Origin of the sequence: Arthrobacter sp. UYEF36, assembly GCF_040547025.1 — a bacterium.
Lineage (GTDB): Bacteria > Actinomycetota > Actinomycetes > Actinomycetales > Micrococcaceae > Arthrobacter.
Map to the genome: position 1 here is coordinate 1 of NZ_JBEPOX010000004.1, position 56,521 is coordinate 56,521.

50 protein-coding genes (1 of these 50 cut by a window edge) are annotated in these 56,521 nt (G+C 65.3%); 15 read left to right on the forward strand and 35 right to left on the reverse strand.

The annotated features are described in order from the left end of the window. Positions 1-182 precede the first annotated feature (182 nt). Complete coding sequence (locus ABIB29_RS07835; protein ID WP_354171598.1) at positions 183-1,469, reverse strand: MFS transporter; 1,287 nt, start codon at positions 1,467-1,469, stop codon at positions 183-185. A gap of 22 nt (positions 1,470-1,491) precedes the next feature. Continuing rightward, positions 1,492-2,730, reverse strand: coding sequence for a M20 metallopeptidase family protein (locus tag ABIB29_RS07840; RefSeq protein ID WP_354171600.1), 1,239 nt, complete (start codon positions 2,728-2,730; stop codon positions 1,492-1,494). Positions 2,731-2,867: 137 nt separating this feature from the next. Between ABIB29_RS07840 and ABIB29_RS07845 the strand changes: the two genes are divergently transcribed. Then, positions 2,868-3,902, forward strand: a complete 1,035-nt coding sequence (locus tag ABIB29_RS07845; protein WP_354171602.1) for an Lrp/AsnC family transcriptional regulator — start codon at positions 2,868-2,870, stop codon at positions 3,900-3,902. A 40-nt stretch (positions 3,903-3,942) separates the two neighbouring features. On the opposite strand, the gene ABIB29_RS07850 is transcribed toward ABIB29_RS07845, so the two are convergent. The 8 genes from ABIB29_RS07850 to glyA form a co-directional block, all read right to left on the reverse strand. Continuing rightward, positions 3,943-4,080 carry a hypothetical protein gene (locus tag ABIB29_RS07850; RefSeq protein ID WP_354171604.1) on the reverse strand — a complete coding sequence of 46 codons (138 nt, stop codon included), beginning with the start codon at positions 4,078-4,080 and terminating at the stop codon, positions 3,943-3,945. A gap of 243 nt (positions 4,081-4,323) precedes the next feature. Beyond that, positions 4,324-5,220, reverse strand: a complete 897-nt coding sequence (gene purU / locus ABIB29_RS07855) for a formyltetrahydrofolate deformylase (RefSeq protein ID WP_354171606.1) — start codon at positions 5,218-5,220, stop codon at positions 4,324-4,326. A gap of 3 nt (positions 5,221-5,223) precedes the next feature. Further along, on the reverse strand, positions 5,224-6,597 hold the full coding sequence (locus ABIB29_RS07860) for an L-serine ammonia-lyase (RefSeq protein ID WP_354171608.1): 1,374 nt from the start codon (positions 6,595-6,597) through the stop codon (positions 5,224-5,226). Then, the gene (locus ABIB29_RS07865) at positions 6,597-7,232 is read right to left on the reverse strand and encodes a sarcosine oxidase subunit gamma (RefSeq protein WP_354171610.1); all 636 of its coding nucleotides are present in this window, start codon (positions 7,230-7,232) and stop codon (positions 6,597-6,599) included. The genes ABIB29_RS07860 and ABIB29_RS07865 overlap by 1 nt, the downstream gene beginning before the upstream one ends. Further along, the gene (locus tag ABIB29_RS07870) at positions 7,225-10,182 is read right to left on the reverse strand and encodes a sarcosine oxidase subunit alpha family protein (protein WP_354171612.1); all 2,958 of its coding nucleotides are present in this window, start codon (positions 10,180-10,182) and stop codon (positions 7,225-7,227) included. Before ABIB29_RS07870 ends, ABIB29_RS07865 begins: the two co-directional genes overlap by 8 nt. Then, positions 10,179-10,523: a sarcosine oxidase subunit delta gene (locus tag ABIB29_RS07875; RefSeq protein ID WP_354171614.1), complete on the reverse strand. Its 345-nt coding sequence runs from the start codon at positions 10,521-10,523 to the stop codon at positions 10,179-10,181. Before ABIB29_RS07875 ends, ABIB29_RS07870 begins: the two co-directional genes overlap by 4 nt. 14 nt (positions 10,524-10,537) lie before the next feature. Beyond that, the gene (locus ABIB29_RS07880; RefSeq protein ID WP_354171616.1) at positions 10,538-11,758 is read right to left on the reverse strand and encodes a sarcosine oxidase subunit beta family protein; all 1,221 of its coding nucleotides are present in this window, start codon (positions 11,756-11,758) and stop codon (positions 10,538-10,540) included. After that, positions 11,755-13,095: a serine hydroxymethyltransferase gene (gene glyA / locus ABIB29_RS07885; protein WP_354171618.1), complete on the reverse strand. Its 1,341-nt coding sequence runs from the start codon at positions 13,093-13,095 to the stop codon at positions 11,755-11,757. The genes ABIB29_RS07880 and glyA overlap by 4 nt, the downstream gene beginning before the upstream one ends. A gap of 251 nt (positions 13,096-13,346) precedes the next feature. On the opposite strand from glyA, the gene ABIB29_RS07890 reads away from it, so the two are divergent. The 3 genes from ABIB29_RS07890 (at position 13,347) to ABIB29_RS07900 (ending at position 16,957) form a co-directional block, all read left to right on the forward strand. After that, positions 13,347-14,744 (forward strand): MFS transporter, encoded by a 1,398-nt coding sequence (locus ABIB29_RS07890; RefSeq protein ID WP_354171619.1) that lies wholly within the window; start codon positions 13,347-13,349, stop codon positions 14,742-14,744. Positions 14,745-14,800: 56 nt separating this feature from the next. After that, positions 14,801-16,057: an aminopeptidase P family protein gene (locus ABIB29_RS07895; protein ID WP_354171621.1), complete on the forward strand. Its 1,257-nt coding sequence runs from the start codon at positions 14,801-14,803 to the stop codon at positions 16,055-16,057. A gap of 69 nt (positions 16,058-16,126) precedes the next feature. Then, positions 16,127-16,957, forward strand: coding sequence for an IclR family transcriptional regulator (locus ABIB29_RS07900; protein ID WP_502915577.1), 831 nt, complete (start codon positions 16,127-16,129; stop codon positions 16,955-16,957). Between the two features lie 22 nt (positions 16,958-16,979). Here the strand turns inward: ABIB29_RS07900 and ABIB29_RS07905 are convergent, their stop codons facing one another. Continuing rightward, complete coding sequence (locus ABIB29_RS07905) at positions 16,980-18,539, reverse strand: PucR family transcriptional regulator (protein WP_354171625.1); 1,560 nt, start codon at positions 18,537-18,539, stop codon at positions 16,980-16,982. Positions 18,540-18,646: 107 nt separating this feature from the next. Between ABIB29_RS07905 and ABIB29_RS07910 the strand changes: the two genes are divergently transcribed. Continuing rightward, on the forward strand, positions 18,647-20,182 hold the full coding sequence (locus ABIB29_RS07910) for a purine-cytosine permease family protein (protein WP_354171627.1): 1,536 nt from the start codon (positions 18,647-18,649) through the stop codon (positions 20,180-20,182). A 16-nt stretch (positions 20,183-20,198) separates the two neighbouring features. Further along, a complete protein-coding gene (locus ABIB29_RS07915) occupies positions 20,199-21,002 on the forward strand; it encodes a creatininase (protein WP_354171629.1) in 804 nt (267 codons plus the stop codon). A 315-nt stretch (positions 21,003-21,317) separates the two neighbouring features. On the opposite strand, the gene ABIB29_RS07920 is transcribed toward ABIB29_RS07915, so the two are convergent. Together ABIB29_RS07920 and ABIB29_RS07925 are read right to left on the reverse strand one after the other, a co-directional pair. After that, positions 21,318-22,136 carry a CPBP family glutamic-type intramembrane protease gene (locus tag ABIB29_RS07920; RefSeq protein WP_354171631.1) on the reverse strand — a complete coding sequence of 273 codons (819 nt, stop codon included), beginning with the start codon at positions 22,134-22,136 and terminating at the stop codon, positions 21,318-21,320. Further along, entirely contained in the window at positions 22,133-22,645 is a 513-nt protein-coding gene (locus ABIB29_RS07925; protein WP_354171633.1) for an MFS transporter, read from the reverse strand. Before ABIB29_RS07925 ends, ABIB29_RS07920 begins: the two co-directional genes overlap by 4 nt. Before the next feature lie 45 nt (positions 22,646-22,690). Between ABIB29_RS07925 and ABIB29_RS07930 the strand changes: the two genes are divergently transcribed. Both ABIB29_RS07930 and ABIB29_RS07935 read left to right on the forward strand, forming a co-directional pair. After that, on the forward strand, positions 22,691-22,981 hold the full coding sequence (locus tag ABIB29_RS07930) for a hypothetical protein (RefSeq protein WP_354171635.1): 291 nt from the start codon (positions 22,691-22,693) through the stop codon (positions 22,979-22,981). Between the two features lie 5 nt (positions 22,982-22,986). Beyond that, positions 22,987-23,199, forward strand: coding sequence for a DUF4913 domain-containing protein (locus tag ABIB29_RS07935; protein WP_354171637.1), 213 nt, complete (start codon positions 22,987-22,989; stop codon positions 23,197-23,199). A gap of 385 nt (positions 23,200-23,584) precedes the next feature. Here the strand turns inward: ABIB29_RS07935 and ABIB29_RS07940 are convergent, their stop codons facing one another. The 15 genes from ABIB29_RS07940 to ABIB29_RS08010 all read right to left on the reverse strand — a co-directional run bounded on the left by ABIB29_RS07940 (position 23,585) and on the right by ABIB29_RS08010 (position 41,369). Continuing rightward, a complete protein-coding gene (locus tag ABIB29_RS07940; RefSeq protein ID WP_354171638.1) occupies positions 23,585-23,737 on the reverse strand; it encodes a hypothetical protein in 153 nt (50 codons plus the stop codon). Between the two features lie 103 nt (positions 23,738-23,840). Then, positions 23,841-25,265 (reverse strand): glycoside hydrolase family 32 protein, encoded by a 1,425-nt coding sequence (locus tag ABIB29_RS07945; protein WP_354171640.1) that lies wholly within the window; start codon positions 25,263-25,265, stop codon positions 23,841-23,843. Positions 25,266-25,505: 240 nt separating this feature from the next. Then, complete coding sequence (locus ABIB29_RS07950; protein WP_354171642.1) at positions 25,506-27,062, reverse strand: glycoside hydrolase family 32 protein; 1,557 nt, start codon at positions 27,060-27,062, stop codon at positions 25,506-25,508. Further along, positions 27,059-28,156: an ATP-binding cassette domain-containing protein gene (locus tag ABIB29_RS07955; protein ID WP_354171644.1), complete on the reverse strand. Its 1,098-nt coding sequence runs from the start codon at positions 28,154-28,156 to the stop codon at positions 27,059-27,061. Before ABIB29_RS07955 ends, ABIB29_RS07950 begins: the two co-directional genes overlap by 4 nt. Then, positions 28,153-29,115, reverse strand: a complete 963-nt coding sequence (locus ABIB29_RS07960) for an ABC transporter ATP-binding protein (protein ID WP_354171646.1) — start codon at positions 29,113-29,115, stop codon at positions 28,153-28,155. Before ABIB29_RS07960 ends, ABIB29_RS07955 begins: the two co-directional genes overlap by 4 nt. Beyond that, on the reverse strand, positions 29,112-30,038 hold the full coding sequence (locus ABIB29_RS07965; RefSeq protein WP_354171648.1) for an ABC transporter permease: 927 nt from the start codon (positions 30,036-30,038) through the stop codon (positions 29,112-29,114). Before ABIB29_RS07965 ends, ABIB29_RS07960 begins: the two co-directional genes overlap by 4 nt. 10 nt (positions 30,039-30,048) lie before the next feature. After that, positions 30,049-31,026, reverse strand: coding sequence for an ABC transporter permease (locus ABIB29_RS07970; protein WP_354171650.1), 978 nt, complete (start codon positions 31,024-31,026; stop codon positions 30,049-30,051). A gap of 94 nt (positions 31,027-31,120) precedes the next feature. Next, positions 31,121-32,797 carry an ABC transporter substrate-binding protein gene (locus ABIB29_RS07975; protein ID WP_354171651.1) on the reverse strand — a complete coding sequence of 559 codons (1,677 nt, stop codon included), beginning with the start codon at positions 32,795-32,797 and terminating at the stop codon, positions 31,121-31,123. Positions 32,798-32,875: 78 nt separating this feature from the next. After that, positions 32,876-33,946, reverse strand: coding sequence for a LacI family DNA-binding transcriptional regulator (locus ABIB29_RS07980; protein ID WP_354171653.1), 1,071 nt, complete (start codon positions 33,944-33,946; stop codon positions 32,876-32,878). Between the two features lie 324 nt (positions 33,947-34,270). Then, positions 34,271-35,215, reverse strand: a complete 945-nt coding sequence (locus tag ABIB29_RS07985; protein ID WP_354171654.1) for a carbohydrate kinase family protein — start codon at positions 35,213-35,215, stop codon at positions 34,271-34,273. Between the two features lie 28 nt (positions 35,216-35,243). Continuing rightward, positions 35,244-36,761 (reverse strand): glycoside hydrolase family 32 protein, encoded by a 1,518-nt coding sequence (locus tag ABIB29_RS07990; protein WP_354171656.1) that lies wholly within the window; start codon positions 36,759-36,761, stop codon positions 35,244-35,246. Positions 36,762-36,786: 25 nt separating this feature from the next. After that, positions 36,787-37,698, reverse strand: coding sequence for a carbohydrate ABC transporter permease (locus ABIB29_RS07995; protein WP_354171657.1), 912 nt, complete (start codon positions 37,696-37,698; stop codon positions 36,787-36,789). Between the two features lie 8 nt (positions 37,699-37,706). Then, positions 37,707-38,636, reverse strand: a complete 930-nt coding sequence (locus ABIB29_RS08000; protein WP_354171659.1) for a carbohydrate ABC transporter permease — start codon at positions 38,634-38,636, stop codon at positions 37,707-37,709. Next, positions 38,633-40,093, reverse strand: coding sequence for an extracellular solute-binding protein (locus ABIB29_RS08005; protein ID WP_354171661.1), 1,461 nt, complete (start codon positions 40,091-40,093; stop codon positions 38,633-38,635). Before ABIB29_RS08005 ends, ABIB29_RS08000 begins: the two co-directional genes overlap by 4 nt. A gap of 232 nt (positions 40,094-40,325) precedes the next feature. Then, the gene (locus ABIB29_RS08010) at positions 40,326-41,369 is read right to left on the reverse strand and encodes a LacI family DNA-binding transcriptional regulator (RefSeq protein WP_354171662.1); all 1,044 of its coding nucleotides are present in this window, start codon (positions 41,367-41,369) and stop codon (positions 40,326-40,328) included. 907 nt (positions 41,370-42,276) lie between these two features. Here ABIB29_RS08010 and ABIB29_RS08015 point away from each other — a divergent pair. Continuing rightward, positions 42,277-42,522, forward strand: a complete 246-nt coding sequence (locus ABIB29_RS08015; protein WP_354171663.1) for a type II toxin-antitoxin system RelE family toxin — start codon at positions 42,277-42,279, stop codon at positions 42,520-42,522. Positions 42,523-42,854: 332 nt separating this feature from the next. Here the strand turns inward: ABIB29_RS08015 and ABIB29_RS08020 are convergent, their stop codons facing one another. From ABIB29_RS08020 to ABIB29_RS08045, 6 genes are all read right to left on the reverse strand, one after another. Then, a complete protein-coding gene (locus ABIB29_RS08020) occupies positions 42,855-43,088 on the reverse strand; it encodes a DUF6480 family protein (RefSeq protein ID WP_354171665.1) in 234 nt (77 codons plus the stop codon). 40 nt (positions 43,089-43,128) lie between these two features. Continuing rightward, positions 43,129-44,304, reverse strand: coding sequence for a zinc-dependent alcohol dehydrogenase (locus ABIB29_RS08025; protein WP_354171667.1), 1,176 nt, complete (start codon positions 44,302-44,304; stop codon positions 43,129-43,131). Positions 44,305-44,540: 236 nt separating this feature from the next. Beyond that, positions 44,541-45,299, reverse strand: a complete 759-nt coding sequence (locus ABIB29_RS08030) for a maleylpyruvate isomerase family mycothiol-dependent enzyme (protein WP_354171669.1) — start codon at positions 45,297-45,299, stop codon at positions 44,541-44,543. Next, on the reverse strand, positions 45,299-46,120 hold the full coding sequence (locus ABIB29_RS08035) for a fumarylacetoacetate hydrolase family protein (RefSeq protein ID WP_354171671.1): 822 nt from the start codon (positions 46,118-46,120) through the stop codon (positions 45,299-45,301). The genes ABIB29_RS08030 and ABIB29_RS08035 overlap by 1 nt, the downstream gene beginning before the upstream one ends. Continuing rightward, a complete protein-coding gene (locus ABIB29_RS08040) occupies positions 46,120-47,250 on the reverse strand; it encodes a cupin domain-containing protein (RefSeq protein ID WP_354171673.1) in 1,131 nt (376 codons plus the stop codon). Before ABIB29_RS08040 ends, ABIB29_RS08035 begins: the two co-directional genes overlap by 1 nt. 94 nt (positions 47,251-47,344) lie before the next feature. After that, positions 47,345-48,166, reverse strand: coding sequence for an IclR family transcriptional regulator (locus ABIB29_RS08045; RefSeq protein ID WP_354171675.1), 822 nt, complete (start codon positions 48,164-48,166; stop codon positions 47,345-47,347). A 49-nt stretch (positions 48,167-48,215) separates the two neighbouring features. On the opposite strand from ABIB29_RS08045, the gene ABIB29_RS08050 reads away from it, so the two are divergent. Continuing rightward, a complete protein-coding gene (locus ABIB29_RS08050; RefSeq protein WP_354171676.1) occupies positions 48,216-49,574 on the forward strand; it encodes an MFS transporter in 1,359 nt (452 codons plus the stop codon). Further along, a complete protein-coding gene (locus tag ABIB29_RS08055; RefSeq protein WP_354171678.1) occupies positions 49,567-50,823 on the forward strand; it encodes an FAD-dependent oxidoreductase in 1,257 nt (418 codons plus the stop codon). The genes ABIB29_RS08050 and ABIB29_RS08055 overlap by 8 nt, the downstream gene beginning before the upstream one ends. Positions 50,824-50,939: 116 nt before the next feature. Here the strand turns inward: ABIB29_RS08055 and ABIB29_RS08060 are convergent, their stop codons facing one another. Continuing rightward, positions 50,940-52,190, reverse strand: a complete 1,251-nt coding sequence (locus ABIB29_RS08060; protein WP_354171680.1) for an N-acetylglucosamine-6-phosphate deacetylase — start codon at positions 52,188-52,190, stop codon at positions 50,940-50,942. 176 nt (positions 52,191-52,366) lie between these two features. Here ABIB29_RS08060 and ABIB29_RS08065 point away from each other — a divergent pair, with 176 nt between their 5' ends. The 4 genes from ABIB29_RS08065 to ABIB29_RS08080 form a co-directional block, all read left to right on the forward strand. Continuing rightward, positions 52,367-53,161, forward strand: a complete 795-nt coding sequence (locus tag ABIB29_RS08065; RefSeq protein WP_354171682.1) for an IclR family transcriptional regulator — start codon at positions 52,367-52,369, stop codon at positions 53,159-53,161. 220 nt (positions 53,162-53,381) lie between these two features. Continuing rightward, a complete protein-coding gene (locus tag ABIB29_RS08070) occupies positions 53,382-54,659 on the forward strand; it encodes a cytochrome P450 (RefSeq protein WP_354171684.1) in 1,278 nt (425 codons plus the stop codon). Positions 54,660-54,664: 5 nt separating this feature from the next. Further along, positions 54,665-55,747 carry a PEP/pyruvate-binding domain-containing protein gene (locus tag ABIB29_RS08075; RefSeq protein ID WP_354171685.1) on the forward strand — a complete coding sequence of 361 codons (1,083 nt, stop codon included), beginning with the start codon at positions 54,665-54,667 and terminating at the stop codon, positions 55,745-55,747. Positions 55,748-55,811: 64 nt separating this feature from the next. Beyond that, positions 55,812-56,521 carry the beginning of a PEP-utilizing enzyme gene (locus ABIB29_RS08080; protein ID WP_354171687.1) on the forward strand. Its footprint extends 1,159 nt past the window's final position, so only the first 710 of its 1,869 coding nucleotides appear in the window; its start codon is at positions 55,812-55,814; the stop codon falls past the right edge of the window.

Genomic DNA, 56,521 nt, shown 5'->3' on the forward strand with positions numbered 1-56,521 from the left:
CACCTTCTCGGGGTTTTTTTTTTTTTCTGTCTTGTAAAACACTTTCTGGGGCCTGTGTTCTTGTTTTTTTTTCACCCCCCGGGCGCGGGGCCCCCCCCCCGGGGGGGCCCCCCCGGACTCGGGAGGCGATGTTGAAGCATACCGCCGCATGTGGCGGGGACCCATACCCCGGGGAACCCCGTCTAGTGCGTCAGATCCTTGCCCTTGGTCTCCGGGATGGTGAAGACAAACAGCGCGCTGACGATCAGCAGGACCACGGCGTACACGTTGAACACGTTGGACAGGCCGATGGTGCCCAGCCAGGTCTGCAGGTATGGGGCGGTCCCGCCGAATACCGCCACGCAGATGGAATACGGCACGCCGACGCCGATGGTCCGGATGCTCGTGGGAAACAGTTCCGCATAGACGGCCGGAACGATCGCGGCGCTGGCGGCGATGAAGATCAGCATCACGGACATGCCGACGGCCAGCTGCCAGGCCGAATCCTTCAGCAGCCAGGTCATGGGGAAGTGCATAACGGCACTCCCGATAGCTCCGGCCCAGAGCACCTTCTTGCGGCCGATTCGGTCGGACAGTTTGCCCCAGAAAGGCAGGGCAGCGATGAATACGATGTTGGCGACGACGCTGGCCCAGAGGGTTTCACCGCGGTCGATCTTCAAAACGGTCGCGGCGTAGCTCGGCGCCACAACGCCCCAGATGTAATAGATCACGGTGAGACCCACCGTCAGCCCGACGACCTGGAGGGCCTGCTTGCGGTGCGTCACGATCTGCGGCCAGATCGGCGCGCGCTTCTCGGAGGCGGTCTCGCCTTCGAAGGCCTCGGTCTCGTGCAGTTTGGAGCGCATGATCAAGGCGTACAAACCCAGGACGGCACCGACCAGGAACGGAACGCGCCAGCCCCAGGCGTTCATGGCCTCGGTGCTCAAGGTCATGTTCAGGATGGCGCCCAGCAGGGTGCCGGCCAGGATTCCCGCCGTGCCCGAGGTGTAGATCAGCGTGGCCCACAGCCCGCGCTTCTCTTTCGGGGCCACTTCGGAGAGATACGTCTGCGACGACGGCAGCTCGCCACCGTGGGCCAGGCCCTGGATCAGCCGGGCGACCAGGAGCGTCAGCGACGCCCAGACTCCGACGGTGGCGAAGGACGGCGCGACGCCGATCATGAGGCTGCCCAGCGACGCGAGGCCGACGGCGAGGGTCATTGACGTCTTGCGGCCGATGCGGTCGCCGATCCAGCCGAAGAGAAATCCGCCGACCGGCCGTGCAACGAAGCCAACGGCGAAGATCGCCAGCGTGGCCAGCACCGCCGAGGCGGGATCCGCTTTGCTGAACAGCTGGCTGGCGATGAAGGGCGTGAATGTGGCGTAGATCGCCCAGTCGTACCATTCGACGGCGTTTCCGATGCCGGTACCGAGGAGGGTCTTCCGGGTGGCCGCCCGGCTGGCGCGCTGCGGGTCAACGATGGTGGTCATAATTTTCTCCGGAGAAGTAGGTCTAGGAAGCGAGGGACGTGGGAGTGACCGCGGCGAGGGTCGCGATGCGGGCAATGGCAAGCTCGGCGTAGAGCGCTGCGCCGTCGGCGAGGACGCCGTCGTCGAACGTGGCGTAGGGGGAGTGGTTGAAAGCGGTGGACGTGTGGTCCGCTTCCGGCGCGACGGCGCTGAGACCGATGAAGGTGCCCGGCACCTCCGCCATCACCCGGGAGAAGTCCTCGGATCCGCTGAGGGGGGTGGCCCAGCGGGTCAACCGGGACTCCCCGAACAGGCTCTGGATGATTTTTTCGGCGGTGAGGGTCTCGTTCTCGTCCGTGATGCTCAGCGGGTATTCGGCGCGGTATTCGACGTCCACCTCCAGACCGTGGGCGTGGGCGATGCCCTTCAGGAGCATGGGGACGGCGGACATCATCCGTTCGCGGGAGGCGTGGGAGAACGTCCGGACGGTAGCTTCGATGCGCGCCGATTCGGGGATGACATTTTTTGTGGTGCCTGCGTGCAGGACGCCGACGGTCAGAACTACCGGGTCGAACATGTTGAACTGCCGGGTGATCATGACCTGCAGCGCGGTAACCATCTCGGCGGCCGCGGTGACGGGGTCCTTGGCCGCGTGCGGGGCGGAGCCGTGGCCGCCGGCGCCCAGGACCGTGATGAACAGCCCGTCCGAGGCACTCAGCATCACGCCCGGCTTGGTGGCGAACTGGCCGTACGGCTCCAGGGAGGAGAAGACGTGCATGCCGTAGGCGGCGTCCGCGCGCCGGCCGGCCGCGTCCAGGACCCCCTCGCGGATCATGTGCCCGGCGCCGTCGTAGCCCTCTTCGCCCGGCTGGAACATCAGGACGACGTCGCCGGCCAGTTGCTCGCGGCGTTCGGCCAGCAGGGTGGCCGCCCCGGCCAGCATCGAAGTGTGGAGATCGTGCCCGCAGGCGTGCATGGCGCCGTCGACCCTGGAGGAGTAGCCGACGCCGGTGCGCTCCTGGACGGGGAGGCCGTCCATGTCCGCGCGCAGCAGGACAACAGGTTTGTCGGCCGAAACGTGCGGTGCGCCGCCGCGCAGGACCGCGGTGACCGACGTCGTGGTCTCGCCGAGCGTGATTTCGTACGGCAGGCCGTCGAGGGCTTTGAGAACTTTCTCCTGGGTGCGGGGGAGGGCCAGGCCGATCTCCGGCTCCTGGTGCAGCTCGTGGCGCAGCCGGGTGATCTGGCTGTGCAGTTCCCTCGCATCGGCGGTGACCGACATATGTTTCCTCTTCCCGAACGTTTGGTAAGTGCTAGGACCAATTGTGGAGTGACTGGAGTCACACGGGATAAAATGTCTGGAAACGTGCAGAACTATGATGGCTAATACAGGAATAGTTCATTTCAGGAGGGCATTCGGTGGAGATCAGTGAGGAAGACCTTCAGCTGATCAACGCGCTGCAGATTGCGCCGCGGATCAGCTGGTCGGACGCCGCCGGCATCCTGGGCGCCCACGCGACCACCCTGGCTGCCCGCTGGGAACGGCTCAAGGCCTCCGGTGTGGCCTGGACTACGGCCCATCTGATGGGCGATCCGAAGCAGATGTGCCTGGCGCTCGTGGAGGTGGACTGCGAAATGAAGCTCCGCGACGACGTCACAGCCGCGCTGGCGGCCATCCCGGAAGTGGTCACAGTGGAGGAAGCCGCCAGCAACCGTGACCTCATGCTGACGGTCATCACGCCCACCCTGGCCCACTTCAGCGACCAGGTGATGCCGCAATTCAGGAAGATTCCGGGCCTCACCAAGTACCAGACGTCGCTGTGCACGCGGCTGCACTCCGGCGGTTACGCGTGGCGGCTGAACGTCCTGGACAAGTCGCAGAAAGCGGCGCTCCAGGCGCTGGCCGGGCCCGAGGCCTCCGGCCCGACGCCGGCCGGAAACCAGGGTGCGCCACTGCCGCAGAGCCACCTGGACCTGATCCCGTTCCTGGCCAGGGACGGGCGGGCGGCGGCTGCGGACATCGCCCGCGCCCTGGGACGCAGCCCGGCCACAGTCCAGAGGCAGCTGAACCGGGTGCTGGCCAGCCAGGTGCTCTCGTTCCGGTGCGAAATCGCGCAGAAACATTCGGGCTATCCCGTGTCCTGCCAGTGGTTCGCCAACGTTCCGCCCGGCCAGCATGAGGCCGCCGCTGCCGAGCTGCGTACCTTCCGCAACATCCGGCTCAGTGCCTCCACCACCGGCCGCACCAACTTTGTGATCCTGATGTGGCTGCATTCCCTGGCGGACGTTCTGAACGCCGAGCAGGCACTCCAGCTGCGGATCCCCGGAATCGAGCTTGTGGAAAGCGTGGTGGTGCTGACCGCCGCCAAGCGGGTCGGCTGGATGCTGAACCCGGATTCAACTGCGACCGGCGCCGTCGTTGTGCCCGCGGCCGAGCTGGCGCCCACGGCGTGAGGGCCGGATCGCGCTCCTGCCCGTGGAAGGCGTCTGGGGCCTAGTTCTTCTTCCAGTGCTTCGGCCACTTCACGTTCAACAGCAGCAGCCCCAGCAGGAGCGAGTCAATGGTCATGATGGCGGCCATGAGGTAGGCCCAGCCGATCATCATGGATTGCTCACCGCCGATCGGCCGCACGAAGTGTGGGGGTGCATCCGAATGCCCATGACGATCTCCTGACCTGGTATCCCCCCAGACACTCGATAGTCGTCCCAGTGTGCCACGGCGGCGCCCCGGAGGGAACGGCATGGGCAGATGAGGACCCGCTGCGCTCCTGCCCAGTTACTTTCTTGCGACACGGCCAGCGCCCGGCGTGTCCTGGGGAAAACGCCGGGCTCCTGCGCTGCGTCGGCCAGTAACTGGGCTGGAACGCGGCGGGAACTACCGCAGCACGACTGTCCTGTTGCCCTGCAGGATCACGCGGCCTTCGCAGTGCCAGCGCACGGCGTTGCTGAGCGCCTTGCATTCGGTGTCGCGCCCGGCCGCGACCAGGTCTTCCGGCCCGTAGGTGTGGTCCACCTCCACCACCTGCTGGGAAATGATGGGACCCTCATCCAGCTCCGCGTTGACGTAATGCGCGGTGGCTCCCACAGTCTTCACGCCGCGGGCGTACGCCTGGTGGTACGGTTTGGCACCCTTGAAGCTGGGCAGGAACGAGTGGTGGATGTTGATGGCCCGGCCGTCCAGCTTGCGCGTAAGTCCGTCGCTGAGGACCTGCATGTAGCGGGCCAGGACCACCAGTTCGACGTCGAACTCGTCAATGAGCTCCAGCAGCCGGCCCTCCGCCTCGGGCTTGGTGGCGGCGGTGACGGGCACGTGGAAGAACGGGATGCCGTGCCATTCGACGAGCGTCTGGTGGTCCGTGTGGTTGGACACCACCGCCACCACCTCGATGGGGAGTTCGCCGATCCTGGCGCGGAACAGCAGGTCGTTGAGGCAGTGCCCGAACTTGGACACCATGATCAGCACGCGGCGCTTGGAACCGTGCGGCTCCAGACGCCAGCCCATCCCGAAGCGCTCCGCCACCGGGGCGAAAGCCGCCCGCAGGGTGTCCGCGGTGGCCGCATCGCCGTCGGACGCGAAGTGCACGCGCATGAAGAAGTGCTTTTCGGAGCGTTCGCCGAACTGCTGGTTGTCGATGATGTCACAGCCGTGTTCCAGCAGGAAGCCGGAGACGGCGTGGACGATGCCCGGGGACTCCCGGCAGTCGAGCGTCAGGACATGCTCCACTGTGGTGGCCGGCTGGGGAAGGGCAGTTTCAGCTTCGATGGCAGTCATGGCTCAGCACTCGACCACATTGACGGCGAGGCCTCCGCGGGAGGTCTCCTTGTATTTGGTTTTCATGTCCGCTCCTGTCTCACGCATGGTTTTGATGGCTTTATCCAGCGCCACCTTGTGGCTGCCGTCGCCGTGCAGCGCCAACCGCGCGGCGTTGATGGCCTTCACGCTGGCGATCGCGTTCCGTTCGATGCAGGGAATCTGCACCAGGCCGCCGACGGGGTCGCAGGTCAGCCCCAGGTTGTGTTCGATCCCCACCTCGGCGGCGTTCTCCACCTGTTCGGGGGTACCGCCCAGCACCTCGCACAGCCCGGCGGCCGCCATGGAGCAGGCAGAACCCACCTCACCCTGGCAGCCCACTTCCGCGCCGGAGATGGAGGCGTTGATCTTGAACAGGATTCCGACGGCGGCGGCGGCCAGCAGGAAGCGGACCACGCCGTCGTCGTCGGCTCCCGGAACAAACTTGACGTAGTAGTGCAGCACCGCGGGCACAATGCCGGCCGCGCCGTTGGTCGGGGCGGTAACAATGCGCCCGCCGGCGGCGTTCTCCTCGTTGACCGCGAGGGCGAAGAGGTTCACCCACTCCATGGCCCGGAGCGGATCGGTGACGCCGGTGTCCGCCGTCAGGGTGTGGAAGAGCGACGGCGCCCGGCGCCTGACGTTCAACCCGCCGGGAAGGATTCCTTCCGCGGCGCAGCCGTTGTCCACGCACTGGCGCATGACCGCCCAGAGTGCCAGCAGCTTCTCCCGCAGTTCCGCTTCGCTGCGCCAGATGAGTTCGTTGGCGAGCATCACGTCGGAGATGGACATGCCCTCCCGCTTACAGATGTCCAGGAGCTCGTCGGCCGTCGTGAAGGGGTAGGGCAGCACGGTGTCGTCCGGCACCACCTGGTCGCCGGCTTCGGCATCGCCGTCAACCACGAAGCCACCCCCAATGGAATAGAAGCTCCGCTCGCTGAGGACGGCACCGGCGTGGTCCAGCGCCCGGAAAGTCATGCCGTTGGGGTGGGCCGGCAGGGACTTGCGGCGGTGCAGCACCACGTCCTCGTCCCAGTTGAAGTCCACCCGGTGGTCCCCGCCGATCCGAAGTTCGGCATCCAATGCAGCGGCCGCGACCTGGTCATCGGCGGTTCCCGTGTCCACCGTGTCCGGGTCCTGGCCCTGGAGGCCCAGGACCACGGCCTTGTCCGAACCGTGGCCCCGCCCGGTGGCGCCGAGGGAGCCGAATAGTTCGGCCTGCACCCTGGTGGTGGCGCTCAGCTTCCCGTCGCTTTTCAGTGCGTCGGCGAACCGTTTGGCCGCCCGCATCGGGCCGACCGTGTGGGAGGAGGACGGCCCGATGCCAACAGAGAACAGATCCAGGACGCTGAGCGCCATTAGGGGACCTCGGGGGACGCGTATTCGCGCATGGCATCGAGGAGCCAGCGGCCGAGGAACTCCGCAAAGGATGCCCGTGGGAAGATCCGGTATTCCTCCTCTGCGGTCTTCCACAGGACGGCGGGGATGCCGCCGATTTCCGTGGACAGCGCAGTTCCGGTCTTGAAAACGCGGGGGTGCAAGTCCAGGGAGCAGCCCTTCTCCAGGACGGCCCGTGCCCGCGGACCGGAGAGTTCGAACGTGGTGCGGTTGGCGGAGAGATCCACCACTTGGCCGGCGCCGTCTCCCAGTGCCTCCACCAGCGCACGGGGAAGCTCGCCGCCCAGGCTTTCGTGGGATTCCGCGGGGGCCACGAGCAGGAATTCTGCCGGGCCCAGCCACAGCACCGCGGTCCCGCCGCTGCCGCGGACCTCCCCTGACGCGGAGGGCAGGCCACCCGTCAGGGTGCCCAGCCGTTCCCCGGCGTCGCTGCCCGGTTCGACCCGGAGTCCCGCCATGGTCAGGAACGGCACCTCGCGCAGCTCCACGGTGCCCGTCACGGATCCCGCTTCAAACGCTGCCTTCAGCGGCGACGCGGGGCTCTGCCGGAGGGTCTGGATTTTCTTGGAATTTTCGAGTGCTGCAGTGTCAGCCATCTTTGCGGGTCCCTTCAGAGTCAAAAAGTACGGTTTCGGCAACAACGACGTCCACCAGCTGGTCCCCGGCGGCGGCCACCAGGGTTTCGCCGATGCGGTTGCGGCCGTTCTTGATCAGGGCGAGGGCGAACGACCGTCCCAGCGCCGCGCTGTGGTAGCTCGAGGTCACGAATCCCTGCATGGGCACGGGGCCGTAGGCAGGGTTGACGGTGATGCCCTGCTCCACCAGCTGGGTGCCTTCGGGCAGCCGGATCGTGCCGTCCACGGGAAGGACGCTGACCAGGTGCTTCCGGTCGGTGCGGCCGGCGTCCTGGCGGGCGTAGGACCGTTTGCCGATGAAGTCCTTGACCTTGGAGACGACCCATTCCATGCCGGCGTCCTGCGGGGTCACGGTCCCGTCGGTGTCCTGGCCGACGATCGGGTACCCCTTCTCCGCCCGCAGCACGTGCATAGTTTCGGTGCCGTAGGGGGTGATGTTGAATTCCGCCCCCGCAGCGGCCACAGCTTCCCAGGTGTTCAGCCCGTACCAGGACGGGATGTTGATTTCGTAGGCCAGTTCGCCGGAGAACGAGATCCGGCAGATCCGGGCCCGCACGCCGGAAGCGAGGGTTGTTTCCTTGAACGTCATGAACGGGAACGCCTCGGCGTCGAGGCCGCCGTCGGCCGCCAGATCCGGGGCCAGCTTCGCCACGACGGCGCGGGATTTCGGTCCGACGACGGCGATGGTGGACCACTGCTCCGTGACAGAGGTGCAGTGCACGTCCAGGTCCGGCCATTCGGTCTGCAGCCATTCCTCCAGCCAGTCCAGGACCTTTGCGGCGCCGCCGGTGGTGGTGGTCATGAAGAACCGGTCTTCATCCAGGCGGAGGGTAACGCCGTCGTCGAAGACCATCCCGTCCGGGGTGCACATGACACCGTAGCGGGCCGAGCCCGGAGCGAGCTTCTTGAACGCGTTCGTGTAGATGCGGTTCAGGAACTCGCCCGCGTCCTTGCCGCGGATCTCGATCTTGCCGAGGGTGGTGGCGTCCATGAAGCCCACCGATTCCCGGACCGCGGCGCATTCGCGGAGGACCGCGGCGTCCATGTCCTCACCGTTCTGCGGGTAGTACCAGGGCCGCTTCCACTGCCCGACGTCCTCGAAGAGGGCGCCCTGGGCCACATGCCACGGTTGGATGGAGGTGAGGCGGGCCGGGTCGAAGAGTTCCCCGCGCTGGCGACCGGCCAGGGCAGCGAACGCCACGGGCGTGAACGGCGCGCGGTACGCGGTGGTGCCGATTTCCCCGATGCCCCGGGACGCTTCGCCTGCCTGACGGAGTGCCGCGGCGATGACACCGATCGCGTTCACCCCGGAGGTTTTGCCCTGGTCGTTGGCCGTGCTGATCGAGGTGTAGCGCTTGACGTGTTCCACCGAGCGCATGCCGGCGGCGGTGGAGCGGAGGACGTCGGCCACGGACTGGTCGCGCTGGAAATCGACGAAGTGGTGGTGCCAGTCGGCCGGGCCGCCTTCCTGCCCGGGGACCAGCCAGAGCTGGCGTGTCGGGGCGGACGCAACAGGTTCGGAAAAGACCAGCGGATCGGCGACGGCGCCAGAGTCTTCAGGGTCGAAGCCGGCGGCGCCGACCGCGGCTGCACCGGCGGAGATGCCCTCGGCGACACAGTCTGCGAGCTCGAAACTGCCTCGGCCCGCACCGGCCACCTGCTGGTTGGGGACCACGCTGCTGGGCACGAACGCCGCCAGGTCATCATCCCAGCGGATCTTGCCCTGGCGCTGGGAGTGCAGGTGCACCACGGGGGACCAGCCGCCGGAGACGGCGAGCAGGTCGCAGGCGAGCTGTTCGACGCCGGAGGTGAGTTCGCCGTCGTCGTTGATGCTCCGGACGGTGACGCCGGTGAGCCCTTCCTCGCCGGTGGTGTTGGCGACGGCGCTGCCGATCAGCACCCGCGTACCGGCCGCGGCGGCTGCTGCGGCTGTTTCGCTCAGCTGCGGACGGGCGTCCACGACGGCTTCGACGCGGATGCCGGCGGCCCGGAGGTCGGCGGCCAGGGCGTAGGCGCTGTCGTTGGTGGTGCTGACGACCACGCGGGAACCGGGCGCCACGGCGTAGCGGTTGAGGTAGCTGCGGACCGCGGAGGCGAGCATGATGCCGGGGCGGTCGTTGTTTTCGAACACCAGCGGGCGTTCGTGGGCGCCCGGGGCGAGGATCACCTGGGCGGCGCGGATGTGCCAGATCCGCTGGCGGGACACTCCCGGCGCGGCCGGCGTCAGGAGGTGGTCTGTCCTGTTCTGGGCCGCGATGACGTAGTTGGAGTCGTAGGAGCCAAAGGCACTGGTGCGGTTCAGGACCGTGCACTCAGCCGCGGAGATCAATTCGGCTTCGACGTTGGACACCCAGTCCAGGGCGGGTACCCCTTCGATAGTCTCCGCGAGGGTCGGATCGGTGGAGCCGGACAGCAGCGAGCCGCCCAGCTCGGGCTGGTCGTCAAGGAGGATGACCCGGGCGCCGGAGCGGACCGCTTCGCGCGCCGCGGCCAGGCCCGCCGGGCCGCCGCCGACCACCAGGACGTCCGTGTGGACGTACTTCTTGTCGTACTCGGCGCGGTCCTCTTCGGGATCGAGCTTGCCGAGCCCGTTGAGCAGTTCGGCGCTGAGCCCGTCCACGAGGGTCACCGTGGTGGCGGGGAGCATGGATTCGGCCACGTGTCCCGGGAACCGGGCGGCGACCTTGACGAGGGCGTTGGATTCCTCGACGCCGGCGGACATGATGCCGCGCGGCCGGTCCTCGTACAGGGAGTTGCCGGCGCGGTGCTGGCCGTTCGCCAGCAGGGCGGAGGCGAGGGTGTCGCCGGGGTGGCCCGTGAATTCACGGCCATCCACGGTAAAGCGCCAGGTGACGCTGCGGTCAATGCGTCCGCCGGTGCTGAGGCGTGCGGGCTGCGGCTGAGCGGTCATTTGCTTGCTCCTTCCGGGGAAACGGGGCTGGGGAGTGTGGGGGCTGTGGTCCCCGTGGCTGCGTTTTCCTTGTCAGGGCGCGGCTGCCCCATCGGGTAGACGGCCTGGATGTCGTAGGTGACGGTGTCGCGGAGCATGTTGAACCACTGCCGGCAGCTGGTGCTGTGCAGCCAGCGTTCGGCGAAGGCGCCCTTGGTGTTGTCGCGGTAGAACAGGTACTCGGCCCATTCACGGTCGGTGAGTTCCGCCGGGTTTTCGGGGTAGGGCACGTGGGCCTGGCCGCCGTAGTGGAATTCGGTTTCGTCCCGGGGGCCGCAGTTGGGGCAGGGGATCAGGAGCATGTCCGTACCTCTTTCTAGTGGGCCACGGCGGCGGCGCCGTGTTCGTCGATCAGGGCGCCGGTTTCGAAGCGCTCGAGGGCAAAGGGTTTGTTGAGGGTGTGCGGTGTTCCGGTGGCGATGGTGTGCGCGAAGGTCAGTCCGGCCGCCGGGGTGCCCTTGAAGCCGCCGGTGCCCCAGCCGCAGTTGACGAACATGTTCTCCACCGGGGTGGTGCCGACAATGGGGGAGGCATCGAGGGTGGTGTCCACGATGCCGCCCCAGGTCCGGAGCACGTGGGCGCGGGCGAAGATGGGGAAGAGTTCGACGGCGGCTGCCATCTGGTGCTCGATGACGTGGAAGGATCCGCGCTGGCCGTAGCCGTTGTAGGAGTCGACGCCGGCGCCCATGACCAGTTCTCCCTTGTGCGCCTGGGAGACGTAGACGTGGACATGGTTGGACATGACCACCGTGGGGTGGACGGGCTCGTGGAGTTCGGACACGAGCGCCTGGAGGGGGTGGGACTGTATGGGCAGCCGGAAGCCGGCCATTTCCGCGAGGACCGAGCTGTGTCCGGCGGCGCAGAGGCCGACCTTTTCGGTGTGGATGGTGCCGCGGCTGGTCTTGACGCCCACCACGCGGTTGCCGTCTTTGAGGAAGCCGGTGACTTCGCAGTTCTGGATGATGTCCACGCCGAGTTCGTCGCATTTGCGGGCGAACGCCCAGGCGACGTGGTCGTGCTTGGCGATGCCGGCGCGCGGCTGGTAGGTGGCGCCCATGACCGGGTAGCGGATGTTGTCGTTGATGTTCAGAATGGGGCAGAGTTCCTTGACCTGCTGCGGGTCCAGCCATTCGGCGTCGACGCCGTTGAGCTTGTTGGCACCGACCCGGCGGATGCTTTCGCGGACGTCGCCCAGGGTGTGGGCGAGGTTCATGACGCCGCGCTGGCTGAACAGGAAGTCGTACTCAAGCTCCTCCGGCAGGATCTCCCAGAGCTTGAGGGCGTGCTCGTAGATCGCCGCGCTTTCGTCCCAGAGGTAGTTGGAGCGGATGATCGTGGTGTTCCGGGCCATGTTGCCGCCGGCGAGCCAGCCCTTTTCCAGGACGGCGATGTTGGTCATACCGTGGTTCTTGGCCAGGTAGTAGGCGGTGGCGAGGCCGTGCCCGCCGCCGCCCACAATCACGGCGTCGTAGGAGGACTTGGGCTCCGGGTTGCGCCAGAGGAATTCCGGGTGCTCCGGAAGCTGTTCCGTGCTCATTGTGCTGCTCCAATCAGTTCTGCCTCGAGACCGGTTTCCACGGCGCTTGCACCAAGGTGCGGGTAGAGGGGGAATTTGGCTGCGAGGGCGCTGACGCGCCGGCGGAGGCCGGCGGCGGTTTCGTCGCTGAGTTCGTTGTCGATGGCCGGGGAAGTGAGTGCGGAGGCGATGATGTCCGCCACCTCCGTGAATTCCGGGGCGCCGAAGCCGCGCGTGGCCAGGGCGGGGGTGCCGATCCGCAGCCCGGAGGAGACCATGGGAGGGCGGGGGTCGAAGGGAACGGCGTTGCGGTTGACCGTGATGCCGATCTGGTGCAGCCGGTCTTCGGCCTGCTGTCCGTCCAGCTCCGAGTGCCGCAGGTCCACTAGGACCAGGTGCACGTCAGTGCCGCCATTGACCACCGAGATCCCGGCGGCGGCGACGTCGTCCTTCAGGAGCCGGGACGCCAGAAGGCGGGCACCTTCGAGGGTGCGTTCCTGGCGTTCCTTGAACTCGGCCGACGCCGCGATCTTGAAGGCGACGGCTTTGGCCGCGATCACGTGTTCCAGCGGGCCGCCCTGCTGGCCGGGGAAGACGGCACTGTTGATCTTGCGCGCGTACTCCTCCTTGCTCAGGATCACCCCGCCGCGCGGGCCGCCGAGGGTCTTGTGGGTGGTGGTGGTGACGACGTCGGCGTACGGGACTGGGTTGGGGTGCAGCCCGGCGGCCACGAGACCGGCAAAGTGCGCCATGTCGACCATGAGGTAGGCGCCCACCAGGTCCGCGATCCGGCGGAACTCCGCGAAATCCAGCTGCCGGGAGTACGCCGACCAGCCGGCCACGATCATTTTGGGGTGGTGCTCGAGGGCCAGGGCCTCGACTTCGGCCATATCGACCAGATGGCTGTGCTCGCTCACGTGGTACGGGACCACGTTGTAGAGCTTGCCGGAAAAGTTGATGCGCATGCCGTGGGTGAGGTGTCCGCCGTGCGCCAGCGAGAGCCCCATGATGGTGTCGCCCGGTTCCAGCAGGGCAAACATGGCGGCGGCGTTGGCCTGGGCGCCCGAATGGGGCTGCACGTTCGCCGCTTCCGCGCCGAAAAGGGCCTTGACCCGGTCGATGGCCAGCTGTTCGATCACGTCCACGTGCTCGCAGCCTCCGTAGTAGCGCTTGCCCGGGTAGCCCTCGGCGTACTTGTTCGTCAGGACCGAGCCCTGTGCCTCCATAACCGAGGCGGGGGCGAAGTTCTCAGAGGCGATCATCTCGAGGGTGGACTGCTGGCGGTCCAGCTCGCGGTCAATGGCCCGGGCGACGTCGGCGTCGACGCTGGCCAGGGGTTGATTCAGGGTGCCCGTCATGGCGGCCTCTTTCGGTTCAAGGAAACAGATAGACGAATGCAACAGTGTTGCGTTGAGTGCAACTGTAGATCGCGGCCAGTGTTGCGTCAATCACTTTCTTGGCTGACGCGCCATGCGGCTTCAGCCGCGCGAGAGATCTCGTATGACTTAATGTCCCGGAAGCAAAAAGGCATTGACTGTGTCACATGTCACGCCTAGTCTGATGCAACAGCGTTGCGTTCAGTGCAACCCAAATTTTCATTGGTGGACATATGAGTAACGAACCAAACAGAGCGGCAACCATCCCGGGCCACGGCTCACTGCGGGCTCCGGACCCCGCCGAGCCACAGCCTCCGACGGCCGGCGGGTCCGGCCCGGGTGGGGAACACTCCGCGGTCAGCAGGGAGACCCGGCGCCGGGTAGTCGCTGCGAGCTTCATCGGCAATTTTGTCGAGTGGTTTGACTACGCCGTGTACGGCTACCTGGCTGTCACCATCGCGGCGGTTTTCTTCCCCGAGTCCGATCCCCAGACGGGTCTGCTGCTAACTTTCGCCCTGTTCGCGATCTCGTTTCTGGTGCGGCCCCTCGGAGGCTTTGTCTGGGGCCATATCGGCGACCGGGTGGGGCGCCGGACGGCACTTTCCCTGTCAATCCTGATCATGTCCGGAGCGACGTTCTGCATCGCACTGATACCTGGCTACGACACGATCGGCATCTGGGCTCCGATCCTGCTGCTGATAATCCGCGTGGCGCAGGGCTTCTCTGCTTCCGGTGAATATGCCGGCGCCTCCGCTTTCCTCGTGGAGTACGCCCCGGCCAACAAGCGCGGCCTCTACGCCGCCGTCGTGCCCGCAAGTACCGCCGCCGGCCTGCTCCTCGGTTCTTTGCTGGCGGGTCTTTTGACCACCCTGCTCAGCTCCGACGCAATGCAAAGCTGGGGTTGGCGCCTGCCGTTCCTTCTCGCCGCTCCGATGGGTCTGATCGGACGTTATATCCGCACCAAGCTGGAAGACACTCCGGTCTTCCGCGAGCTCGCAGCAGAGGACCAGACCATCAAGGCCCCCGTCTTTGGCCTCTTCCGCGATCACTGGCGACTGCTTCTGAAGGCTGTCGGCGCGGTGCTGCTCAACGCCGTCGGCTTCTACGTGATCCTCAGCTACATGCCGACCTATCTGTCCTCCGAGCTCGGCCTCGGGGCAACCGAATCTTTCCTCGCAACCACCATCGCGCTGCTGACGTACATCGGGTTCATCTTCCTGACCGGAATGCTCTCGGACCGCTACGGCCGTAAGAAGGTGCTCATTGCCGCGTCCGTCAGTTTCATCGTGCTGACCGTGCCTGCCTTCGCCCTGCTGGGCACCGGAGACTTCCTGGTCATCGTCCTTGTCCAGATCCTGCTGGGCGCCATGCTCACCCTCAACGACGGGACGCTCCCCAGCTTCCTGGCGGAAATGTTCCCCACCCGTGTCCGGTACAGCGGCTTCGCCGTCAGCTTCAACCTCTCCAACGCGCTCTTCGGCGGCACCGCACCCTTCATGGCCACCCTCCTCATCGCCACCACGGGCAACGACTTGGCCCCGGCCTGGTATCTCGTCGCTGCGGCCGTCATCTCCCTGGTCGCCGTCGCACTCTCCCGTGAGACCAGCAGGGAACCACTGACCCACGAATAAGCCAGTCCACTCCAACTTTCCTCACGAAAAGCACAGCACCGAAGAAAGGCACCACCATGACCACCACCACCTCCGAGAACGCCTCGTCGATTTCCGAACTGGAGCGACTTAAAGTCCTGCACAACGGACAGAAGGAAGAGCTGACCTTTTCAGATGCCGAGTTTGAACGCCGGCTGTCCGGCCTGCGTCGCATCATGGACGAGAAGAGCCTGGACGCCGTCGTCCTGACCAGCTACCACTCCATCAAGTACTACTCCGACTTTCTGTTCACCTACTTCGGCCGCTCCTACGCCATGGTGGTCACCAAGGACGACACCGTGACCGTCACGGCCAACATCGACGCCGGCATGCCGTGGCGCCGCAGTTACGGTGACAACGTGGTCTACACGGACTGGCGCCGGGACAACTACATCTTCGCCATCCAGGAGGTGCTGCGAACCCGCGGGATCAACCCTCGCCGAATCGGCGTCGAGGACGATTCGCTCCCGCTGGACAACCGCAACAAGATCCAGGCAGCCTTCGAATCGGCCACCCTGGTGGACGTCGCCCAGGCCGCCATGCGCCAGCGGATGATCAAATCGGCCGAGGAGATCGAGGTCATCAAGCACGGGGCCCGCATCGGTGATCTGGGCGGCGAGGCCATCCGCAACGCGATCACCGCCGGGATCACCGAATACGAGGTCGCCCTGATCGGCACCGAAGCCATGGTCCACGAAATCGCCCGGACCTTTCCGGACTCGGAAATCCGGGACACCTGGGTCTGGTTCCAGTCCGGCATCAACACCGACGGCGCCCACAACTGGGCCACCACGCGCAAGATCCAGGAACACGACATCCTGTCCCTGAACTGCTTCCCCATGACCTCCGGCTACTACACTGCCTTGGAGCGCACCCTGTTCTACGGCGAACCCGACGCCCGCTCCCTGGAGCTGTGGAACATCAACGTGGAAGTCCACAGGCGCGGCCTCGAACTCATCAAGCCGGGGGCGGTCTGCAAGGACATCGCCGCTGAACTGAACGAGATCTACGTGGGCCACGGACTGTTGGCCAATCGGACCTTCGGCTACGGCCACTCCTTCGGTGTCCTCAGCCACTACTACGGCCGGGAGGCCGGGCTCGAGCTCCGCGAGGACATCGACACCGTGCTGGAACCGGGCATGGTGGTCTCCATGGAACCGATGATCACCGTCCTCGACGGCCAGCCCGGCGCCGGCGGCTACCGTGAGCACGACATCCTGGTGGTCGGCGAGGACGGGGCCGAGAACATCACGAAGTTCCCCTTCGGCCCGGAATACAACATCGTGGGCGCCTGATCCCCCCAACGGACAGAGAAGCGGCGCCACGTCCCACGTGGCGCCGCTTTTCGTCCCTCGTACGGAATGATGGGAACCACCATGAGTCCAGAAGAATCCCCTGACACCAACGGAAACGGCGACACCAAAGGCACCTCCGTCATCGTCAACGCCATCGCCGTGCTGAGGTCTTTCACCGCCGACGAACCGTTGCTCGGAGTCACCGAGATCGCCAACCGGGTCGGCCTGCACAAGAGCACGGTTTCCCGGATCCTGTCCACCTTCGAGCAGGAACACTTGGTGGAACGGGACCCGGAAACGCGGCGTTTCCGCCTGGGCCTGGGCCTGATCGCCGTTGCCGGCCCGTTGCTCGCGGAACTCGAGGAACGCCGCGTGGCGTACCCGGTCCTGCGGGAGCTCACCGAACAGACCGGCGAAACCAGCGCACTCATGGTGTGGAACGGCACCGAATCGATGTGCGTGGAACAGATCGCCAGCCACCAGCAGATCAAACACACCACCCCGCTGGGAGCCCGGTACCAGGACGCCATGAGTGCGTCCGTCCAGGTCTTCCTGTCCGCCGAGCCGGCCGAGCGGGTCCGTGCCTTGCTCCGCAGCGGAGCCATCACCTATCCGGGGCTGGATGATGCTGGCCTTGACGGTTACCAGATCAAACTCAGCGACGTAGTCAGCCGGGGCTGGGCCATCAACTACGGCGAATCGTCCATCGACGAAGTCGGCGTGGCCGCGCCCGTTTACGACCACCGCGGCGACATCGTGGCCGCCGTCCTCATCCCGGCCCCCCGGTTCCGTGTTTCCCGCGAGCGGCTGCAAAGCCTGGGCGAGGCTTGCGCCTCCGCTGCGCACCAAGTCACCACGCGCCTTGGCGGACGTTCGCCCGGGAGCCCGGACCGCGGCTAGGAAGCCAGTCGGGCGGGGAAAGTCAGGCGAGCCTGGCCAGGCGGGCGGCCAAATGCAGTGCCGCCAGCCGGCCCGTGTCCCGCGGGTCACCGCCGCACAGCTCGAAAATCCGCCGCAGTCGCTGGTGCATTGACTGCCGTTCCAGATGAAGCTCGCGGGCTGCGTGGGCGGTGTTGCACCCGCAGTCCAGCCACGTGGCCAGGGTGTCGAGCAGCCGCGAATTGCGTTGTGCATCGTGGTCCAGGAGCACGCCCAGTTGCCGGCGCACGAAGTTCCGCTGTTGGTCCGGGTCCAGCGATTGAACGGCGAGACGTTCCACTGCGAATGCCTCGGCGTCGATCAAGGACCCGTGCGGTCCGCCGATTCCCGGGTGGGCATGCTCGGCGGAAGCCGCTAGCTCCAGTGTGAGCTTGGCTTCGGACAGCGACCAGGAAGCGTCCGAAATTCCGGCCACCAGGGGGCCCACGGCGGCTAGCGTTCCAGCCATCGCCGGCAGCTCCGAGAGGCCCATCAAGAGCCGCTGCCGGCTCTCTTCTGAGGCATCCCCGGCCAGGCTGGCTACGGCGAGAAGTTCGGCGTTATCGACATACGTGGCGTGGGACTGCGCCGCCCGCGCTAGATGCTGTTCCACCGACGTCCGCAGCTGTTGGGAGATATCCGACCGCACCACCAGGGCGACGAGTGGGGTGGAGACCGGAATTCCGGCAGCTGACGCCAAGTGTTGAAGCCGCCAGGGCTGGCTGCCCGAGTCGATCGCGCGGATCAGCGCAGCTCCGGCGACCTCCCGCAGTCCGGGTGACATCCGCTGCAGCATGGCCAGGGTCAGAATGTCCACGGAACGTTTGCCGGCAGTCCGGGCAAGGTTCTCGTCCTCGCCCGCCGGAACCCGGAGCAACAACTGCGCCGCAAGGATCCCGCGCACCGGAACGTCGATGTGGATCAGGCGTGTGTGTTCCTGCGGCGCAGGCGCGGACTCGGCCGTGGAGCCGGCCGCGTCGTCGGCGGTCTCAGCGTGCTCCGGCATTGCACTGGCCAGGGCAGCACCCGTGAGTGAAGCCAGGGTCACCTCAGCATGGGTGATGCCGGCGAGCACGGCCAGAATCCGGTCCAGGCTGCCTCCGTGCGCCAGCTCAACGGCCATCGCGTGGCTGGCCTCATCAGCCCTCCGCAACTGGGAAACCGACTCGCTGACCAGTGACGAGTTGATCGCCTGCATGACACTGACAAACGGCACAACCTTGCGAAGCTCGATCAGGGGAAGGCCGGCCGCCTCGGCAGCCGACACCATCGAGGACGGGAGCGACGGGAGGGCGACGCCGGTTTCGATGGCCAAGGCGGCCACGCCCCGCTCTGCCAGTTGGCGGATGTAGGTAATGCGCTGCTCCTCGGAGGCGAGAGCGAGGGCTTCCCCTCCCGTCAGCAGCAGCTCCCCTCCCTCAAGTAGCGGGGCGATGTCCAGAATCTCACTGGAGTGGATCCATCGGAGCTGGGTTCTGGCAGCGCTGCCCGCCGCCGCACGGACGATCGGATCGGCGGCTGTGAAGGTCGGGTGGTCGAGGACATCCTGAAGACGTATTGGCATGACACTCCGTCGCGTAAAGCACGTATTAACTAGACACATACTATATAGGCGAATGTGGCATGTGCCACATAATCTTGAAGGGACCCCACTTACTCACGGAGGCTCCAATGCGTGAAAACCCCCCTCAGATTTCGGCTAGCTCCGCACCGGCGATCAACGAAGACGTCGAAGCCTGGCTCCAGCCCATTCCCGAATCCCAGCGGACCCGGAAGGTCTCAGGTCAGTTCTGGATCTGGGCCGGCGCCAACCTCGCGCCGATCAACTGGGTGCTCGGCGCACTCGGCATCCACCTTGGCCTAGGTTTCGCCGACACTGTCACTGTCCTGGTTCTGGGGAACCTGATCGGCATGCTGCTCTTCGGCTGCTTTGTGTTGCTGGGGCAGAAGACGGGGGCGACCGGCATGGTCCTGGCCCGGGCCGCATTTGGCCGCCGCGGAAACTACCTTCCGGCCGCCATCCAGGCGCTGCTGGTCATCGGCTGGTGCGCAGTCAACACCTGGATCATCCTGGACCTGGTGATGGCGCTGTTCGGCACCCTCGGCTGGGTTGACCCGACTGCCCACAACTACGCCTGGAAGATCGGCGTCGCCACTGCCATCATGGCTGCGCAGGTCGCCATCGCCTGGTTCGGCTACAAGGCCATTGCGGCGTTCGAAAAGTGGACAGTGCCGCCCACCATCATCATCCTCGCCGTGATGTCCGCCGTCGCCTGGTTCGGCATGAAGATTAACTGGTCCTACGCCGGGCCTGCCGGCAACATCCTCGAAGGCTCCGAGCGCATCGCCGCGATGAGCGCTGTCATGACGGCGATCGGCATCGGCTGGGGCATTACCTGGTTCACCTACGCCGCCGACTACTCCCGGTTCGTCAGCACCGAAGTGCCGAAGCGCAAGGTCTACCTGGCCTCGGTCCTGGGGCAGTTCATCCCCGTGGTCTGGCTTGGAATCCTGGGCGCCAGCCTGGCCACCAACAGCGGCGAGATCGACCCCGGCAAACTCATCGTCCAGAACTTCGGAGTCATGGCGCTCCCGGTACTGCTGATGGTGCTGCACGGTCCGATCGCCACCAACATCCTGAACATCTACACTTTCTCCGTCGCGACGCAGGCCCTCGACATCACCATCAGCCGCCGCAAACTCAACCTCTTCGTCGGTGTGTTCTCCCTCGCCGCCGTCGTCTTCTTCATCTTCCAGGAGGACTTCGCCGCCGTCCTGGACGCGTGGCTGATCGGACTCGTAGCGTGGGTCGCCGCCTGGGGCGGGGTCATGCTGGTGCACTACTTCTGGATCGAGAAGCGTTGGCCCGGCGACCCGGCCCGCCTGTTCGACGCGGTGGGCACCAAGCGCCTGCCTGGCGTGAACCCCGCCGGCATCGCTTCCCTGCTCATCGGCATCTTCGCCACCTGGCTGTTTATGTACGGGCTTGTTCCGGCGATGCAGGGCCCGGTCGCCGTCGCCCTCGGCGGATGGGATCTTTCCTGGCTGGCCGGCGGGCTGTCCAGCGCCGCAGCCTATGCACTGATGGGCCCGCGTTTCCACCGGAAATACCTGCAGGTGCCCAGCGCCGCCGAGGATGCCCCGGTTTCCGCTCAGCCTCGCGTCAGCGACCTCTCCGCCGCCACCACCGCCCCCGTCGCCCTCTGACCAGGAGATCACCAGCATGGACAAGTCAGTGTTTCTGGAAGACCTGGACGCCTTTGCCTACCGCGAAGCCTTGGCATCCGGGGAGGCGATCGTCATCATTCCCGTCGGTTCCCTGGAGCAGCACGGCCCTCACCTTCCGCTGGGAACGGACACCATCCTGTCCTCCCACTTCGCGGAGGGCGTCGCCCGGCGGCTGGGTGCACTGGTTGCCCAGCCGATCGCCTACGGGTACAAGTCGCAGCAAAAGTCCGGCGGCGGCAACCACCTCTCGGGTACCGTCAGCCTGGATGGCGCCACCCTCGTCGGCGTGGCGCGCAACCTGATCAAGTCCTTCCTCAACCAGGGCGTCCGGCACGTGGTCTTCATCAACGGCCACTTCGAGAACTATCAGTTCCTGTACGAGGGAATCGACCTGGCCCTGGACGAGCTTGGGATTAAGCCCGGTGCAGCGCAGAGCGTGCTGCTGCTCTCGTATTGGGACTTTGTCAGCCAGGACACGCTGACGCAGGTCTACCCCGATGGCTTCCCGGGCTGGGACATCGAGCACGGCGGGGTCCTGGAAACCTCGCTCATGCTCCACCTCGAACCGGCCCGGGTTGCCATGGACCGCCTGATCGACGGGCCTGCCGCCGTCCTGCCGCGCTTCGACAGGCTGCCGGTGGTGCCGGAGCGGACACCCGCCACCGGTTGCCTGTCATCCGCCGCGGGTTCCAGCACTGCCAAGGGCGGGCTGCTGTACGAGCAGGTGGTCGGGGATCTGGCCGTCGACCTTGCACACGAACTGGTCCGTGAACCCGTGCCCGCAGTTGTTCCGGCGTAAGGCATAAGGATCCACAGGGCAATGTGATTCACACAACTCAGGCGCCGCGGAGAGACCTCCCCGCGGCGCCTTTCCTGTTCCAGGTTCCGGATCTGTTTCCGCGCACGGCGAAACTGTGCTCCTGCCCGGTTACCTCTTCGGAGCAGGCCCCTCCACGGCGTGTCGCCTGGTCTGGACCGCTTTCTTGGCCAGTAACTGGGCGGGAGCGCGGGATCCTCCGCTCACTCTGATTTGGCTGCCCGGATGAGGAAGGGGCCGCGCTCCCCATCACTGGTAAAGGTGAGCCGCGCGCCGACATAAGCGGCCCACGCGTGATCAGTACAGGAAGATCGGCAGCCAGTCGCGGTTGTGTGCGTGCACCAGCGCGAGGAACAAAACGAAGTCGAAGGTCAGGTGCACTGTCACTACATAGGTGAGGGACTTTGTCAGCTTGAAGGTGTAGCCCTGCAACAGGGCGAACGGGAACGTCAGCAGCGGCCCCCACGCCTGGTAGCCGATCTCCCAGAGAAAGGACGAGAAGATCACAGCCTGCAGGATGTTGGCCAGCCAGTCCGGGAAGTGTTGCCGCAGCAGTGCGAACGTGGTGCAGATAAAGAACAGCTCGTCCCAGATACCAACAGCGTTCACTCCGAGAAAGAGCCGCCAAAAAATGACCGGGTCGGATGCGTCCGGCCAGTTCTGGTAGACCCCGGTGCGGATCAAGTACGCGGGCAGGATGAAGTAACCGAGCAGGACCACACCGATCAGGTACAACCGCGCGGTCAACGGCCATTTACGGCCGGTGTTCACCGGAAACTGGATAATCCTCTCGCCGTAGATGTACCGCGACACCAGCCACGGCACCAGGACGGCCAAGGAGAGGGCACCACCCATGAGGACAATGTGCTGGATGCTCAAATCGGCGTTCAGCGGAACCGCGCTGATGATGACCATGCCGGCTGCGATCAGTGTGAGGTGCCGCATCAACTCGCGGTCGATGAAAGCCGCCGTGACCAGGCCTGTGGCAAGCACGCCGTAGCCAAGGGGGTCATTCTCGACGCCAAAGAGCAGCACTCCGGACAGCGAGACAAGCACCGCCGGCACCAGCTTCCAGCTGAGCGCGGTACGTGGACTTTCCGTCGAGATCGATGTCACCCCTCAAGCATGTCAGTGCCGTCCGTGGCGCGAAACGGTTGATCCCCGGAACTTCGACGGCCGCACGCACCGAAATGGTGCGTGCCGCCGTCGTTTGTCGTACCCAAGGCGACTCGCCGCCGGGCTCGGCCCGCCGTCGTCGGCTGCGGCCTCGGCGTTTCCGGGCTGTCCCGCCGTCTTAGTGTCAGAAGGACGCCTCCGAACGTCGGGCCGACAACGGCGCCCATCCCTCCGACGCCGGAGGCCAGCCCGATTGCCGCCGAGCGCATGAAGGACGGGTAGTACTGGGGCACGAAGGCGTAGGACATGTTCTTTGCCCCCATGGTGCATGCCCTGGTGATGGCCACGAGCAGCAGCAGGACCGCCATGTTGTCGGCGAACCCCAGCAAGGTCAGCGAGACTGCGGAGATCACGAACTTGGGGATGAGCACCCGTTTGACGCCCCAGTTGTCCGCGAGCTTTCCCAGCACCAGGGTGCCGATGATTACCCCCACGTTGAGGACGATCATGCAGGTCAGGCTGGGGCGCAGGGCGTACCCGCCTCCACCATCAACATGGGGAGCCAGATCGTCAGGCCGTTGACCATCAAGCAGGCACAGGAAGAAGGCCACTCAAATCATGAGCGTCCCCAGCGCGCGGCCGTTCCTGAACAGCGCCCAGGCGGGGACGAAGAGGAGCAGTCCCCGGCCGGCGGGCACGGCCACGCTGAGCCCGGACCGGAACTGGTGTACTCCAGCGCCGTGGAGTTCTTCGCTGATCTCTTCGCCCAGTCCTATGTCCCGGAAGTCAACGAGGGCGCAGCCTACGCGTGGTGCCCGAGTGGTACAAACACCCCGAAGTCCTGATTCGGATGGAAGCAATTTGGCGGGCCTGGGAACACTTACGGCTGGAGCCGGCCCTCGGGGTCAGCACCTGGTGGCTGAACCACGCCGACCCACACATGCGCGTCCTCATGGACAAGGAAGGCCCGTTCAAAAAATGCGGTTACGACGGGCACAAAACCTCGGCCCTAGACAGAACTGCACTTCCCCATAAGACCCCTGAAGCAGAAATCTTTGACTAGCACCGCTGGATGGTCACGATGGGATGAAAAGAACGAGGGAGATGCTTAAGCCTTTGCTGCCGGGACCACTGCCGGAGATGAGTCGACTTTTAGCTGTCCATGGCTGGGGTCAACTGGGTTATCCACGGCTGGAAAATTGGGAGCCGTTAGGGTAGCTCCCTCTGCAGCAGCAGCGGTTGATAACCCCCAAAGATTGTCCCCGGCTGTGGGCACCGGGCCCTGGGTTCCCCCCAAGCACCCGCAATTGTGCAACAGGCTGTTGCGCAATTGCCGAGGTAGCTCAGCGTGGCCGGCTCACAGGTTTGAATCCAAGACTGTTCGGCGGACACGTGCAGGAACTGCTTTCCGGACTCTATGTTGACGAGCTTTTCACTCCTGCCTAACGTCAGGACGGGGTGTAGTCCAGCAAGGCACCGAGCGCCGGGGCGCAATCATTCGGCATACGTAATGGAAACCCGGCGTCTATCAGCGGTTCGCCCACAACGATGACGTCAGGCGTCTGATGTACGTCGCCCTGCGCTGCTTCAAAGTACTCCATGTCTGTCTCTCGTGGAAGGTAATTCTTGGGGATGTCTGGCAGGTCATTCTGCAGACCCATACCCTGGTCTGCAGAATGACCTGCCAGGACAGTTAGGTTTGGACTATCGGGTTGCTTTGATTTCGTGAATGGTCAGGTTCCGGAAAGTGGCGGCTCCTTCATGGGCGTAAAGGCGAATACCGTTGTCGCCATGCAGAGGGAATACCCGGTGCGAGTGCACCACCCGTCCGTCTCCGATGAACATCTCCACGCTCGTAAGGTCCACGAGGATGCGGATGGTGAGTCGTCCTGTCGAAGGGTCAATCGGAGTCTGGGTTTCGCCGCCGGTTGGGTTGATGGTGGGACGCCTGTTGAGATAGGCGAAGGGGCCCCGCAGGAATGCACCGGCGGCAACATGCCTGCCGCCTCCCTGTGCACGGCATAGTTCAAGGCCAACGTTGGAAGGTGCGGAAGCGGGGTCCCAGACGAGCTCGCAGGTCAGGTCGTAAGCATGTGACCGGACCTCGAGGTCGCGGGTGCCCTTTACAACTATGTCGCCCAGGACGCGGGTGCGCTTCACATGATTTTCCAGCGCTGACGTAGGGGCGGAGACGAGGTGGTACCCACCGTCCGCCTGTTTGAGGCGGACGTCGCGCACGATCATGTCATCGCCGTTGTAGCCGTCCGTCTCAAGGGTCGGCGTGTTGTGGGGGTAGTCCCAGAAGTTCGCCCACCCGATTGCTCGGCGGAGGGTCTCATCTTCCGCACCCGACGCGTCGTGATGTGTATAAGTGACTGCTCCATAAAAGTCATAGCCATAATCGAGCCATTCGGGCTCGGGCTGATCAGGCGTGAACGATGTTCCATCGAAGGTGCCTGTCCAGTACGCGTAGGTTGCGGGCAGGCCACGGGCTTTGCCGTTGGCACTCGTGCCGAGGATCCAGTGGGAGGTGCCGTCGTCAGCGGTCATGCGGAAGATGTCAGGGCATTCCAGAAGCCCGAGATCGGTGCGTACGAACTCGCCAACGCGCCGCCAGGACTGCAGGTCGGCGGATGTGTAGAAGCCGAGCTTCTGCCCTTCGGCATTCGCCATGAACCACCGTCCGCGGTCAGCGTCCCAGATCACCTTGGGGTCGCGGAAGTCGTGCACTCCGGGGTTCGGCAGCACCGGGGCCTTACCGGCGGCCCGGAACGAGCGCCCCCGGTCCGTCGAGTACCAGAGGTACTGGGCCTGGCGGCCTTCGGGCGCCTGTGTCACGAGGGCGATCACCGCACCCTCGCCATATCCGGCGGTATTCCGCTCGTCGACCACAAGGGACCCTGACCAGCAGTCGCCGTTATCGTCGCTGAACTTCGGGATGGCGACGCCGTGGTCAGTGAAGGCGACGTGATCCGTGGTAGTCGCGCGGCGCCAGGATGTGCCTCCGCCGCCCCGCAGATAGTCAGCGTTGTACAGGTAGTAGTAGTGGTATTCCCCGTCTATGTAGATGGGGCGCTGAGGGTCGTTCTTCCAGTTGTCCGGGACGCTGAAGTGATAGGTCGGACGCATCCGGCGTGACCCTTTTGAAATTGAGTTGCTTGATGCTGGATCTGGTGTCCTGGCCGGTGCGGCTGCGGCGGATTCGGCGAACGCCGCTGAAAGTGCGAGCGATCCGCTGAGTGCCGCCGCCCCGCTTCCGGTAAGGAGTGAACGACGAGAGACCGCGGGTGAATCTTGCATGCGTTCCTGCTTCTACTTGGGCAGCCTCGATGCTGCTGTGAGAGTGGGTATTGTTCTAGTGCCTCCGGTTCAGGGAAAGAGGCTCCGGGTACCGTCAAAGATTTCGGCCATGGTCCATGCGTCGAGGGAGAGTACCTGTGCCGTGCCTTCGGCGGCAAGGCTGACGTGTTCCCCGCCAAGGGTGGGGTAGACGCGGGCGGTGAGCGCTATCCCGTTGGCAAAAATTTCGACGGCGGATCGGTCCAGGATGACACGCAGGTGCACCCGCCCTTCGGACATGGGGACGGGTCCTGACTTGTCTTCCACATCAACGGTTAGATCCAGGCTGCTTCGCGTGCGGTCCAGGCGGAGCGTGCCATTGTTGCCGCCGTCACCCGCCCTGTACAGCTCAATAATTGTTTCCTCGTCGGGGTTGCCGGAGGTGCCCCTATCAATGGAGCCCAGAACACCGAGTCGCAGCAGTGCGCCCGGTGCCAGTTGCAAGTCCAGTTCGAGGTCGAGTTGCTTGCCGGACAAGCCGGTTTCCAGGGGCACCAGGGCGCCGGTCAGCACCTGTCCGGGCAGGCCGGCGTGGTCACGGCGCAGCTTCTTGATTTCTGGTACGGGTGCGAAGCGGAGAGTACCGTCGTCCGCGGTAGTGACGATTCGCGGCAGGCTCATCACCCCGGACCAACCGGCCTCCACCATTGCGGCATCACTTCGGCCTTCCTGCATCCAGCCGAACATGACACGTCGCCCGGACTCATCCTCGAATGATTGCGGTGCGTAGAAGAAGCGGCCTCCGTAGTCGAGGCGGTGCAGGGCCGCGGGCTCAAAGGTATCCCCGGCGTATCGGCCGGTCCAGTACAGCGGGTGGCGGGTGTCGCCGTCGTTCCAGGCGGAGAAAACCAGCACATCCGGCGAGCCGTCAGAAGGCGCAGACCCCAGCGAACCCTGGCCCGTCCGGAAAAGGTCCACGCATTCCCACATGGTCCCCGTCCAGTCAGTGTCCGCAGGATCGCCATGCGAGGCATCGCCGATGAATAACGGTCCGATGTAGTCCCACGAGCGCAGGTCCGGCGACTCGTACAAGAACGCCGTACCGCCGCGCTGACGAATGCCGGAACCCACTAACTGCCGCCACTTCGTTCCTTCACGCCAGACGCAGTGATCGCGGTACGCCGTGATGTCTACTCCAGCCGGCGGTGCTGCGATCACGGGATTTCGGGGGTCCTTGGTCCAGTTCAGCAGGTCCGGGGATCCTACGGCGACGCAGGGCAGTTCCTTGCCCTCGGACCGCCCCGAATACACCAAGGTGGGCGTACCGCCGTCGTTCACCAATACCCCGGACCAGCAGCCCTCGGCGTCCGCTCCGGCCGACGGTTCCATGGCAACGGGCCGGTCTGTCCATGTGACGAGGTCCGTGCTGGTGGCGTGACCCCACTGGATGCGGTGGTGGAAAGCGCCCTCCGGGTTGTACTGGTAGAAGAGGTGGTAAATGCCGTTCCATTGGCTGACGCCGTTGGGATCGTTGAGCCAACCGGCCGGTGACACGAAATGGAAGCGTGGCCGGAGGGGGTCGGCGTCGGCGCGGGCAACCAACTCATCCTGTGGAACGGTTGCGAGCGGGTGGGTCAGGTCAGTCACGCGGATGCCTCTTCTTGAGCGTTCGACGCCGGGCGGTTGGGTTGGGTCGGTTCGCCTGCCAGGGCATGGCCGGCGGCGCCAGCCCACGGCTGGTAGAGGTGGCAGCGCACCCAGTGGCGGTTGTCGGGGCCTCCCACGCGGTGGCGAACGGGTTCCTCGGCTGAGCAGGTCTGGTTTGGGTCGCCGTCGAAAGTGCAGGTGGTCGAAGCCATCACCGCCTGCCGCAGTTCGGCCCGGCGGACGGGATCGTACGAGCCCGCCCGGGCAGGATCCGGGACGGCTGAGACCAGCAGCTGTGTGTACGGGTGGGCCGGGTTGGCCAGGAGTTCCAAGGACTCGCCCTCTTCAACGAGCTCTCCCGCGAACATGACCGCCGTCCGGTCCGCGAGGTATCGGGCCGAGGCGAGGTCGTGTGTGATGTAGAGCATGGAGATTTCCTGCTCATCGCGGAGCTTGCGCATCAGGTTAAGCACGCCGATCCGGACTGAGACGTCCAGCATGGAGGTGGGTTCGTCGGCGAGGATGACCTGTGGTTCCACGGCAAGGGCCCGGGCAATCGCGACTCGTTGGCGCTGCCCGCCGGAGAGTTCGTGCGGGTAGGAGTTCAGCATGTCGGCCTGCAGGCCCACGGTGGTCATGAGATGCTCGAGTCGCTGCTGCGTCTCCGTCTCGGAGCTGCCGCCCTTCCGGTGGATCGCCAGGGACCTCCGCAGGAAGTGCTCCACTCTGTGGGCAGGATTCAGCGAGCCGAAGGGGTCCTGGAAGACCATCTGCAGTTGGGAGCGGAAGGCTCGCGATGCCTGGAAGCGGTCGCGCTTGAGGACGTCGACGCCGTCGATCAGGATCTCGCCGGAGCTCGGCTTTTCCAGCCGGGCAACGCAGCGGGCCAGGGTGCTCTTACCCGACCCGGACTCTCCCACGAGGGCCACGATTTCGCCGCGGCCAATGGTCAGGTCGATGCCGTGCAGGGCCCGGACGGACTCCCGGGAGAACAGGCCACCCATGGGGAAGGACTTACCCAGTCCGCGGACCTCGAGGGCGGGCGTTTGGGTGGAAACGTCTGGACGTGATGAAGACTGTACAGCGTGGCTCATCGTGCGGCTCCTTCCATAATGGCGGCGTCAGCCGCTGAAGCGTCGGGACTGACAGGTGCCACGAAATGGCCGGGTGCCGCCTCGGTGAGGTCCGGGATGTTACGGAACTTCACGCCGTCGGGCAGTCCCGTCAGCGGAACCCGCGGGCCGGTGAGCGGCGGGAACGCGCCCATCAGCGCCTGGGTGTAGGGGTGGCGGGGGTTGGTGTAGACGTCCTGCGCCTTCGCCGTCTCCACGATCCTGCCGCCGTACATCACGGCCATGCGGTGCGAGAGTTCCACCATGAGTGACATGTCGTGCGTGATGAACAGGACAGAGAAGCCGAGCTCGCGCTGGAGTTCCTTGATCTGGGCCATGATCTCCTGCTGCACCACCACGTCCAGCGCGGTGGTGGGCTCGTCCAGAATCAGGAGCGACGGCTTGAGCGCCACGGCCATGGCAATCACGGCTCGCTGCCGCATGCCGCCCGAGAGCTGGTGCGGGTAGGACTTGAGGCGTGCGGGGTCTATCCTCACCAGTTCCAGCAGTTCACCGGCGCGCCGGAGGGATTCCTTGCGGGAGTAGCCGGCGTGGGTGGTGAAGATGTCCACGATCTGTTCGCCGATGGTCAGCACGGGATTGAGCGAGTTCATGGCTGACTGGAAGACCATGGCCACGTCCTGCCATCGGAAGCGCCGCAGCTCTTCCGGGCTCATGGCCAGGACGTCCTTGCCGCCGAAGGAAATGCTGCCGCCTGCGATCTTCGCGGGATCCTTGAGCAGCCGCATGATCGAGTTGGCAATGGTTGATTTTCCGCAGCCGGATTCCCCTGCGAGCCCGAACACCTCACCGGTGCCGATGCTGAAGGAAACGCGGTCTACGGCAGTGGTGGAGCGGGTGTCGCCGATGTACTTGACGGTGAGGTCCTTGACGTCCAGGACGGGTTCACGGGAGCCGAAGGACACTTGGGAGATGGTCATTTGGCGGCGCTCTTTTCGGTATCTTTCGGGGTTTTGATCTTCCGCAGCCGCGGGTTGGTGACCTCGTCCACGGCGTAGTTAATGAGGGCCAGGGCGAAGGCGACCAGTGCGATGCAAACGCCCGAGGGTACGAACACCCACCAGCTGCCGGTGAGCAGTGCGCCCTCGTTGCCGGCCCAGAAGAGGTTGTTGCCCCAGGAGACGGTGCTGACGTCACCCAGGCCAAGGAACTCCAGGCCTGCCTGGGCGCCGATGCCGTAGATCACGCAGGCCAGCAGGGTACCCATGACGATCGAGGCCATGTTCGGCAGGATCTCGCGGAACATGATACGGCCAGCCCGTTCGCCGGACACCACCGCCGCGGCCACAAAGTCCTTTGAGCGGATGGACAGCGCCTGAGAGCGCAATACACGTGCCGACCCAGCCCAGCCGGTGACCACGAGGACCAGGATCACGGTTCCCAAACCCGGCGGCAGGAACGCGGCCAGGATGACAAGGAGCGGCAGCCCGGGAAGGAGCAGGAAGACGTTGGTCACCAGGGACAGTGCTTCGTCAATGAACTTGCCAAAGTACGCCGAGGCCAGGCCCACCAAAATGCCGATGAAGGTGGATGCGAAGCCCACAGTCAACCCGACGAACAGGGAACTGCGGGAGCCGTGGACAGTCAGGGCAAGCACGTCCTGACCTTTGGCCGTGGTGCCGAGCCAGTGCTCGGGAGACGGTTCCAGCGAGGCCATCGCGGTGATCCGCGACGGGTCTCCAGGGAACAGCACGGGCGCCAGCAACGCAAGCGCGATGAACACGAGCATCACGACCATGCCCACCAGGGCTTTCTTGTTGGAGATAAGTCCGTGGACGAAACTGCGGTTGGGCTTGCGGGCAGCTATGGGCTGAGTGGGCTGCTTCAGAATTGCGGTTGTCATGATGGGTCCCTCAGTTGCTGCGCACGCGCGGGTCGAGGCGGACGTAGAGGATGTCCACCAGAAAGTTCGCCAGCAGCACGGCGGCGGTGATGGTCAGGAACAGGCCCTGCATGAGCGGGTAGTCGAGGCCTTGGACGGCGTTGAGGAGTTGGTAGCCGACGCCGGGGTAGGCGAACACCACCTCGGTGAGCAGCGCACCGCCCACCACGAAGCCCAGTCCCATGCCGAAGCTTGTGACCGACGGGAGCATGGCGTTCCGGGCGGCGTAGCGGAGCATGATGCGGCCCGGCCGGAGGCCCTTGGCCTCGGCCATGGTGATGTAATCCTCCGAGTTCGTGGCGATCATGGTGTTCCGCATGCCCAACATCCAGCCGCCAATGGATACCAGCACAATCGTCAACGCCGGCAGGACGAGGTGCGCCCCGACGTCGCCGATGAACTCCCACGTGAAGGCGGGCTCCAAGCCGGCCGTGAACGCGTGGCGGATGGGGAACCAGCCCAGCACCACGCCGAACAGGTACAGCGCGCCCATCGCGAGCCAGAAGTACGGGAACGAGCCGATGAATACGAGCAGCGGCGGAAGCGCGGAGTCGATCGCGCCGCCGCGCCGCCAGGCGGCCAGGATGCCCAGCAGGTTACCCGCGACGGCGGCAATCACCAGTGCGGTTCCACCGAGCAGGAGGGTCCAGCCGATCTGGGACGCAATGACCTCGGTGACCGGAGTGGGGAAACGTGAGATGGAGACGCCCATTTGCCCGGTGAAGATGTTGTGGAGATAGCCGGTGTATTGCTCCCAGAGAGGCCGGTCGTCAACGCCGAGCAGCTTGCGCAGGGCCTCGATCTGTTCAGGCTGCATTCTGTCCTGGGAGCGGGCGAACATGCGGGAGACGGGGTCCCCGGGCATGAAGCGCGGGAGCAGGAAATTTAGGGTGATGGATGCCCAGAAGGCGATCAGGTAGAAACCCAGGCGGCGCAGGATGAAGCGCACGGTTTCCCTCCATTTCGGGAATTGCGGAAAGTTTGGGGGCACGCCCGGCGGGGTTGGTTGCCCGCCGGGCGTGCAGTGTGGGTGACCCGCTACGCTACTTGCGCGGTTCCAGCGTGGTCAGCACCAGCACCGTCGTAGGTGCACGGACCGAAAGGGTGGCATAAGGGTTGCCCTCGGTGGGCCAGCCGGTGAAGCGGGTGTCGTTGAAGGCGCCCCATTCCGGGCCGGAGAACAGAGGCACCAGCGGTGCGACGTCGTCGTATTGTTCCTGCAGCTTGTTGGCGATGTCCTTCTGCTTGGACTCCTCGGCCTCGGCAGCGAATTCCGCCAGCAGGGCATCGGCTTTGGTGTCGCCGAAGCGGTGGTAGTTGTCGAACGTCTTGATGCCTACGGGCTTGACGGTGGCCGTGCCCATGGAGGTGTTGAAGTACTTGTACGGGCTGGGGTCATTGGCGCTCCAGACGATGCCGGAGTCGAAGTCGCCCGTCTCGTAGCCGGCAACCACGGCAGCCCAGTCCGGGGACTCCACCTTTGCTGTGACGCCGACTTCTGCCAGGTTCTGCGCGATCACGTTGGCCACGGACAGCCAGTCAGAAGACGACGCGCCCACGGAGATCTTGAATTCGAAAGGCTTGCCATCCTTGAGCGTGCGTTTGCCGTCAGCACCCTTCGGGTAGCCCGCCTTGTCCAGCAGCTCATTGGCCTTCTGGACATCCAGCTTGGTCCAGGTGCAGTTCTCCTTGACCTCGTTGTTCTTCCAGGTCTCGTAGTTACCGGAGAGTCCGGTGCAGTCCGCAGGCTTGGCGTAGCCACTCATGCCGATCTTGGTGACCTGCTCCCGGTCAACGGCCATGCTCAGGGCCTTGCGGACATCAACATCGTTGAAGGGGGCCTTGGTGGTGTTGAGCTGCCAGTTGATCATGGCGCCCGTGGCCGGGAACCAGTAGTGGCGGTGTTCCTTGTCCTTGGAAACGAACGTCTTTTCGATGTTCGGGATGTACTGCGGAGCCCAGTCCACGTCGCCGTTCGCGGCGGCGAGGTTGGCGCCGTCGTTTCCTGCAAAGGCGAGCATCTTGATACCGGCGATCTTCTGCTTTTCCGGTTGCCAGTAGTTGGGGTTCCTCTTCAGCACAAACGACTGGGCCTGGAAACTGTCAACCTCGGTGTAAGGGCCTGTGCCGACGGGCTTGGCATTGGCGTCCTTCTCCGGATCGGCGAGGGCGGACCAGATGTGCTTGGGCAAGATGGTGAGTTGTCCGACGTCGTGGAGGGCCGGCGACCAGGGCTTGTTGAAGTTGAAGGTAACTTTGTTGGTGCCTTCCGCGGCAACGGTGTCCAGATAGTCGTAACCACCCTTGATCTTCTTCTGGAGCTCGAAGGAGTAAGCGACGTCCTCGGCCACGAACGGTTGGCCGTCGGACCACTTAACGCCATCGCGCAGGGTGAAGGTGATGGACTTGCCGTCGTCGGCGGCCTCCCATTCAGTGGCCAGCCACGGCACGGTGTCACCCTTGGCCGGGTTGAAGATCAGCAGCGACTCGTAGATGGACTGCTGGACCATCGGGTTGACGGTGGGTGCGAACGGGTTGAAGTTCTGCACAAACGTGCCCATGTCCTCACGCGGAATGGTGAGGAAGGCGCTGGCGTTCGCTGCGGCGTCGGTGCCGGCAGGCTTGTTCACGGTGGCTGCACAGCCGGTCAGCAGCAGTGCGCCCACCGCCAGCCCGGCCGCCGTTGTACGGGCAGCCCTCAGGAATCGGGGTTGTGTCATGATGGTTATCTCTTTCCTATCTTCATCAGCAAGGTGAAGGGGTGGGGGAGGGGTTGCTCTTCGCTATTGATTTCGCGGTCAGACCGAAGAGCGTTCTAGCAGCGGACAGCCGACTAATTGCTGGTCGGCAATTATCGGCTGTCCTGCTGTAAGAGCTGCGAGCGTCTGGACTCCCAGGGCGCCCATTTTTTCAAACGGCAACGCAACCGTGGTCAGCTTGGGCCTAAGGTAGGCCGCAATCAGTTCCTGGTTGTCGAAGCCGATCACGGCGATGTCTCCGGGGATGGCCAGGCCCCGTTCTTTGATGGCGTCGTAAGCGCCCATCGCCATGCGGTCATTGAGGCAGAACAGCGCGGTTGGCCTGTCTTTTTCCGTGTAGCGGTCCAGGATTTCACAGGCGGCCTCGTACCCGCCGTCAGCCGTCGCATGTCCGGGCACCACGAGCTGCGGGTCCAGCTCGAGGCCGGCGTCGGCAAGTGCTTCGCGGGCACCTGCCAAACGTCCGACTGCTGCCGGAATATCCGGGTCCAGGTTGATCACTCCGATCCGCCGGTGGCCGGCTTGGAGCAATCGTTCGACGGCGACGCGGCCGCCCGCTCGCTCGTCGGGGACAATCGAGGGCAGCCTTCCGTCTGCATCGAAGCAGTTGATCAGGACGGTGGGTACCTCGTTGGCGCTTTCGGGAACGTGAACGCCCCGGTGGTACGTGGCTGCATAGAGAAGGCCTTCCACGCGTTGTTCCAGCAGCTTTTCAATGGCGGCATCTTCCATGCCCTGGTTGGGTCCTACGGCATCGGCCTGGTCGGAGGGCGCGATGAGCAGGAACCGACGGTCGAGCCAGGCCTGGTCCTGTGCACCTTTGATGATGTCGACGGCGAACGGTGCCGTCACGATCTCGGTGACAATCCCGTACCAGCCACTGCGCTGGGATGCCAGCGCACGTGCCCCGGCATTCGGGCGGTAGCCCAAAACCTGAACAGCTTCGTTGATCCGGGCGCGGGTCTCCTCGGAGATGCTGGCATTTTCGCGGTTGCTCAGCACGAACGAGACCGCGGTCCGGGAAACGCCGGCGTGCTTGGCAACATCATTCATGGTGACACCCCGCTGCCGCGCAGCCCCGGCATGGTTCGAGGTGGTGGTTTTCGCCATTGAATGCTCCGGTGATAGTCGGTGGTGCTGCCAGATAGGTAACGCGCGTTACCTGCGCATAGATAGAGGTTACGCGCGTTACTAGACGTGTGTCAAGGGTTACATTTCTGGGTGTGAAGTTACTGCGGCGCCGCTCGGCCAGCGCACCTAAAAGCCCTTCGGGCCATCGGGATCAGACGGGGTGGCAACTGGCGCTGGCCACGTCTTCACGCTGGTTCCGTCATCACGGCAGGGGACGGCTTGAGAACGCCCTGCCGGCGACCGAACCAGCTCCCCCTGGGCAGGGCGCCGCACGGAGGGTACGTACTACGCGTGCGAATGCAGCTAGGACTGATGCTGATGCTGGAGCTGTGTGCGGAGTTCGTCTTGGGTTGGGGGCCGGGCGCCGGCCCGGGATACGGTGATCGCGGCCGCGGCGGCCGCCGTGCATCCCAGCTGGTCAAGGACGGAAGGAGCCAGGCCGCCGGTTCCGCGGGTGAGGAGTCCCAGGATCAGGGCCGCCATGTAGGAGTCGCCGGCGCCTATCGTGTCAACCACGGAGGTCTTCACTGCAGCAATGCTCAGGGTGGTAGTGGGCGTCGCGAGCAATGAACCTAATGAGCCCCTGGTGATGACCGCCAGCTCCGCTCCCAGATCCAGGACGTGCGTGGCGGTTTCCTCCAAGGACTTCCTCGGGTAAAGCCATGCGGCGTCCTCGTCACTGAGTTTGACGACGCTGGTGAGCTGCACCAGTTCCTCGAAAGTGTGCCGTGCTTCGGCATGGGTTCCGAGCAGGGCTGGCCTGATGTTGGGATCGTAGGTGATGATGCACTCGCTGCGGAGTTCCTGGAGCATATCTTTGACGCCGCCGGCGCCCGGTGACAGGAAACTTGCGATCGAACCGGTGTGGACGATCCTGGGCGGAGTGAGTGCAGGATCCAGCGGTTCCACATCCCAGGTGATGTCGAAGGCGTAGCTCGCCGAGCCATCGCGGGCGAGGGTGGCGGTCGCCGTCGACGTTCTCTCCAGTGACCGGGAGCCTGGCAAGAGCGTCACCCCGGCGCCCGTGAGGTGCTCCTCAAGCGCGTCACCACGGCCGTCAGTGCCAATGGAAGTGAGCAGTCCGGTGCTCACTCCCAGGCGGGCCAGGCCGTAGGCGACATTGGCCGGTGACCCGCCGGGATGTTCATTGGTCCCCTCAGGCGTGGCGACGACGTCGATCAGGGCTTCCCCGATAACGACGACGTCCAACGCCTGCCGGGGCGGGTTAGGTTTCCCGTTGTTGTGCATGTCTGTTGTTCCTTGCTTTGGTGCTGCCCTACCCGAGCTGCGTGGCCTGAAGGCTGTTCATGGTCGCCGCGCCGCCTACGGCGTATACGGCGACGTCGGTGCTGGTCTCCGCCGGGAAGATCAGTTCGGTCATGGTGACCTGGCCGTCCTGGGCAAAGACTTCAACGGAACAGCGGTCCACGTAGATGGTGAGCTCGTAGGACCCCTGCTTGGCCAGGATGGGAGCTGTGTCAATGGAGCTGAAGGATGCGTGGAAGTCTGTCCTGCCGGATTCGCGCCGGTCCACGAGGAGTGTGGCCTGCCCGGGCCGGATGCCCACGCGGGTTCCCTTTGCACCGTCTCCACGCAGGATGAGACCGAATTCCTCTGCGCTTCCGGGGGTGAAGCTGACGTCAATGCGCTGGACGGTACCGGCCGCGCCCGCCAGGACCTGCGCGCCGTCGTGGATGGTGGTTCCGGAAAGGTGGAACGACTCCGTGCCAGCCAGGTCATTCCAATCGCCCGCGGGCTGCTGGACCAGGCACGGTTCTCCGTCGCGGGTCTGGAGTGAAATTTCTCGGGCGAGGCTCATGGGGCTGCGCCAGGGCGTGGTGGGGATATGGTTCGCATATTCCCAGTTGTTCATCCAAGCGATCATCAGGCGGCGGTTGTCCGGGACGTCGCTGAAGGAAACGGCGGCATAGTAGTCACGGCCCCAGTCCAGCCAACGGTATTCGCCCAGCCGGGCCGGGTCCTGCGGGCCTTCGGTAACGGTGCTTGCGGAGGTGAATTTGGTTCCGTCGAAGTCACCGACGAAGTACTGGCCGGCGGAGCCGTTGTTGGGCCCGCCGGGATTGAGGTTGACGGTGAGGACCCACTTGACGTTTTCCGGGTCGCCGTCCACGGGCAGGGCAAACAGGTCCGGGCATTCCCAGACCCCGCCGGTGGCGTTTGCCGGCCCGAAGGTGCTCAGCAGTTCCCAGGTCTTCAGGTCGCGGGACTTGTAGAGGACTACCTGGAAGTCTGTGGCTTCGACGGCGACCATCACCCAGTAACTGTCCGCGCCGCCGTCGTACCGGATGACTTTGGGGTCCCGGAACTCGGCGGACCCGCGGTCAAGCACAGGGTTTCCTCCGTGTTTTGTCCAGCTGTAGCCCCCGTCCAGGCTGTAGGCCAGGGACTGGGCCTGGACGCCCTCATGCGTTGAGCCCGGCTTGAAGGCACTGGTGTAGATCGCCACCAGCGGGGGCGCCGACGGGGTGCCGAAGCCGCTGGTGTTGTCACAGTCATGGACGATGCTGCCGGAGAAGATGTCTTCGTTCTCGTCGCAGGCGATGGCGACGGGGTGTTCGGTCCAGGACAGCAAATCGGTGGAGGTGGCATGACCCCAGGACATGTTTCCCCAGACGTTTCCCAGCGGGTTGTTCTGGTAGTAGAGGTGGTAGACGCCGTCGTGGAAAATCAGGCCGTTGGGATCGTTGAGCCAGGTGTCCTTGGCGGTGTAGTGCAGGGCAGGGCGGTAGGTGTCTGTTGTGGCTGCCGTACTGGCCGGGGTGAGTGTATCCATGAGGTTCCTTTTATAAGTAAACGTGTTATTTGCTCGCGCCGGCCGTGAGGCCTTCGCGCAGGGTACGTTGGCCGAAGATAAAGACGACCAGTGCGGGCAGCATGGACAGGATCACGCCGGCGAGCACCACCGATATGCTCCCGGTGCCGAGGTTGCCTTGGAGCGTGACCAGCCCGAGGGGAAGAGTGAAGTTCTGTTCGCTGATAGTGAGGATCAGCGGCCGGAAGAACTCGTTCCAGTGGAAGTTGAACGCAAGGATCCCGACGATGGCCATACCCGGGACCGCCAACGGTGCGTAAACGGAACGGAAGATCCGCCACGGTCCGGCACCGTCCAGGGCGGCGGCCTCCGCAAAATCATTTGGCAGGCCCAGGAAATATTGCCGCATCAGGAAGGTGCCGAAGGCAGTAGGAATGGCCGGCAGGATCAGGGCCAGCAGGGTATCGGACAGACCCATCCCGCGGATAAGCATGAACACCGGGACGATGGTGACCTGCACCGGAACCATCATGGTAGCCAGGACCAACGAGAAGATGGCCTTCTTGCCACGGAAGTCCAGACGGGCGAAAGCGTAGCCGGCCAGCGTGGCGGAAGCCATCTGGCCAAGCGCGATCAGCCCGGTTACCAGGGCGCTGTTCAGGACCAGGAGGCCGACGTTGATCTGCTTGAACACCTCCTGGTAGGCGGTGAAGTCAGGGTTGATGGGCAGGAAGGACGGTGGCAGGTTGAAGGATTCCGACGGCGTCCGCAGTGAGGTGGAGAGGGTCCACAGGACAGGGCCGAGGGTCAGCGCCGCCGCCACGGCGAGCGCCGCGTACCTGCCGACAGTTCCTGCAGCGGGCAGGCGGCGGTTGCGGTAGGGCTTGCGGGTGGCCGGCGTGCCGGTGCTGGAACCCGAATGCTCGTTGGTCCCGGTGTGCAGGGTCTGGCTGGACATAGGGGACCTCACTGGTAGAAGACGAAGCGGCGGCTGAGGCGGAATTGCAGGGCGGTGACGGCAAGGATCAGCACGGTCAGGACCAGGCCGATGGCCGAGGCTTCGCCGAATTCCAGTTGCTGGAAGGCGGATTCAAAGATCACCATGACGGCGGTGCGGGTGGAATCCCCTGGACCGCCGTTGGTCAGGACGTACGGCTGGTCGAAGACCTGCAGGGCACTGATGATCGCCATGACGGAGGCGACGAGCACGGTGGGGCTGATCAGCGGAAGGGTGACATTGCTGAACTGTTTCCAGCCCGTTGCGCCGTCCAGGTTTGCTGCCTCGTGCAGTTCTTTCGGAATGTTGCTCAGGGCGCCGAGGAAAAGCAGGAAGGAGAACCCGAAGTTTTGCCAGACATAGACCAGGACGACGACGGCAGCGGAGGCCGCGGGACTGGTCAACCAAGGCACTGCGGGAATGCCGACGAGCGACAGGAGCCAGTTCACCACGCCGAACTGTTCGTTGAACATGTAACGCATGAAGATGGACACCGACGCGGCGGACAGGACCAGGGGAAAGAAGAAGGTGGAACGCAGGAACACCCTGAGCCAGGGTGGCATCCTGGCCTGGAGCATGGAAGCCAGGCTGAGTGCGATGCCGAGCTGAAGGACGACGGCAACGACGACGAACACGATGGTGTTCAGGAAGGACACGCGGACGGTAGGGTCCTGTGCCAGGGAGGCGAAGTTGGCGAAACCGACGAACTGGGGTGCTGAGATGATGTCCCAGCGGAAGAAGGCCAGGACCAGCGAGCCGATGATCGGCAGGAAGGTGAACAGGGCCATCCCCAGCAGCGTGGGAGCCAGGAAAATCATCGCCAGCCACCGCTCGACGAACGATCTCCGCGCGGCCGGTGGCTTGATGGCTTGGCGTGGGGCAGTGGACGTGGTGGTCATGAGTTCCTCCTGAGGGCCAGTTCGAGGTCGCGCTGCAGGGTGCCCATCGCTGTCCGTACGCCGGCGGAGTTGCCGCTGACAGCGGTGGATACGTTTTTCATCAGGGCAGTTTCGACGGCGGCCTGCTGCGGCGGCGCGGGGATCGGGCCGGAGGTGGGGAACTTGTCGAGGGTGTCGTAGAAGACTTTCCAATGCCGGGGCCCGGTGGCGGCGTAAAAGGACTCGTTCACCATTGAACGGCGGGTGGGAGTGGTGTTGGGTTTGGGCATGGCCAGCTGCATCGCTTCGCGGCTGGAGCAGAATTTGACCCATTCCCAAGCTGCGTCCTTGTCCTTCGCCGTGCGCATGATCGCGTAGCCGGCGGCGCCGAACTGATGCCGCTGCGTACGCCAGCGGGGGAAGAACTGCACATCGAACTGATCGGCCGTCATTCCGGCATCATGCAGGCCTTGCGCCCAGTAACCACCTGCCGGCGTGGTGCCGATGCGGTTGTTCCCGAACAAGCCAACCAGGGCATTTCCGCCCCCGGACTCAGGCCGTACGCCCAGTCCTTCGGCAACAAGTTCGCGCAGGTAGTCAAAGGTCTCGACAACCCGCGGGTCCTCGGCATTGGGGGCCAGCCACTGATACCCGCCGCCGCGGGTGGCCCGGGCAGGGTCCATTGGATAAAAGCGGTCCCACAGCCAGTCCCCGCCGGAAGCCTTGCTCTCGGTCAGGAAGCTGGTGTCGTTGGCGTACAGCCACGGCACTACTCCGCCGAAAAGCCGGTTGGTCCAGTAGTACGGGGTGAAGTCCGCCGGCCGTGCTTTCCGCAGGGCGCGGAGGGTTGCGCTGAAGTCATCCTGCGTCCAGTCGTCCCTGGGGCGGTCAAGGCCCGCCTGGGCAAAGGTGGTGGTATTCAAATACATGTTCGCCGCGTTCCAGTCCAGCGGAAGCTGGTAAAGGCTTCCCTGGTACATGAAGGCTTCCAGCAGGCTCGGATGAACGTCGTCGAAGTAATCGCTCATGTCGGCGGCGTCCCGGCGGACATAACCATCCAGTGGCTCGGCGAGCTTGTCGGCGAACAGGTGGGCGCCCTCGGTGGCCACGTAGACGACGTCCGGCGGTGTTCCGGCGGCCACCATGGTGAGGATTTTGGAAAAGAAGTCCTTCCAGTCCGCGCCCTGGATGGCCTGCACCTGGACCGGAATGTCGGGGTGGGCGGCGGTAAAGGCCTGAACCAGACCCTGGCGGGCCGCGGCGTCCGCTGAGGTTCCAAGGATGGCGATGCTCAGGGCCTTGCTGCCACGGCCGGGAACATCAGCCCCGGTCAATCGCGGCCACGCTCCTACCGTAGCTCCCGCCACGGCGAGTCCCGTAAGGCCGAGCATGGAACGCCGCGTGAGTTGCGAAATTCCGCCGCCGGGTCGCGGCGCATTCGAGGGGGCTGTTTGCCCCGGTGTCTTCTCAGACGTCATTGTCAGCTCCTCCTAACACGTGTTAAGTAGGTTAGGTGCGCAACCTAACACGTGTCAAGCATCAGGATCTTGGGTTCAAGTTCGACTGAATGTGGGGGGGTGATGAGGGTGATGCTACCGCCAGAGGAACCCCTCAGGGGCTAATCCGGGCAGATGGCTGGGAGGCGGACCGGTTGTGCCTGCTGGATAAGGGTTCACCAGACGACATGCTTGTGGAAAGTGTCCCGACTGGTTACGCGAGCGGGACCGCTGCCGTGGACGCCCGTTCGATGATCCGGCACGGCATGTACACCGTTCCCGCTTCAGCGTTCGCTGCCGCCTCGGCTTTTCCTTCGACCGCATCCAACAGCATGGACATGGCCGTTGCCCCAATTTCGGCGTGCGGAAGTGCCACCGTGGTCAGGGCGGGAACGAGGTTCGCAGCGAGGTTCTGCTGGTCGTCGTAGCCGACCACGGACAGATCCTGCGGTACACGCAGTCCTGCGCTAGCCGCGTACAGCAAAACGCCGGTGGCCACCCTGTCGTTCGAGCAAACGATCGCCGTCGGTCGGTCGCTGCCGCCCAGCACGGAGGAAGCGGCCCGGTAGCCCTCGTCAATGTCCCATCCGGTCGCATGGACGTGCTGTTGTTCACGGCCCAGCCCCGCCGCTTCCATGGCCTCCCGGTAACCCTGTTCGCGCTGCGGGGCGGCGGGTGAGCTGAGGGTCCCGGTTAACAGCGTTATGCGGCGGTGGCCCAAATCAATCAGCAGCTGCGCCGCGGCGCGTCCACCATCGACCTCTGCAGGTATCACCGACGAGAGACTTGAGGCGACATCAGTGCAATTGGCCAGAATGGCTGGCAAAGTGAGCATCGCCGAGGGGGTGGTAACTTCGCGTAGGCTGCCGGTGGCGTACATGATTCCGTCTACCTGCCGGTGCACGAGCTGCTGCGCTGCGGTGCTCTCACGGTCCGAGTCGTGTTCTGTATCCACAACCAGAACCATGTACCCCCGGGCCAGCGCGGTGCGTGAGGCGCCGCTGATCAGTCGACCGGCGAAAGGACTTGTGACAATCTCATCCGTAACGATGCCGATCGTTGATGTCCGCTGGTTGCGAAGGCTGAGGGCAACGGAGTTGGGCGTGTAATCCAGCTCCGCCGCAGCGCGGAGCACGCGCTCCTGGCGTTCCGCGGTGACGTTGCCGCGGGCTCTGCCGTTAAGCACCAGCGATACCGCACTGCGGGACACCCCTGCCCGTCGTGCCACATCCAGTGCCGTAGCTTTACGTTTGACCATGCCGATTCCCCTTGCTTTTCGACTTAGCATAGCTAACTCGTGTGAGGTCAGGAGATGCCTTGTTCGGGTGCCCTTTTTGCAGCAGCCCGGCCCAACGAAATCGACAGGGTCACGCCTCCGGCACAGGTGCCAGTGGGCATGCAAGTATTTGAGGCGCAGGTGCGCACCTTGAATTCAAAACGGGGAGGGCACCCTACCGCCGGTGTGAATGGAGCCCGGTGAGCGGACATCCGGAAGCCCCCGGTCAAGGAGCGGATACATCTCGTCCGCGGAACTTGGGACGTGCAGCAGCCCGCCGGCCAGGAGAGTGGCGGCCCTATAAGGGTGGTGAGCGGTTTGAAGTGCCGGGCGGTTCCACCTTTTTACTGTCCGCATTGGGACACCGTCGCCTACCTCTGCGCCTATACCGGCAATTCCTAGGCGACCCAGACATGTAACACCCCAACGAGTTGCTGCACAGCTGCAGTGACGCGGCCGAAAGACGTTCAGCGGTGGCCCTATTGCAGCGCATCGCTTTTCGCGTCTGGGTTTTCTTGGATTTTTATCGCCCAAGAAAGCCCGCGGCGAAATGGCGTACTCGACTCTCGAGCCCCGCGTCTTGGGGAATAAACGCCACGAATGATGGGAGAAACAGCGCTCCGGCTAGGAGTCTTCAACGTCGTCGCCGGATTTTTGAGTTGGCGCGGGCTCTACATTCTTCTAGTTGCGGGGCGTCGGTAAACACGCAGTCCGTCGCAGTGGAGGAACAGGGCTCGGCCCTTGCCGTCATCCTGCTGTAGCCAGAGCATGCTCCCGTCCAGGGCGAGCATGTCAATCCGTCCTGACGTTATGGGTCGTCCGTCACGGTGTATTTCGACTTCATCGGTTCGGGAAAGTTTGGACCTGTTGGGGACTACTTCAGGAGAGGGTGCCACGGCATGCCGGCCGGTTGCCGGTGAAGGCTGCCACCGCAATCGTCGAATTCGTTACCGGTGTTCTGGACGATAATCCCCGCTGGCTCAGCAAGCCCCTCACCAATGAACTCCTGGGCCTGAGCACCGCACGCCGTGGCGACTACCGCGTGCCGTTCACTCTCGATATTGAAGAGCACACCGTATATGTCCACCGCATCGAGCACCGCGCGGACGACTACAAGCCTCGCCAGCCTCGTTAGAAGAGCATGCCGGAACGTTGACAGGGGGTCCAGCCCGGCGCCTGTGCGGTGTGCACCGACCGCTGTCGGTCGAGCGCGTTCATTTTATCGACTGTCCAGACTTCAACGGCTGGTGGAATGCCGCACTTCCAGCAGTTGGTCCCGGGACTTCCGGGCTGAACCGAACACTCCGAAGTTCCCCGAAGGCCTTCAGCTTCGGCAGCCACAGTTCCATGGTGACCGCGGGGTACCTGCCCGACGGCATTCCTGCCAGGCCGGGCCCCGGGTGGGCTCAGTCCGGGTCGAGGAAGTCACCCATGCCCGGTAGGCCCGGTAGAACTCCGCCTGGCCCGCTATTCCTCGTGCCCCTGGTCGCCGCTCATCTGGTCCTCGGCCGGCGGAGTCTCGCCCGGCGGCACGCCTCCACCGGGCTCCAGCCCGGTGATGTTCCCGTTGAGCGGATCCGGGTTGGCCGAGGCAGCCGGATCGGCCGCCTCCCCGCTGCGCGTTCCCGGATGCTCCGCGCGGTCCGCCGGCTTCGGCGGATCCGGATTGGCCGGGTCATTTTCGGGGTGATAAGTGCTCATCGTTGTGCCTTTCGTAGTTCGGAACGGCGGCATTGCCCTGCTACGGCTTCAGGACCACCTTGATGCAGCCGTCTTCCTTCTTCTGGAAGATCTCGTAGGCGGCCGCGGCCCCGTCGAGGGAGACCTCATGGGTTTTGAGGTCCATGACGCCGAGCGGGTCCGCGGGATCCTCCACGAGCGGGAGCAGCTCGTCCGTCCACCGTCGGACGTTGCACTGTCCCATCCGGAGCTGGATCTGCTTGTCGAACATGGTGAGCAGCGGCATCGGGCTCGCTGTGCCCCCGTACACTCCGCTCAGTGAGACGGTCCCACCCCGGCGTACGGAATCCAGTGCGGCGTGGAGGACCGTCATCCGGTCGACGCCGGCGGTCTCCATGGCTTTCCTGGCCAACGCATCGGGCAGGAGCCCCACCGCATTCTGTGCAAAGGCACCAACCGGCGAATTGTGCGCCTCCATGCCCACGGCGTCGACCACGGCGTCAGGGCCCCTTCCGTCGGTCATGTCGCGAAGCTGGTCACCGACGTCCTTCGTGAAATCGATCGTTTCCACTCCGTGCCGCTCGGCCATGCGGCGGCGTTCCGGAACCGGCTCGACGGCGATCACCCGCTGGCCGAGGTGCCGGCCGACCCGGCTGGCGAACTGCCCCACTGGTCCGAGCCCGAAAACGGCCAGTGTCCCGCCTGCGGGGACGTCGGCGTACTTCACCCCCTGCCAGGCGGTGGGAAGAATGTCGGAGAGATAGAGGTACCGCTCGTCGGGCAGTTCATGCCCCACTTTGATCGGCCCATAGTCCGCGTGGGGCACGCGCAAGTACTCTGCCTGGCCGCCGGGGACGGACCCGTACAGCTCGGAGAATCCAAACAGGCTCGCCCCGCTGTTGTGGGCGTGAACCTGCGTGGTCTCGCACTGGGACTGCAGCCCCTGTTTGCACATCCAGCAATGGCCGCAGGAAATGTTGAACGGAATGACTACCCGGTCACCCGGCTTGAGGTTCGTGACTTCGGACCCGACCTCCTGGACAACCCCCATGGGCTCGTGGCCGAGGATGTCGCCGGCCTTCATATACGGCCCGAGGACTTCATACAGGTGGAGGTCGGAACCACAGATCGCCGATGACGTGATCTTGACGATTGAGTCCGTCGGCTCCTGGATCACCGGATCCGGAACCTCCTCCACGCTGACCGACCGCTTTCCCTGCCAGGTAAGTGCCCTCATGCCTGCTCCTTCAGTAGCCAATGGAATTGATAAGTATACTGACCAATCCGAGTATTCCCTGTCCGGGCCTCGGTGGGAAGGGGGTCCGGCCGGGAGCACCCACCGCTAAGCCATCCGTGACCTGGCGGCGATCGAGGCAGGCTTCGGCACACCCTCAACCGGGCGTTAAACCGGAAAAGCCCCCTCGGCGAGGGGGCTTTTCCGGTCTCACTGCTGAAGGCAGCGCGGCGAAGGGGTCAAATCCACTTCGGTGCGGCCGGAACCGCAGCGTCGGCAGTTTCGGTGCCGGGTCCGGTGGCGGTGACGCCGCCGTGACCGCGGCCGGCAGCCCATTCGACGACGGCCGCCAGAGGTCCGGAGACCACTGTCGGGGAGGCCGACGCCGAGTCCCCGAACGTAAGGTCGCGGTCCGTTACCTTTACCACGAGGCCCGCATCGGTGCCGCGGGTTTTCCAGGCGCCGGTGATGTCCGACAGGAGCCGCTCCAGGACGGGGACCGGGATGTCATGGAAGGCGGCACCGTTGGCCAGGTCGACGGCGTGCATCCAGACTTCGCGGCTCCGCATCCAGACCGTCTCCGTGGCGGGCACTTCCCGGCCCTGGACCGTCCGCACTTTGTGGTGCCAGGCATCCTCGGGCAGGTCCCGCCATTCGACGTTCAGGTGCACGGCGGAGTGGTCGAAGAGATGCCGCAGCGCGATCGGGCTCAGGGTTGCCCCGAAGTCGATCTCGTGGTTGCGGACATCCGTGGAGGCGTACATCGGGGTTTCCACCCCGGTGGCCGCCCACTCGATGAGTCGGGCGATGGCCCGGGCGTTGTAGCCGATGTGCGCCGTGATGTGCCGGCGGGTCCAGCCCGGCAGCAGCGAATCGCCGTCGAGCTCCGCGTCACTGAGTTCGTTGAGCTTGCGGGCGAAAAACGCCGTGCCCCGGCGCGCCTGCAGCAGTGCCGCAAGCAACTCCGGGTCCGTCGTCTGGTCGTGGCGGGCAACCATCAGGCTTCCTTGACCACGCGGTTCTTCAGCTGTCCTAGGCCCTCGATGGTGGTGACCAGTAGCTGGCCCTCCTGCAGGTAGCGCTTCGGATCCTGGGCGTGACCCACCCCTCCCGGGGTGCCGGTGGCGATGACGTCGCCCGGGTTCAGCGTGACGATGGTGGAGATGTAGGAGACCAGGAACTCCGGCGTGAAGACGACGTCGTTGGTGGGGGTCTGCTGCTGGATGTCGCCGTCGACAGCGGTGGTCATGAGGCCGCCGCTGAACTCGTCCTTGGTGACCAGGGCCGGGCCGAACGGGGTGGACTTCTCCCAGGTCTTGCCCTGCAGCCACTGGATGGTGCGGAACTGGTAGTCGCGCATGGACACATCGTTCAGTACGGCGTAGCCGGCAATGTGGTCGGCGGCGTCGGTTTCGCTGATCCGGCGGCCCTTCTTGCCGATGATGACGGCGAGTTCGGACTCCCAGTCGACGGTGTCGGATTCCTGCGGCAGGGCCAGGTCGTCGTTCGGGCCGATCAGGGATTCCTGGTACTTGGCGAACAGGGTGGGGAACTGGGGGACTTCCCGGCCCATTTCCTTGATGTGGTTGCGGTAGTTGTGGCCCACGCAGATGATCTTGCCGGGGGAGGGGACGACGGCGTCGAGGTCGGCGCCCTCGAGCGGGTGCGTGGCGCCGGTGGCGGCCTTCGCGGTCGCTTCCCAGTCGGCGGTGCGGAGCAGCTCTCCGACGTCGGCGAAGCCATCGATCTCGGTGAGGGTGTCGCCGTCCTGGCGCACGGCCTTGGTACCGGCAGGGGTACGGAGGGTGAGGAGTCTCATTATTTATTGCGTCCTTCGATGTAGGTGCGGTTGAAGTTCAGCCGTTCGAAAATGGGGGCGTCACTGAAGCGGAAGAGATCAAACTCGGTCTCCGCCTGCAGCGACCAGGCGGCCCAGGACGGGACGACGAACAAGTCGCCCTTTTCGAGGTTCCTGGTTTCGCCGTTGAGGACCACGGAGCCGCGGCCTTCGAAGACCTGCCAGACGCTGGAACCGACCTCGTGGAGAGTCTCGGTGGTGGCGCCGGCGCGGAGGCGGTGGAATTCGGCCCGGATGGTGGGCATAACGTCGCCGCCGGTGGTGGGGTTGGTGTAGCGCACGGCGGCGTGGCCCTGGGACACGGTGGCCGGGTGGCCCTCGTCCTCGAGCAGCAGCTGTTCGCGCAGCGCCCGGTCCGTGTATTCCCAGCGGTAGGCCGCGATGGGGGAGCTCGTGGTGTCATCCAGTCCGGAGAGCGGGCGCAGGCCCGGGTGGGCCCAGAGCCGCTCGGAGCGCGAGATGTCCGGGGTGGCCTCGTCGGTGACGCGTTCGGTGCCGAACTCGAAGAAGCCTGCGTCGGCGTAGTGCACGAACGGGATGTCCAGGCCGTCGATCCAGGCCATGGGCTCATCGGTGTCGTTGTGGTGGCCGTGGAAGTTCCAGCCCGGGGTCAGCAGGAAATCCCCGCGGGACATCCGGACCGGGTCGCCGTTCACGACCGTCCAGACACCTTCGCCCTCGACGACGAAGCGGAAGGCGTTCTGTGAGTGGCGGTGCTCCGGGGCGGTCTCGCGGGCACCGAGATACTGGATGGCTGCCCACAGCGTGGGGGTGGCGTAGGGGGTGTTCCCCAGGCCGGGGTTGGCCAGGGCGATGGCGCGGCGTTCCCCGCCCCGGCCCACGGGAACCAGGTCCCCGGCCCGGGCGGCCAGCGGGTACAGATCGCTCCACCGCCAGACGTGCGGCACCGCCTTGGGGGTCGGGACCATCGGCATGAGGTCAGCGATCTCGGTCCAGAGCGGGATCAGGTTCTCGCGGTCAAAATCCCGGTACAGCTCTTTCAGCTGGGCGGCTTCTTCGGGCGTGGGCTCCGGAGCAGTGTGCCCGGCGGCCACTGATTCGTGAGTCGTGTTCTCGGCGCTGATGGACACGTGGGCCTCCTCGGTAGGTCAGAACAATTCTTTGGCGTAGTTCGACTCTACGGACGCGGCAGTGTGACCCCCAACATATTCTGCTGGTCAGAATTCAGTCCGGCTCGGCGGGATTGGCTACGATATCGATCTCCAACTGCCGGCAGGTTTCCCGCAGGGCGGGGACGAGGCCGCCGTCGAACACCCTGCGGAAGCGGGTCGCTGGAGCGGCGACGCTGAGCGCTCCGACCACATGCCCGTGCCGGTTGTGCAGGGCCATTCCAAGGGCGCTCACACCATCCTCGGTGCCCTCGAAATTGGCCGCAAAGCCGTTGTTGCGGATGGATTCAAGCTCGCGCAGGAACGCCGGATAATCCGCCGCCGGAATGGTGTCCCCGCCAATCTCGGCGTTGTGGCTGCGGAAGAGCTGTTCGATCATAGGGGGTTCCAGCTCGGCGAGCATGGCCTTGCCCCCGGAGGTTTTGTTGGCTGGCATCACGGTCCCCTGCCGGTCACCAACCCGCAGCACATTGTTGCCTTCCACTGTGGCGAGGAAGCGCACTTTCGTCCCCACCCGCACCATGAGGTTGACGGTCTCGTTGAGCTGCGCGGAGAGCAGTTCCATGTGCGGCTGGGCGAGCGAGCGGAGCAGCCTGGTCCAGCTCAGGCCAGCCGGCCCCACGCCCATGGCCGGACCGGGCACGTAGCGGCGGGTTTCGTCCTGCACGGCGAAGCCCCGGTAGACCAGCATGGCCAGGAGGCGGTGCGCGGTGGACGGGGCAACCCCCAGTTCCTCGGCGGCGTCCTTGAGCCGCAGTGTCCCGCCGTCGCGGAGCAGTTGCAGGAGCTGCAGCGCGTTGTCCACCGCCTCGATGGAATAGGTTGGCCGCTTCTGCACGGGCTTCCGGGCCGACTTGGACGCTGGCTTGTTCTGCACATCAGAATTGTATTGTGGTTCACCTGGGGCCGCTAGGACAGTTAGTGGCATGAATCACACACCTTCCGCTGCAGCGCCGCACCGGTCTGCGCCTAGGGCTCCTGCCCTCACCGCCGATGGGCCCGCGTCACGGTTCTCCAAAGGCTCGGCACTCGCCGTCTTCGTCTGCTGGCTTTTGGTGGTCTTCGATGGCTACGACCTCATCGTCTACGGCACCGTCCAGTCCTCCCTGATCTCCGAAACCGGCTGGGGCCTGACCAAGGCCACCGCCGGAACCATCGGGTCCATGGCCTTCCTCGGCATGATGATCGGGGCGATCTTCGCCGGCCGCATGGCCGACTCGTGGGGCCGCCGCCGCACCATCCTGGGCTGCGCCATCGTCTTCTCGATCTTCACCGTCCTGTGCGCCTTCGCCCCCAACGCCGCCGTCTTCGGCGCCCTGCGGCTCCTCGCCGGCATCGGGCTCGGCGGCCTGGTGCCCTCGGCGAACGCCCTCGTTGCCGAACTGGTCCCCACCAAATGGCGCTCCACCATCGCCACCCTGATGATGTCCGGCGTTCCGATCGGCGGATCCATCGCCGCCCTCGTCGGCATCCAGCTGATCCCCGCCTTCGGCTGGCAGTCCATGTTCCTCGTGGCCGTGCTGGCCCTGGTGGTCGTGGTGCCGCTCGGACTGAAATACCTTCCCGAGACCCTGGCCCCGGCCAGCGCGGCTGACAAGGCCGCCCGCAAGGCATCCGGCAAGGCCAATCCGGTCAGGGAATCATCCGGCTTCTCCTCCCTGCTCCGCGCCCCGTACCTGGGGGTCAGTGTGCTGTTCGCCCTGGCGACAATCGCCACGCTGTTCGCCTGGTACGGGTTGGGCACCTGGCTGCCCAACCTCATGCAGCTGGCCGGCTACAACCTTGGTTCCGCCCTGACCTTCGCCCTGGCCCTCAATCTGGGTGCCGTGGCCGGCTCGGTCATTACCGCCTGGGCCGGGACCCGGTTCGGCCCGGTGCCGACCGCCATTGCCGCGGCCGCCGTCGCCGCCGGCGCCCTGATGGTCCTGGTGACCGGGCCGTCGGTCACCGTCGTGTACCTCATGCTGGTCCTCGCCGGCGTCGGTACCCACGGCACGCAGTGCCTCATCATCGCCGCCGTCGCGAGCCACTATCCCGGACACCTGCGGGGGACCGCGCTGGGCTGGGCGCTGGGGACGGGCCGCATCGGCGCCGTCGCCGCACCCCAGGTCGGTGGCCTCCTGCTGGCCGCGGGGCTGGGCGTCAATTCCAACTTCCTCGCCTTCGCCGGTGCAGCCGCCATCGCCGCGGTCCTGCTGGCCGCCGTCGGCCTCAAACTCAAGTCGAAATCGTCAATCTCACCCTCAATCTCACCCTCAATCTCCCAAGGAGCAAGCAATGTCTGAGCACGCCACGTCCACCGATGTCCTCGTCATCGGAGGGGGAATGGCCGGACTGGCCGGAGCCCTCGCACTGCGTGAAAACGGCGCCAATGTCACCCTCGTGGAACGGGCCCCCGAATTCGGCGAAGTCGGCGCGGGGCTGCAGATGGCCCCCAACGCCTCCCGCGTCCTCCAGCGCTGGGGACTGCTGGAAAAGGCACTGGAAATCGGTGTCCAGCCCAAGCACCTGGTATTCCGTGACGCCGTCACCGGCGAGGAGTTGACGCGACAGACCCTGAACGGCGAATTCGCGGACCGCTACGGCGCCCCGTACGTCGTGATCCACCGCAGCGACCTGCACCGGGTCCTGCTCGAAGGCTGCGAGGCGGCCGGCGTCACGCTGGTCAACGACGTCATGGTCGAGAGCGTTGAAACCGTCAACGGCCGCGGCGTGGCCCACACCGCAGCCGGTGTGGACTACGAGGCCGACGTCGTGATCGGCGCCGACGGACTCAAGTCCACCCTGCGTCCGCTCGTGGCCGATGACGAGCCGGTCCCCTCGGCCTATGTCGCCTACCGCGGCACCGTGCCGATCACCGAAGACACGCCCAAGGCCGACCTTGAGGACGTCATTGTCTACCTCGGCCCGGACTGCCACCTCGTGCAGTACCCCCTGCGGAAGGGCGAGCTGCTGAACACCGTCGCCGTCTTCAAGTCCGCCTCCTTTGAGCGCGGCGAAGAGCAGTACGGCGGAGTGGACGAGCTTGAGGCTGCGTACAAGGATTGCGTCCCGGCCGTCCAGGAAGCACTCAAGAACCTGGCCACCGGCATCCGCTGGCCCATGTACGACCGCGACCCGATCGAAAACTGGGTCGCCGGCCGGATGGTGCTGATGGGCGACGCCGCGCACCCGATGCTCCAGTACCTCGCCCAGGGCGCCTGCCAGGCCCTCGAGGACGCCGCCGTGCTGCAGGACGTCAGCAACGGCACCGTCTTCACCGAGGTCGGCGTCCACCCGGAAGCCTGGGACGGGGCGATCAGGGAATTCAACAACCTCCGCGCCGGCCGCACCGCCCGGGTGCAGCGCACCGCCCGCGTCTGGGGCGAATCCTGGCACGTCTCCGGGCTGGCCCGGACGCTGCGCAACCTGCTCTTCAAGAGCCGGAAGGACAACGACTTCCGCTACAACGACTGGCTGTACGGCCAGGACGGCGACGGCGTGCCGCCGGTTCGCGTAGCCCAGCCCAGTGTTGCGGAACGGGTTTCCGCCTGACCTGACCCGCCCACAACCCCAACGCGGGGTCACTTGCCGCCCATCCGAAGCCTCGGGATGGGCGGCAAGTGACCCCGCGTTGGGTGTTTGGTGAGGCTGCCCGGTGCGTCTCCATGTCAGCAGTCCGGGAAGACCAGGATCTGCCCGTCGCGCAGGGCGGTGGCCAGTTCGAAATGCTGGTCGACGGCGATGATGTCGGCCCGCATTCCGGCGCGGAGGCTGCCGATTTCGGTTTCCAGGCCCAGGACGCGGGCGGGGACCAGGGTAGCGGCCATGACGGCATCGGCCGGGCTGACCCCTGCGGCGATGGTCTTGCGGACAACCCCCAAAAGGGTGGCCGTTCCTCCGGCGAGGGCGCCGTTGCTCCGCAAGGTGGCCACGCCGTCCCGCACCACAACGTCGGAGGGGCCGAGCACGTAGTCACCGTCGGGCAGCCCCGTGGCCGCCATTGAGTCCGTCACCAGCGCGATGTTCCCGGCTCCGACCAGGTCAAAGACCATCCGGACGGTCTCCGCGTCCAGGTGGACCCCGTCGCCAATGAGTTCGACGACGACGGACCCGGTGGAGGCCAGCCGCAGGCAGGCCGCGACGGGGCCGGGGTTCCGGTGGTGCAACGGTGGCATGCCGTTGAACAAGTGGGTCACGGTGGGCCTGGCCTGCGGTCCGAAACTTCCCGTGGCGCTGCCGATCAGGTCCGCGGCGTTCGACAGGGAGGCGGCTGTGGTCCGGGCATCGGCATCGGTATGGCCCAGCGAGGGGGTGACACCATGCTCCGTGAGCATCCGGACCAGCTCTCCGGCGCCCGGAAGCTCGGGAGCGTAGGTCATTGTCTTCAGGGTCCCGCCGGAGGCCGCCAGCATGTGCCGGAGCAGTTCAGGATCGGGGTCCCGGAGCCAGCGGGGGTTCTGCGCGCCGCAGCGGGCGTGCGAGAGGAAGGGCCCTTCGGAGTGGATGCCCGCGATGAGCCCGTCGGCGGCCAGCGCCTTGAGAACGCCGAGCGACCGCAGCAGCTCGTCGCCGGAGGCTGTGACGAGGCTGGCCAGCAGCGTGGTGGTCCCGCTGCGGTGCAGAAAGTCCACCACCTCCCGGCAGGCCGCGTCGTCACCGGTCGGGAATCCGCCGCCGGCAGCACCATGGCAGTGGAGGTCCACGAGCCCGGGCAAAAGAAAGCTGCCGTGCGGCAGCGGGATCTCCTGGGCATCGGGAAATTGCGCCGCATCGTAGCCGCTGGCGGGTCCTGCATAGGCAATCCGGCCACGCATCACCGCCACCACGGAGTCCGCGTCACATGAACCGTCGCTCAGGAGGGCACCCCGCAGCACGTAAGAGCGGGCGGTGGCCTCAAAGCCCCCGGGGGTCAGGATCATAAGTGCCTGGTTTCTGTTGTGCGGCCCGGCGGTACCTGACGGGCGAGTCTATTGAAGACTAGCTTTGCCGCGCCGACGATGGCTCCGGACTAGACTCGATTCCGGGTGGCGGCCGGGCCTTGTAACGGGAAGGGACGCGTCCAGCGCCCCAACAAGCCCGCGACAAGGAGGTCAGGATGGCCGGCGGCAGCCGCGAACCCGGCAGGACCGTGACCTCGAAGGTCTTCGGCATCCTCGAAGCCTTCGAGAAGTCCCGGGGTGCCCTGAGCCTGACCGATATCGCCGAAAAATCCGGGCTGCCACTGAGTACCGCCCACCGCCTGGTCAACGAGCTCACCGACTGGGGATTCCTCTCCCGCGAGCCGAACGGCCGCTACCAGCTGGGCATCCGGCTCTGGGAGCTGGCCCAGAACACCGGTCGGCAGCTCCGCGACGCGGCCCGGCCCTACATTCAGGACCTTTTCTCGCTCACCGGCGAAACCGCCCATCTGGCGGTCCGGGCCGGCCACGAGGTCCTCTACATCGACCGCGTCTACGGGTCCAAGCGGGTACCCCGCGCCGGCCGGGTCGGCGGCCGGCTGCCCATGCACGCGACCGCCGTCGGAAAAGTCATCCTGGCTTTCGAGGAGGACTGGGTCCGGGACGCGTACCTGAACCGGCAGTTGGAGCGGCATACCGCCCACACCCACGTGGATCCCAGAAAGCTGGCCGCCGAGCTGGCCCAGATCCGTGAACAGGGCTACGCCACCACGCTGGAGGAGGTGCGGCTGGGCTCCTGCTCGATCGCGGTGCCCGTCTTCCACTCCGGCAGGATCGGCGCCTCAATCGGCCTGGTGCTGCCCACCAGCCAGGCCGCTACGATGACCCGGCACCTGCCGGTCCTGCGGGGCATTGCCGCCCAGATTGAGCGCGCCACGGCCCGGATCCCGCTGGAAACGCTGCTGGGCAGCCACGTCGCCGGCACGGACTGACCCGGCACGGTCCTCGCTGTGGCGCAGTTAGCGGTGTGACCGTGCCGAAGTGCCCACGAGCCCCGGCCAGCACCCCCTACTGCAGAAGGGGGGAAAACAACTGGCTTCCACTCAGCGGAAGTAAGTCCTGCCCTTGGTGGGTGATCGGGGCCACACTGGGGAATAAGAACCCCCGGCATGCACTGACGCTGCCGGCGGGACCGAAAACCAAGGAGCCAAGATGTCATCGTCGACTGAAACGGCCGGCCGCTGTCCCTTTGGCCACGGCGCCGAAGCCCCCGCCGGGCACCACGGCTACGAGCCGTTCCAGATGAAGGATCCCTTCCCCGCCTACGCCGAACTCCGGGCCGAGCAGCCCGTTATGTTCGACGAGCGGGTCGGCCTTTATGTCGTCTCCCGCTATGACGACATCAAGGCCGTCTTCGAGGACTGGGAGACCTTCTCCAGCGAAAATGCCCAGGCCCCGGTCCGCGAACGCGGCGCCGCCGCGAAGAAGATCATGGAAGACGGCGGCTTCACCGCCTACTCCGGCTTGTCCGCACGGCGCCCGCCGGAGCACACCCGCATCCGGGCCGTGGTCCAGAAGGCCTTCACGCCCCGCCGCTACAAGGCGCTGGAACCCTTCATCCGGCAGAACGTCGTCGAACTGCTCGAACGGATGCTGGCCCGTCCGGAACACCGCGGCGACATGGTCAAAGACCTGGCCTACGACGTCCCCACCATCACCATCCTCACCCTGATTGGCGCGGACGTCTCCCAGGTGGACACCTTCAAACGCTGGAGCGATTCCCGCGCCGCGATGACCTGGGGCGACCTCAGCGACGAGGAACAGATCCCGCACGCCCGCAACCTGGTCGAGTACTGGCAGGAATGCCTCCGCCTGGTCAAGGTGGCACACGAGGAAGGCGGCGACAACCTCACCGCGGACCTGGTGAAGTCGCAGCAGGAAGGCGCCGAGATCTCCGACCACGAGATCGCCTCAGTCCTCTACAGCCTGCTCTTCGCCGGCCACGAGACCACCACCACGCTGATCTCCAACGCCCTCCGCGAACTCCTGGCCCGCCCCGAGCAGTGGAAGCAGCTCGTCGAGGAACCCAAGAAGATCCCCGCCGCCATCGACGAGGTCCTTCGCTACGCCGGCTCAATCGTGGGCTGGCGGCGCAAGGCACTCAAAGACACCGAAGTCGGCGGCGTCGCGATCGAGGAGGGCGCGCAGCTGCTGCTCCTGATGGGCTCCGCCAACCGCGACGAGGACAAGTTCAACGCCGGCGAGGACTTCGACGTCACCCGCCCCAACGCCCGCGAGCACCTCTCCTTTGGATTCGGCATCCACTACTGCCTGGGCAACATGCTCGCCAAGCTCCAGGCCAAAATCGCCCTCGAGGAAGTGGCCCGGCTCGCCCCGGAGCTGCAGCTGGAGAAGCCGGAAGGTATCACCTTCCGGGAGAACCTCTCCTTCCGCGTCCCCGAGACCGTCCCCGTCAGCTGGAAGGCCTGAGAAATATGCACAGCAACGAATATATTCAGTTCTTCGACGGCGGCATCGAACCGAAGCTCGAGAACCTCGGCGGCAAGGGGGCGTCCCTGGTCACCATGACCTCCGCCGGCATGCCCGTCCCGCCCGGCTTCGTGGTTACCACGGCCCAGTTCGACGCCTTCATGGAGGAGGCCGGCATCACCCGGCACATCCACCAGCTCCTCGCCGATCTGGACCCCGAGGATATGGGCCAGGTGGACAAGGTCTCCGCCGCCATCCGCGAGGACATCTGCTCCCGGCCGGTGCCGCAAGCGATGCGCGAACTCACCGTGGGCGCCTACGAGGCCCTGATGTCCCGCTTCGACGCTCCCGTTCCGGTCGCCGTACGCTCCAGCGCCACCGCCGAGGACCTGCCGGACGCGTCCTTCGCCGGCCAGCAGGACACCTACCTCTGGCTCGACGGCGTCAAGGCCGTCACCGAACACATCCGGCAGTGCTGGGCGTCGCTTTTCACCTCCCGTGCCATCATCTACCGGCTGAAGAACAACATCCCCAACGAGGGCCTTTCGATGGCCGTTGTGGTGCAGAAGATGGTCAACGCCCGCGTCTCCGGCGTCGCAATCACCATGGACCCCACGAACGGCGACCGCTCCAAGATCACCATCGACTCCTCCTACGGGGTCGGCGAGATGGTGGTCTCCGGCCAGGTCACCCCCGACAACATCATGCTGGACAAGGTCACCCTGACCGTCATCTTCGAACACCTCGGCGACAAGCACGCCGAGCTGATCCCGGTTGCCGGGGTCCGCGGCCTCGTCGAACGTGAGGTCGACGCCGAACGCCGCGGCCGCCGCAGCCTCACCGACGCCGAACTCACCGCCGTCGCGCAGATGGCCAAGCGCGCCGAAAAGCACTACAAGTGCCCGCAGGACATCGAATGGGCCCTCGACACGGACCTGCCCGACGGCGAAAACCTGCTCCTGCTGCAGTCCCGCCCGGAAACCGTGCATTCCTCCAAACCGACGGTGGTCACTCAAACAGTCCCGTCCTCGGCCGCCGGCGGCTACTTCAGCGGACTCAGCCCCGCGCCGTTGAAGCCCTCCTTCTAGATCTGACCTGCTCGTCCGCTCTGTCACCCAGGCTCAACGCCGAGCCCGTATTGAAAGGACCGCCATGTCCCTGAAATCCTTCCCCAAACCCTCCGAGCTGGCGGTCCCCGCCGGCGCCGAGGGCTGGGAAAAGATCTATCCCTACTACCTGGTCTTCCAGGACAAGCTCAAGGAGCAGGAGGACGCCAAGTTCTGGTTCTGCGACAGCCAGCACTGGCCGACCGTGTTCAAGCCCTTCGAGACCATCGGCGGCGAATTCGCGGTCAAGTGCCTGGGCCAGTACAACGCCCGGCACCTGATGATCCCCAACGCCAACGGCATCGAGTTCCGCGTCCACCTCGGCTACCTCTACATGTCGCCGATCCCGGTGCCGGAGGACCAGATCGCCGCCCGTGTGCCCCTGTTCGAGCAGCGGGTGGGCCACTACTTCCAGAACTGGGACCAGCTCCTCAAACAGTGGCACGTCAAGGTCAAGGGCACCATCGACGAGATGGAAACCATCTCCTTCCCGAAGCTTCCGGAAATGGTCCCGATGGAGGACATCCTCTCCGGCAAGGGCAAGGACGGCTCCGAGAAGCTGCTGGAGAGCTACGACCGCCTGATCCAGCTGGCGTACCAGAACTGGCAGTACCACTTCGAGTTCCTCAACCTCGGCTACATCGCCTACCTGGACTTCTTCAACTTCTGCAAGCAGGTCTTCCCGAACATCCCGGACCAGTCCATTGCCACCATGGTGCAGGGCGTGGACATGGAACTCTTCCGGCCCGATGACGA

What these genes read in the sequence shown, in the direction of transcription:
- ABIB29_RS07965 (WP_354171648.1), bottom strand. Translation starts at nt 30,038, where the DNA reads ATGACAACCGCAATTCTGAAGCAGCCCACTCAGCCCATAGCTGCCCGC.
- ABIB29_RS07925 (WP_354171633.1), bottom strand. Translation starts at nt 22,645, where the DNA reads ATGATCGTCCTCAACGTGGGGGTAATCATCGGCACCCTGGTGCTGGGA.
- ABIB29_RS07870 (WP_354171612.1), bottom strand. Translation starts at nt 10,182, where the DNA reads ATGACCGCTCAGCCGCAGCCCGCACGCCTCAGCACCGGCGGACGCATT.
- ABIB29_RS08070 (WP_354171684.1), top strand. Translation starts at nt 53,382, where the DNA reads ATGTCATCGTCGACTGAAACGGCCGGCCGCTGTCCCTTTGGCCACGGC.
- ABIB29_RS08025 (WP_354171667.1), bottom strand. Translation starts at nt 44,304, where the DNA reads ATGAGGGCACTTACCTGGCAGGGAAAGCGGTCGGTCAGCGTGGAGGAG.
- ABIB29_RS08050 (WP_354171676.1), top strand. Translation starts at nt 48,216, where the DNA reads ATGAATCACACACCTTCCGCTGCAGCGCCGCACCGGTCTGCGCCTAGG.
- ABIB29_RS07835 (WP_354171598.1), bottom strand. Translation starts at nt 1,469, where the DNA reads ATGACCACCATCGTTGACCCGCAGCGCGCCAGCCGGGCGGCCACCCGG.
- ABIB29_RS07910 (WP_354171627.1), top strand. Translation starts at nt 18,647, where the DNA reads ATGCGTGAAAACCCCCCTCAGATTTCGGCTAGCTCCGCACCGGCGATC.
- purU (WP_354171606.1), bottom strand. Translation starts at nt 5,220, where the DNA reads ATGACTGCCATCGAAGCTGAAACTGCCCTTCCCCAGCCGGCCACCACA.
- ABIB29_RS07960 (WP_354171646.1), bottom strand. Translation starts at nt 29,115, where the DNA reads ATGACCATCTCCCAAGTGTCCTTCGGCTCCCGTGAACCCGTCCTGGAC.
- ABIB29_RS07900 (WP_502915577.1), top strand. Translation starts at nt 16,127, where the DNA reads ATGGGAACCACCATGAGTCCAGAAGAATCCCCTGACACCAACGGAAAC.
- ABIB29_RS07935 (WP_354171637.1), top strand. Translation starts at nt 22,987, where the DNA reads ATGGAAGCAATTTGGCGGGCCTGGGAACACTTACGGCTGGAGCCGGCC.
- ABIB29_RS07990 (WP_354171656.1), bottom strand. Translation starts at nt 36,761, where the DNA reads ATGGATACACTCACCCCGGCCAGTACGGCAGCCACAACAGACACCTAC.
- ABIB29_RS08010 (WP_354171662.1), bottom strand. Translation starts at nt 41,369, where the DNA reads ATGGTCAAACGTAAAGCTACGGCACTGGATGTGGCACGACGGGCAGGG.
- ABIB29_RS07985 (WP_354171654.1), bottom strand. Translation starts at nt 35,215, where the DNA reads ATGCACAACAACGGGAAACCTAACCCGCCCCGGCAGGCGTTGGACGTC.
- ABIB29_RS07915 (WP_354171629.1), top strand. Translation starts at nt 20,199, where the DNA reads ATGGACAAGTCAGTGTTTCTGGAAGACCTGGACGCCTTTGCCTACCGC.
- ABIB29_RS07875 (WP_354171614.1), bottom strand. Translation starts at nt 10,523, where the DNA reads ATGCTCCTGATCCCCTGCCCCAACTGCGGCCCCCGGGACGAAACCGAA.
- ABIB29_RS07890 (WP_354171619.1), top strand. Translation starts at nt 13,347, where the DNA reads ATGAGTAACGAACCAAACAGAGCGGCAACCATCCCGGGCCACGGCTCA.
- ABIB29_RS07860 (WP_354171608.1), bottom strand. Translation starts at nt 6,597, where the DNA reads ATGGCGCTCAGCGTCCTGGATCTGTTCTCTGTTGGCATCGGGCCGTCC.
- ABIB29_RS07930 (WP_354171635.1), top strand. Translation starts at nt 22,691, where the DNA reads ATGGGGAGCCAGATCGTCAGGCCGTTGACCATCAAGCAGGCACAGGAA.
- ABIB29_RS07940 (WP_354171638.1), bottom strand. Translation starts at nt 23,737, where the DNA reads ATGGAGTACTTTGAAGCAGCGCAGGGCGACGTACATCAGACGCCTGAC.
- ABIB29_RS07980 (WP_354171653.1), bottom strand. Translation starts at nt 33,946, where the DNA reads ATGGCGAAAACCACCACCTCGAACCATGCCGGGGCTGCGCGGCAGCGG.
- ABIB29_RS07905 (WP_354171625.1), bottom strand. Translation starts at nt 18,539, where the DNA reads ATGCCAATACGTCTTCAGGATGTCCTCGACCACCCGACCTTCACAGCC.
- ABIB29_RS08000 (WP_354171659.1), bottom strand. Translation starts at nt 38,636, where the DNA reads ATGACCACCACGTCCACTGCCCCACGCCAAGCCATCAAGCCACCGGCC.
- ABIB29_RS07955 (WP_354171644.1), bottom strand. Translation starts at nt 28,156, where the DNA reads ATGAGCCACGCTGTACAGTCTTCATCACGTCCAGACGTTTCCACCCAA.
- ABIB29_RS08020 (WP_354171665.1), bottom strand. Translation starts at nt 43,088, where the DNA reads ATGAGCACTTATCACCCCGAAAATGACCCGGCCAATCCGGATCCGCCG.
- ABIB29_RS08060 (WP_354171680.1), bottom strand. Translation starts at nt 52,190, where the DNA reads ATGATCCTGACCCCCGGGGGCTTTGAGGCCACCGCCCGCTCTTACGTG.
- ABIB29_RS08005 (WP_354171661.1), bottom strand. Translation starts at nt 40,093, where the DNA reads ATGACGTCTGAGAAGACACCGGGGCAAACAGCCCCCTCGAATGCGCCG.
- ABIB29_RS08065 (WP_354171682.1), top strand. Translation starts at nt 52,367, where the DNA reads ATGGCCGGCGGCAGCCGCGAACCCGGCAGGACCGTGACCTCGAAGGTC.
- ABIB29_RS07880 (WP_354171616.1), bottom strand. Translation starts at nt 11,758, where the DNA reads ATGAGCACGGAACAGCTTCCGGAGCACCCGGAATTCCTCTGGCGCAAC.
- ABIB29_RS08035 (WP_354171671.1), bottom strand. Translation starts at nt 46,120, where the DNA reads ATGAGACTCCTCACCCTCCGTACCCCTGCCGGTACCAAGGCCGTGCGC.
- ABIB29_RS08075 (WP_354171685.1), top strand. Translation starts at nt 54,665, where the DNA reads ATGCACAGCAACGAATATATTCAGTTCTTCGACGGCGGCATCGAACCG.
- ABIB29_RS07840 (WP_354171600.1), bottom strand. Translation starts at nt 2,730, where the DNA reads ATGTCGGTCACCGCCGATGCGAGGGAACTGCACAGCCAGATCACCCGG.
- ABIB29_RS07975 (WP_354171651.1), bottom strand. Translation starts at nt 32,797, where the DNA reads ATGACACAACCCCGATTCCTGAGGGCTGCCCGTACAACGGCGGCCGGG.
- ABIB29_RS07945 (WP_354171640.1), bottom strand. Translation starts at nt 25,265, where the DNA reads ATGCGTCCGACCTATCACTTCAGCGTCCCGGACAACTGGAAGAACGAC.
- ABIB29_RS08055 (WP_354171678.1), top strand. Translation starts at nt 49,567, where the DNA reads ATGTCTGAGCACGCCACGTCCACCGATGTCCTCGTCATCGGAGGGGGA.
- ABIB29_RS07865 (WP_354171610.1), bottom strand. Translation starts at nt 7,232, where the DNA reads ATGGCTGACACTGCAGCACTCGAAAATTCCAAGAAAATCCAGACCCTC.
- ABIB29_RS08030 (WP_354171669.1), bottom strand. Translation starts at nt 45,299, where the DNA reads ATGGTTGCCCGCCACGACCAGACGACGGACCCGGAGTTGCTTGCGGCA.
- ABIB29_RS07895 (WP_354171621.1), top strand. Translation starts at nt 14,801, where the DNA reads ATGACCACCACCACCTCCGAGAACGCCTCGTCGATTTCCGAACTGGAG.
- glyA (WP_354171618.1), bottom strand. Translation starts at nt 13,095, where the DNA reads ATGACGGGCACCCTGAATCAACCCCTGGCCAGCGTCGACGCCGACGTC.
- ABIB29_RS07995 (WP_354171657.1), bottom strand. Translation starts at nt 37,698, where the DNA reads ATGTCCAGCCAGACCCTGCACACCGGGACCAACGAGCATTCGGGTTCC.